This window comes from Fulvimonas yonginensis (assembly GCF_037137055.1).
Lineage (GTDB): Bacteria > Pseudomonadota > Gammaproteobacteria > Xanthomonadales > Rhodanobacteraceae > Frateuria_A > Frateuria_A yonginensis.
Genome location: NZ_JBBBNY010000017.1, coordinates 1 through 43,911, shown reverse-complemented (window position 1 = coordinate 43,911; position 43,911 = coordinate 1). Strand labels below are relative to the sequence as shown.

Genomic DNA, 43,911 nt, shown 5'->3' with positions numbered 1-43,911 from the left:
GTTTATGCAGGTTCATCCGGGGCTCCTGGTGTGCTGGTTGGGTCGCACCTCCAGAATCTCCGGGATCGCCCCGGGTGAACAACCTACTGAGAGATCACAGCTAGGCGTCGGCGAACGGGAACGCCAGCACGTCGGCGATCGTGTCGGTGCCGGCCAGGCACATCAGCAGCCGCTCCACCCCCAGCGCGACGCCGGCGCAGGCGGGCATGGCGCCGAGCACGGCCAGCAGGCGCGCGTCGATCGGCACCTCGTGCTGGCCGCGGGCGCGGCGCACCGCGTTGTCGCGCTCGAAGCGCGCGCGCTGCTCGTCCGCGTCGTTGAGCTCGTGGTAGCCGTTGGCCAGTTCGTAGGGGCCCAGGTACAGCTCGAAGCGCTCGGCCACCGGCGGGTCGCCGGCGCGGATCCGCGCCAGGGCGCACTGGCTCGCCGGGTAGTCGTGGACCACGGTGATGCGGTCGCGCGGAAACGCCGGCTGCAGGCGGTGAGAGAGCAGAAGGTCCAGCCAGTCGTCGCGGGTCAGCCCTTCCGGTCCGATGCCGAGGCCGGACAGCGGAGCCTGCAAGGCCTCGTCGGGCGCCGTGAAGGGGTCGATACCCAGCCCCCGCAGGAACAGTTCGCGGTACGCGGCGACCTGCACCGGCGCCTCGCGCCCAACCAGCGCCAGCGCCGCCTGCACCAGTTCCACCACCTCGTCGGCCAGGCGCCGCTGGTCCCAACCGACCCGGTACCACTCCAGCATGGTGAACTCGGGGTTGTGCCGCCCGCCCGCCTCGCCGTTGCGGAATACCCGGCCGAGCTCGTAGCAGTCGCCCACGCCCGCCGCGAGCAGGCGCTTGAGCGGGAACTCCGGCGAGGTGCGCAGCCAGCGTTCGCGGGCGCCGGCATCGACGTGGCCGCTGAAGGTGGTGCGGAAGCTTTCGATGTTGGGGTCGGTATTGCCGGCGGCCGACAGGATCGGCGTTTCCACCTCCAGCACCCCGCGTTCGGCGAAGAAGCCACGGACCGACGCGTACAGGCGCGCGCGCAGGCGCAGCGAAGCGCTCACCCGCCGTGCTCCGCCAGCAGGGCCAGCAACCGCGCCTCGTCCCACACCGGCACGCCCAGCTCCTGTGCCTTGTCGAGCTTCGAACCGGCGGCTTCGCCCGCCACCACGAACGAGGTCTTCTTCGAGACCGAGCCGGCCACCTTGGCGCCGAGCGCCTCCAGCCGCTGCTTCGCCTCGTCGCGGCCCAGCGTCGGCAGGGTGCCGGTGAGCACGACGGTCTGGCCCTCCAGCGGCGCGCGCTGCGCCGTCTGCTGCGGCAGCGCGTCGAGCAGGCGCCGCATGGCCGCCTCGGCCTCGCGCAGCGGGGCGAGGTTGGCCTCCTCGGCGAGAAAGGCCTCCAGGTTGGCGGCGGCCGCCTGCGGCAGACCGGCGGTGATCCAGTGCGCGGGACCGGCAGCCAGCAGGCGCTCCAGCGTGGGGAAATGCTCGACCAGCAGCCGCGTGCTCTTGGGTCCGAGTTTCGGAACCTTGGCGTGGTCGAGCAGCACCGCCAGACCGAGCTTCTCGCGCAGGCGCGGCGAGGGCGGCGCTTCGTCCGCGAAGGCAATGCCGGCGGCGAGCAGCGCGTCGACCACCCGCTGGTTGCCCTCCTGCGCGAAGAAGCCGGCGATGGACGAGGCCACCTCGTCGCCGATGTCCGGCAGCACCCGCAGCACCGGCGCGGGCGTGCTGCGCACCATCGCCAGGCTGCCCAGCCAGGTCGCCAGCGTGCGCGCGGTGCTTTCGCCGATGTGCATGATGCCAAGCGCATAGAGGAAGCGCGGCAGCGTGGTGCGGCGGCTGGCGTCGATGCCGGCGACCAGGTTCTCCGCCCACTTGGTCGCGATCTTGCCCGCCTTCACCGTCTCCGGCGTGGTGCCTTCGCGCTCGTCGATCGCCTGCTTCATGGCGACGAAGCGCTCGACGGTGAGGTCGTAGAGGTCGGCCGGCGTGCGCACGTAGTCCAGCTCGACCAGCGCGTCGACGAAGCGCTCGCCCAGGCCCTCGATGTCCATCGCCCGCCGCGAGGCGAAGTGGATCAGCGCCTCCTTGCGCTGCGCCGGGCAGACCAGCCCGCCGGTACAGCGCCAGGCCGCCTCGCCCTCCTCGCGCATCAGCGCCGAGCCGCAGACCGGACAGGTCGCCGGCATCGTCCACGGCTGCGCGCCGGGCGCGCGATGCTCGGTCTGCACGCGCACCACCTCGGGAATCACGTCGCCCGCGCGGCGCACGATCACCGTGTCGCCCACGCGCACGTCCAGTCGTGCGATCTGGTCGGCGTTGTGCAGGGTCGCGTTGGTGACGGTGACGCCCGCCACCTGCACCGGCTGCAGCCGTGCCACCGGCGTGGCCGCGCCGGTGCGCCCGATCTGGATCTCGATCGCCTCGACCACGGTGCTCTGTTCCTGCGCCGGAAACTTGTGCGCGATGGCCCAGCGCGGCGCGCGCGACACGAAGCCCATCGCGCGCTGTCCGGCATAGTCGTCGAGCTTGTAAACCACGCCGTCGATGTCGTACGGGAGGCTGTCGCGCTTGGCGCCGATGCGCCGGTAGTAGGCGATCAGCCCGTCGAAGCCGCGCGCCACGTCCGCCTCGGGCGAGACCGGGAAGCCCCATTCGCGCAACCTGGCCAGCGTCTGCGAATGCGTCGGCGGCAGCTCGCCGCCCTCGACCATCCCGACCGCGTAGGCGAAGAAGCTCAGCTTGCGTCGTGCCGTCACCGCCGGGTCGAGCTGGCGCAGCGATCCGGCGGCGCCGTTGCGCGGGTTGGCCAGCGGCCGCTCGCCGTGGGCGCGGGCGTAGTCGTTGAAGGCCTCGAAGTCCTTGCGCAGCATGATCACCTCGCCGCGCACCTCGAGCACGTCGGGCCAGCCGCTGCCGCGCAGCTTCAGCGGAATAGCCCGCACCGTGCGCAGGTTGGCGGTGACGTCCTCGCCGGTCTCGCCGTCGCCGCGGGTGGCGCCCTGCACGAACACGCCCTGCTCGTAGCGCAGGCTGATCGCCAGGCCGTCGAGCTTGGGTTCGACCGAGAACACCGGCTCGCGCCGATCCAGCGTCTGTTCCACGCGGCGCTCGAACTCGACGATCTCGCGGAAGCGCTCGCGGTCGGTCTGGCCGTCCTGCTCGAAGGCGTTGCCCAGCGACAGCATCGGCAGGGCGTGGTGCACCTCGGCGAAGCCGCCGTGCGCACGGGCGCCGACGCGGCGGGTGGGCGAGTCCGGCGTGGCCAGCTGCGGATGCGCCTCCTCCAACGCCTCCAGCTCGCGCAGCAGGCGGTCGTACTCGGCGTCGGTGATGTCGGGATCGTCGAGCACGTAATAGCGATGGTTGGCCTGCTCGATGCGCTCGCGCAGCTCGGCGGCGCGACGATGCCATGCGGGGGGATTCGGATGCATGACGGGAGTTTAGCGACTGCCCCAGCTGCCCGGCAGTGCGGCGCCGACATCCCTCCGGCCCTCTGCACGCCCAACGTACCGACCACCGGTGGCGGCTCGCCCGGAGGCCCGGGCGCGCTGGCGAAACGACCTGCCGACCGGCGCCGCGAACGACAGGCCGGGCCGCTCTGCGTCGAGCGGGCCCGGGTCGCGTGCCATCAGCGGTGCAGGTCCCCGGCGGCCTCGGGCTGGTAGACGATGTCGACGACCCGCAGGCGGTGCGACTGCCCGCCAGGCATCGGCCACTCGATCTCCTGGCCCCGCGCGAGGCCGAGCAGGGCGCTGCCGACCGGCGCGAGCACCGACACGGTACCGGGCGTGCCAGCCGCCGCGGGGTAGACCAGCGACACGGTGACCGGCCGACCGCCCGTGTCGTCGCCGAAGGTGACGGTCGAGTTCATCGTCACCACGTCGGGCGGCATCTCGGCCGGCTCACGCACCTCCGCCCGCTCCAGCTCCGCCCGCAGGGCCTCGTGCTGGCGCGACTCGGCGGCCGGCAGGCCGTCGAGCAGCGTCTCGATACGTTCCACGTCGAGGCGGGACAGAACGATGGCGGGACGACTCATGCGGGCTCTCCGTAGGCGGTTCCGCAGGCGGGGGAGGCCTCGCAAGAGGCCGCTGTCGATCGATGTGGTGGCGCCTGCCGGGAAGCCAAGCCGGCGCCCCATGCACGCATCGCAGGCGGCGCCACCTTTATCATGTGCGGATGCCGAACGACACCGCCCCGCCCGCCCCCGTCCTCGACCCGGGCGCGGCCGCGGTACCGCAGGCACCCACGCGTGAGCCGTTTCGCGGGCTCATCTGGCTGGTTTCGGCCGCCTTCTTCATGCAGGCGCTGGATTCGACCATCGTCAATACCGCCGTGCCGGCGATGGCCCAGGCGCTGGCGGTCACGCCGCTGGGCATGCGCAGCGCGCTGACCAGCTACGTGCTCACCCTGGCGATCCTCATTCCGGCGAGCCCGTGGCTGTGCGACCGCTTCGGCACGCGGCGCGTGTTCGGCGCGGCCATCGCCGTGTTCGCGCTGGGCTCGCTGTTCTGCGGCATCGCGCAGACCTTGCCGCAACTGGTGGCCGCCCGCGTGATGCAGGGCGTGGGGGGCGCCGCGCTGATGCCGGTCGGACGGTACGTGCTGGTGCGCAGCATCGCGCGCCACGAGTTCGTGCGCGTGATGAGCACGGTGGCCACCTTCGGGCTGCTCGGCTCCGTGCTCGGGCCGTTGCTGGGCGGCGCGCTGGTGGAGTTCACCTCCTGGCGGCTGATCTTCCTGATCAACGTGCCGGTGGGCATCGCCGGGCTGTGGATGAACAAGCGGGACATGCCGGACTACCGGCTGCACCACGCCAACCGCTTCGACCTGTTCGGCTTCCTGCTGTTCGGCGCGGCGTCGGCGCTGCTGCTGACCGCCTCGGAACTGGTCGGCGACCAGCACGTCGCCTGGGGGCGGGTCGGCGAATGCGTGGCGCTGGCACTGCTGCTGGGCGTCACCTACCTCTGGCACAGCCGGCGTACCGCCTTCCCGGTGGCCGACCTGGCGTTGCTGAAGGTACGCAGCGTGTGGGTGGCGCTCGCCGGCAACCTGTTCACGCGACTGGGGATCTCCGGCATGTTCCTGCTGCTGGTGCTGTTCCTGCAGGTGGGGTGCGGCTGGTCCCCGCTGATGGCCGGCCTGATGATGGTGCCGCAGGCGCTCGGCTCGATCAGCGCCAAGTGGCTGGTCAACCGCGCGCTGGCGCGGCTGGGCTATCGCCGGCTGCTGCTCGGCAACACCCTGCTGGTGGCCTTGCTGCTGGCCTCGTTCGCGCTGTTCGGGCGCACCACGCCGGCCTGGCTGATCGCGTCGATGGTGTTCCTCTACGGCAGCTTCGCCGGCATGCAGTACACCGTCATGAACACCCTGATCTACCACGACCTGGACATACGGCACGCCTCGATGGCGTCCTCGATGGCGTCCACCGCGCAGTACCTGTCGATGAGCTTCGGCATCGCGCTGGCCACGCTGCTGATGGAATCGCTGTTGCAGGGGCATGCCCATTCCGACTACGTGGCGGCTTTCCGCTGGACGGTGCTGCTGCTCGCGCTGGTCACCGCCAGCGCCAGCCGGGTGTTCGGCCGGCTGCGCCCGGACCGGCCCGGTCCGACGAAGGGGACGTAACCCGGGCCGGGCCTGTTAGGCTTTGCCGATTCCGCCCAAGCAGGAAACCGATGTCCCCCGAGTCCATCGCAGCGGTCGCCGAAGCCGGCGCGAACTTCCACCTGACCCACCACCCGGCCGGATGGCTGGCACTGGTCCTGTTCGTGCTCGCCTACGTGGCGGTGGTCCTGGAGGAGCGCATCCACATCGCCAAGTCCAAGCCGGTGATGCTGGCCGCCGCCCTGATCTGGGGACTGATCGCGTGGCAGACGCGCAACGACGGCGGTTCGCCGGCTGCCCGCGAGGCGTTCCAGGCGATGTTCCTGGAGTACGCGGAGATCTTCTTCTTCCTGGTCGTGGCGATGACCTATGTCACCGCGATGGGCGAGCGCAACGTGTTCGAGGCGCTGCGCGCGCAGCTTACCCGCCGGCAGCTGAGCTACCGGCAGCTGTTCTGGATCACCGGCACCCTGGCCTTCTTCCTGTCCCCGGTGCTCGACAACCTGACCACCGCCCTGGTGATGTCGGCGGTGGTGCTCGCGGTGGGCGGCGGGCAGCTGCGCTTCGCCACGCTGGCGCTGATCAACCTGGTGGTCGCGGCCAATGCCGGCGGCGCCTGGAGCGCGTTCGGCGACATCACCACGCTGATGGTGTGGCAGGCGCACAAGGCGGAGTTCTTCGAATTCTTCCGGCTGTTCCTGCCGTCGCTGGCGAACTGGCTGGTGCCGGCGCTGGCGATGCACTTCGCCCTGCCCCGCGGGCTGCCCGAGTCCCTGCCGGGACGCGTGCACGTCAAGCCCGGCGGCATCGGCATCTGCCTGACCTTCGCGCTGACCATCGCGATCACCGTGATCGGCAAGCAGTGGCTGGGGATGCCCGCCGCCTACGGCATGCTGACCGGCCTGGCCCTGCTGAACCTGCTGGCAACGCGCATCGACCGCCGCCAGCGCCACTACGCGCTGGCGCAGGGCATGGAGCAGGAGCCCTACTCGATCTTCCGCATCATCGCCAACGCCGAATGGGACACGCTGCTGTTCTTCTACGGCGTGTTCGGCTGCGTGGGCGGCCTGGCGGCGCTGGGCTATCTGGAACTGGCCTCGCACGTGCTCTACGGCACGGCCGGCCCGACCTTCGCCAACGCCGGCATGGGGGTGCTCTCGGCGATCATCGACAACATCCCGATCATGTACGCCGTGCTGCAGATGAACCCGCCGATGGACCAGACGCAGTGGCTGCTGATCACTCTCACGGCCGGCGTCGGCGGCAGCCTGCTGTCGGTAGGTTCGGCCGCGGGCGTGGCGCTGATGGGCGCCTCGCGCGGGTGCTACACCTTCATGAGCCATTTGCGCTGGAGCTGGGCGATCGCGCTGGGATACGTCGCGAGCATCGCCCTGCACCTGGCACTCGACGGACCCTGACCCCGGCTCAGCGCGCCCGCGGCCGGACCCTCCAAGGACATTCGATGCACCACGCAAGCGACATCCTGCTTACCCTCTTCCTGGTCTTCATCGCCGCCCAGGTCGGCGCGGAGATCGCACAACGCCTGCGGCTTCCCGGCGTGGTCGGCGAGATCGCGGCCGGTGCCGTGATCGGCCCCTCGCTGCTCGGCTGGATCCAGCCCGACCAGGTGCTGCCGGGCACGCCGCTGGACGTGCTGGCCGAGATCGGCGTGGTGCTGCTGCTGTTCTCGGTCGGCCTGGAGACGCGGCTGGAAGATCTCAAGAAGGTCGGCAAGACGGCCTTTCTGGTCGGCGTGTTCGGTGTGCTGGTGCCGTTCGGCATGGGCGGCGTGTGGGCGCACGCCAGCGGCTTCCCGTGGGGCAAGTCCCTGTTCATCGCCGCGGCCTTCGTCGCGACCTCCGCCGGCATCACGGCGCGCGTGCTGCAGGAACTGGGGGCACTGCAGCGCGTCGAGAGCAAGGTGATCCTCGGCGCCGCGGTGATCGACGACATCCTGGCGATGCTGCTGCTGGGGGTGGTCGTGTCGCTGCAGGGCGGCGCGGGCTTCGACCCGCTGAAACTGCTGGTGGTGCTCGCCAGTGCGGTGGGTTTCATCGCCCTGGTCGGCCTGGGCGGCGCCCGGGTGATGCGCTGGAACTCGACCTGGCTGGAAAAGCCGCACAGCCCGCATTCGCCGCTCGCGATCGTGCTGGCGCTGTGCCTGGGCCTGGCCTGGCTGTCCACCCTGCTCGGCCTGGCCGCGATCATCGGCGCGTTCCTCGCCGGCATGATCGCCTCGGAAACGCGCCAGCAGCACACGCTGGAGAAGCAGACCCAGCCGCTGCTGTCGCTGCTCACCCCGTTCTTCTTCGTCATCACCGGCAGCAAGATCGACCTGGCCCAGCTCGCCAGTGGCGAGGCGCTGGCGATGCTCGCGGTGGTCACCGTGATCGCGATCGTGTCCAAGCTCGCCGGCGGCTGGCTGGGCGCGCTGGCCCTGGGCCGGCGCAGCGCGGCCATCGTCGGCCTCGGCATGGTGCCGCGCGGCGAGGTCGGCGTGGTGGTGGCGAGCCTGGGTCTCGCGGCCGGCGTGTTCAGCGACCGCATCTACGCCATCATCGTGGCGATGTCGCTGCTCACGGCGATGGTGACCCCGCCGGTGCTGGCGTGGCTGCTCAAGCGCCACCCCGTCCAGGAGACGACGGCCGCGGGCTGACCCTCCGGCCATTGACGCCCGGTTGAAACCCGATCGGCCAGACTGGACCCGTCTTCCACCGGCAGGAATCGTGACCATGAAAGCGACCCTCGTCCCCCTGGCGACCGCCCTGGCGCTCGCCACGGCGTCCATGGCACAGGCGCAATCGACCTCTCCGCAGAGCGGCGTCCTGGTGCGCTCCGACGGCATCTACCTGCGTTGCGACCAGTGCGGCACCGTCGAAAGCATCGAGCACACCGTCACCCAGGGCGGCGGCCACGGTACCGCCGGCGCCATCCTCGGCGCAGTGGCAGGCGGTGTCCTGGGCAACCAGGTCGGCAAGGGCAAGGGTCGCAAGCTCGCCACCGTCGGCGGCGCCGTAGGCGGCGGTTTCGCAGGCCACGCCATCGGCAACCGCACCGGCAACGGCAACGACGCCTGGATCGTGCACCTGAAGATGGGCAACGGCACCACCACCACCTCGGTGCAGGTTGCCGACGCCACCGGCATCCGTGAGGGCGACATCGTGCAGGTGGATGCCAACGGCAACATCACGCGGGTGAGATAGCGCCCGCCGCGCCGCGGGGACGGTCAACCGGCGCGCAGCTCGGGCGCGGCACGTCGACGCGCGAGCGCCCGCTGCATCCGCTCGATACCCGCCTGTCGCAAACGGACCGCCCGCTCGGCGTCCGTGTCGTCCAGCCGTTCGGCCCGCACCCGCTCGCGGTGCTCGATTTCCAGCACCAGCAAGCGGTAGGCCAACGCCAATCTCTTGCGGATCTGCTCGTCAGCGGCCATGGTCGTCCACCCAGCGGCCCACGGGGAGATCCATGCTACGCCTTATTTGTGGTGGTGGGTGGACACCCGGACGGGGAATCCGCCCCCGCCGGGCGGAACCCGCGGAAGGCCCGCACCAGCCTTAGCCAGGCGCCTCCGGATCGGTGCTCATCGGGAGCGGGTCGGCCGGGATCACGCGGTAGGTGCGGTTTGCCTACCAGGCACCACGGCGCTTTCTGCGCACCTGGCGGCGGCGCACCCTCTTGGGCACGCATGCACCACGGGCAGACCAGGGTCCCAACTGCACCCGCGCAAGCGCACCTTGTCGACGGGCAGTGGGCATGTATGCAAGAAACTTGTAAAAGCGCCGAACGCCACGCGCGACGTCTTTTTCGGCCGCAGCCTCTTACGCCGGACGCAGGCCATTGGTGACGAGGCCGCAACGAGAGCCTGCGCAGACGGTGGATAATCCCGCCCGCTTGTTTCCCATAGCATTCACGCCCCCACTCGACCCACGAGTCTTCCCATGCGCGGCAAGGTACGCGGAGCCATCCTGGCGCCGCTTTGGCTTGTTGTAGGTGTTCTCGTCCTGGTGTTGATCGCGACGATGGCGCTGTTCGATTGGCTGTTCGAGGGAGAACCGGTGGCCAAATACGATGATTGACGGCTTTCGCCTGTGTGCGGGCCGACGGCCTACCTTAGCCGGTACGGGCTCGGCCAGTTCACCTCGCTGAATCATTTCCGAATCGCGGGCGCTGGCTGGGCCCTGTTTTCGTCTTTCGCGACGCGGGCCTGGCAGGGCCCGCCGCGAGGGCGCGGGCGCATTGGAATTCGCAGGCGATCGGAGAGCCCGTGTTGAAAGCGGCCGCTCGACATGAGGCCGAAACGGCGGCGGGTGATGGCGGAGAGAGTGGGATTCGAACCCACGGAAGGTTTGACCCTTCGCCGGTTTTCAAGACCGGTGCCTTAAACCGCTCGGCCATCTCTCCGTTTGTCTTTCCGCAGGCGCGCTCCGCGCGCCACTTCGCCGGTTTGACTCGGGGCATCCCGCCCCTCGCCCTTCGGGCCAGCGGCTGCGCCGCTGTTCGCTTCGGCATCCTGCCTGCGCGAGCAAGACCGGTGCCTTAAACCGCTCGGCCATCTCTCCGTTTGTCTTTCCGCAGGCGCGCTCCGCGCGCCACTTCACCGGTTTGACTCGGGGCATCCCGCCCCTCGCCCTTCGGGCCAGCGGCTGCACGGCCGGGCGCTCAGGCGAGGCGGTCCAGGCCTCGCATGTACGGCCGTAGCGCGTCCGGTACGGTAATCGAACCGTCCGCGTTCTGGTAGTTCTCCATCACCGCGATGAGCGTGCGGCCGACCGCCAGGCCGGAGCCGTTGAGGGTGTGCACGAGTTCGGGCTTGCCGGTCTCCGGATTGCGCCAGCGGGCCTGCAGGCGGCGGGCCTGGAAGTCCTCGAAGTTGGAGCAGCTGGAGATCTCGCGGTAGGTGTTCTGGCTCGGCAGCCACACCTCCAGGTCGTAGGTCTTGGCGGCACCGAAGCCCATGTCGCCGGTGCACAGCAGCATCTTGCGGTACGGCAGGCCGAGCAGTTGCAGCACCTTCTCGGCATGGCCGACCATCTCCTCCAGCTGCGCGTAGGACTCGGAGGGCCGCGCGACCTGCACCATCTCGATCTTCTCGAACTGGTGCTGGCGGATCATGCCGCGTACATCGCGGCCGTAGCTGCCGGCCTCGGCGCGGAAGCACAGCGTGTGCGCGGTCAGGCGCTGCGGCAGCGCATCGGCGTCCAGGATGGTGTCACGCACCAGGTTGGTCAGCGGCACCTCGGCGGTGGGCACGAGGTAGCGCTTGGCCTCGCCCACCTGGGTGGCGAACAGGTCGTCCTCGAACTTGGGCAGCTGGCCGGTCCCGCGCATGCTGTCGGCATTGACGATCACCGGCACGTTGCACTCGAGGTAGCCGTGCTCGGCGGTGTGCAGGTCGATCATGAACTGGGCCAGCGCGCGGTGCAGGTGCGCGAGCTGGCCGCGCAGCACGGTGAAGCGCGTGCCGGAAAGGCGGGCGCCGGCCTCGCCGTCGAGCCAGCCGTGGCGCTCGCCGAGTTCCACGTGATCCTTCACCGCGAAGTCGAAGGCGCGCACCTCGCCCCATCGAGTGATCTCCTCGTTGTCGTGCTCGTCCCTGCCCAGCGGCACCGACTCGTGCGGCAGGTTGGGCATACCGAGCGCGATGTCCGCAAGCCTGGCCTGCACCTCGGCCAGCGCGTGCTCGTTGGCCTTGAGCCTGTCGCCGATGCCGGCGACTTCCGCCATCAAGGGTGCGACGTCCTCGCCCTTGGCCTTGGCCTGCCCGATCGCCTTGGAGCGGGTGTTGCGCAGGTTCTGCAGCTCCTGCGTCTCGGTGGACAGCCGCTTGCGCTCGCCTTCCAGGGCCTCGACGGCGGCGACGTCCAGGTCGAAGCCGCGGGTTTGCTTGAGGCGCGCGGCCGTGTCGGCCAGGCGCGAACGCAGGAGGGCGGGGTCCAGCATGGAGAGCGATCCGGTGAAGGCTGAGCCGGGGATTATCGCCGTGCGTGGCGCGGGGTAGCAAACCAGCCACGCCGCGGCGCGTTCGGCAGGTCAGGCGGCCCGAGGCTCCCGGCGTCCGATCCACCAGGCCATCGCCATGCCGGCAAGCAGCCAGCCGACCAGTTGCTCCGCCCCGGCCGCCACCGTGAAGCTGGCCGGAAAGCGGTACCAGTTCCAGTACGGCACCATGGTGCTCAGCCAGGCGAACACGGCCATCGCACCGGCCAGCAGCAGCCGACGGCGGAAGCCGAGGCCGGGCACGCACATGAGGACCGCCAGCACGAGCGCGGCCAGCGTGTCGGACAGCCACTGCGTCCCCAGCGGCCGGCCCATGTGGGTCATGTCCTCGCCCTGCGGCAGGTACACCACCCAGGCATACGGCGAGGCACCAGCCTTGGCGCCGTACGCCCTTACGGCGGCTTCATCGTGCATGGCATCGGGACCGAGCCAGGGCAGGATGTAGACGCCCGGCTCGGTGCCGAGGCCTTCGTGCAGCGAGGAAAGAACCATGTCCTCGTGCGCGGGCGGGTGGATGCCCGGATTGCCCAGGCCCAGTGCCATGTGCGCCACGGCGCCCCAGACGAACATCACGATGCCGCCGATCAGTGCCGCGATCAGGATACGCATGTCGCCCGCTCCCCGGTTGGTCGGCTGGAATCTAGGCCCGGCCCGGACGACCCGCAAGTGCTCGCGCCCCCCGCCCTGGTAGGAGCGAGCCTGCTCGCGATGCCTCTGGTTCTGCAGGCGCCAGGGAAAGAGCATCGCGAGCAAGCTCGCTCCTACCTGGAGCGGCGGGCCTGGCGGCGGGCTTCGCGCAGGGCGAGCAGCTTCTCGCGCAGCTTCTGTTCCAGGCCACGCTCGACCGGCTCGTAGAACACGCTGCCCTCGAGCGCGTCGGGCAGGCATTGCTGGTCGAGGGCGATGCCGCCCTCGGCGTCGTGGTCGTACTGGTAGCCCTTGCCGTAGCCCAGCCCCTTCATCAGCTTGGTCGGGGCGTTGCGCAGGTGCATGGGTACCTCGAGTGTGCCGGTCTCGCGCACGGCGGCGCGGGCCCGGTTGTAGGCCATGTAGGCGGCGTTGCTCTTGGGCGCGATGGCCAGCCAGATGGCCAGTTGCGCCAGGCCCAGTTCGCCTTCGGGGCTGCCCAGCCGTTCGTAGGTGTCCCAGGCGTCCAGCGCCATGCGCCAGGCCCGCGGCTCGGCCAGGCCGACGTCCTCGACCGCCATGCGGGTCATGCGGCGGGCCAGGTAGAGCGGGTCGCAACCGCCGTCGAGCATGCGGCACAGCCAGTACACGGCGGCGTCCGGGTCGGAGGAGCGCACCGACTTGTGCAGCGCGGAGATCTGGTCGTAGAACTGCTCGCCGCCCTTGTCGAAGCGGCGCGTGCGGTCGGCCAGCACCTGGGTGAGCGTGGCCTCGTCGATGCGGCCGTCGTCGGCCAGTTCCGCGGCGATTTCCAGCAACGTGAGTGCGCGGCGCACGTCGCCATCCGCCGCCTGGGCGATCAGTTGCAGCGACTCGGGCGCGACCTGCAGGTGCAGGCGCCCCAGGCCGCGTTCGGCATCCGCCAGGGCCCGTTCGAGCGCGGCGACGATCGAGTCGGCCGACACTGCCTCCAGCACGTGCACGCGACAGCGCGAGAGCAAGGCGGAATTGAGCTCGAACGAAGGATTCTCGGTGGTCGCGCCCACGAACACGATCACGCCGCGCTCGATGTGCGGCAGGAAGGCATCCTGCTGCGCCTTGTTGAAGCGATGCACCTCGTCCACGAACAGCACGGTGCGCCGGCCCTGGGCGAAGTTCGCCTCGGCCTCGGCCAGCGCCTTGCGCACGTCGGGCAGCCCCGAGAGCACGGCGGAGATGGCGCGGAAGTCGGCGTCGGCGTAGCGGGCCACCAGCAGCGCCAGCGTGGTCTTGCCGCAGCCCGGCGGCCCCCACAGCACCATCGAATGCACCCTGCCCGCCTCCAGCGCACGGCGCAGGGCGGAGTCAGGCGCGGTCAGGCGCGGCTGGCCGACGATCTCGTCGAAGCTGCGCGGCCGCATGCGCTCGGCCAGCGGCTTGAGCGCGTCGGATTCGGCAAACAGGGAAGCGGTGTCCGGCATCGGGCGATGATAACGCCCGCCCCGTCTCCGGTAGGAGCGGGCTTGCCCGCGATGCCTTTCGCTTCCGCGCGGCACCGGGACACAGCATCGCGGGCAAGCTCGCTCCCACCCGTCCGGTCAGGTGGCGCGCTGGCGGTAAAGGCTGTAGAGGGTGCCGCACAGGCCGGTCAGCGCGGCCGGGATCAACAAGGTGTGCTCCTTCAGGTGCACGAAAAGCACCGCGCCCGCGGCGCCGCCGAACATGAACGCGCCGATCACCAGCAGGCACAGCCTGACCCGCAGGGTATCGACCTCCAGCCCGCGCAGGCGGTGCCCCAGATAGACCCCCAGGTCGGTGAACATGCCCGAGACATGGGTGGTGCGGAACACCATGCCGCTGTACGTACTGACCATCCCGTTCTGCAGGCCGCAGGCCATCGAGGCCAGCCACAGGCCCGCCGACAGCTCGCGATCCAGCAGCGGCACGGCGGCGAACAGCAGCAGGGACTCCAGCACCAGCGCCACGCCATAGGGGCGGCCGAGCTTCAGCGTGCTCTTCTGCACGATGATGCCGCTGAGCATCGCGCCGACCACGAAGGCCAGCAACGAAAGCGCCCAGTGCAGCGCCTCGCCGGCATCGGCGGTGCCCAGCGCGGTGCCGAGCAGCGTGGTCGAGCCGGTCAGGTTGCTGATCGACTGGCGCCGGAAGCCCAGGTAGCCCGCGGCGTTCACCAGGCCCGCGACGAAGGCGAGCGCGCCGCCGCCGATCCATGCCCAGCGCGGCAGCTGGCGCAGCACGGGCATGGCCGGCTCAGTCCTTCAGCGGGCGGGTGGTCATCACCGGCAGGTCGCCGATCACGTCGGCCCCCGGTGGCGGGGTGAAGTTGAAGGTCTCCGCCGGCAGCTCGACGTTGCGCTGCCAGTCCGCGAACCGGATGTCGGTGACGGCGCCGAGCTGGTCCTGGAACACCATGCGCTTGAGGCCCTGTGCATCGAAGCCGAGGTCCGCGTAGTCGAACTGCGGGTCCTTGGCCTTCGAGGCCAGGCGAAGCCAGACCAGTCCGTCGCGCTCGCCGCGCTCGGTCACGGTGAAGTCGCGGTCGAGCTGCTTGAGGTCGGTGATCACGGTGAGCGGGCTGTGCGCCTCCTCGGTGCTCTGCACGCGCACCGTGACCTGTTCCAGCTCCGGGTCGTACAGCCACACGCGGCTGCCGTCGGCGACGATGGTCTGCCTGTAGGGCTCGAGCGTGTCCCAGCGGAACTCGCGCGGCGCTTCCAGCGCGAGCGTGCCGGAACTGGTCTTGGCCCCCTGCCCGCTGGCATCGGTCAGGGTCTGGGTGAAGCGGCCCTTGAGCGAATGCAAGCCGGTGGCGAAGGCGTCCAGGCGCTGGCGCGCAGGGCCGGCGGCGGCCTGGGCCAGGCCGGCGAAAAGCAGCACGAGCAAGGCGAAGACGAAGGGAACGGAACGTTTCATGGAGGCCCTATGCGTGAGGCGGCGCGTGAAGTCTGGCGGGCGCAGGCTTAATCCCGGCGCAAGCCCGGTTCACGCCCATTGTAGGAGCGAGCTTGCTCGCGATGCCCTGGCATGGGGTCGACCGAGGCCGGCGGTGCGTTCCTGCAGGTGCGGAGGGCATCGCGAGCAGGCTCGCTCCTGCCGGGATGGCTATTTGGGGGGTGGCGGGGCGAGCACCTCGCGGTTGCCGTTGTGTTGCGGTGCGCTGACCACGCCGTCGGCCTCCATCTGCTCGATCAGCCGCGCGGCGCGGTTGTAGCCGATGCGCAGGTGGCGCTGCACGCCGGAGATCGAGGCACGCCGGGTCTGCGTAACCACGGCCACCGCCTTGTCGTAGAGCTGCGCGTCGGCATCGCCACCCTCCTCGCCATCCTGCGGCAGGCCCGATTCGTTGATGAACTTGCCGTCGGCGGTGGCCTGCACTTCCTCGAGCACGCCCTCGATGTACTGCGGCGCACCCTGCGCCTTGAGCCAGGCGACCACGTTGTGCACCTCGTGGTCGTCGACGAAGGCGCCGTGCACGCGCTCGGGCGTGGCGGTGCCGGGCGGCAGATACAGCATGTCGCCGTGGCCCAGCAGGGTTTCGGCGCCGGACTGGTCGAGAATCGTGCGCGAGTCGATCTTGGAGGATACCTGGAAGGCGATGCGGGTCGGGATGTTCGCCTTGATCAGGCCGGTGATCACGTCCACCGACGGGCGCTGCGTGGCCAGCACCAGGTGCACGCCGGCGGCGCGCGCCTTCTGCGCCAGGCGGGCGATCAGCTCCTCCACCTTCTTGCCGACGATCATCATCATGTCGGCGAACTCGTCGATGATCACGACGATGTACGGCAACGGCTCCAGCGGCTCGGCGGCCAGGTTGGGCATCTCGGGGTTGGGGCGGAACAGCGGGTCGAGCAGCGGCTGGCCGGCGTTCTCGGCCTCGCGCACCTTCTTGTTGAAGCCGGCCAGGTTGCGCACGCCGACGGCGGCCATCAGCCGATAGCGGCGTTCCATCTCGGCCACGCACCAGCGCAGCGCGTTGGCGGCCTCCTTCATGTCGGTCACCACCGGCGCCAGCAGATGCGGGATGCCCTCGTAGACCGAGAGCTCCAGCATCTTCGGGTCGATCATGATCATGCGCACGTCCTTCGGGCTCGCCTTGTACAGCAGCGAAAGCACCATCGCGTTGACCGCGACGGACTTGCCCGAGCCGGTGGTGCCGGCCACCAGCAGATGCGGCATCTTGGCCAGATCCGTGACCACCGGCTTGCCGCCGATGTCCTTGCCCAGCGCCAGCGCCAGCGGCGATTTCATCTGGTCGTACTTGTCCGAGCGCAGGATCTCGGACAGGTACACGATCTGCTTCTTGGCGTTGGGGATCTCCAGGCCGATCACGTTCTTGCCGGGGATCACGTCGACCACGCGCACGCTCACTACCGAGAGGCCGCGGGCGATGTCCTTGTCCAGGCTGGAGACCTGCGAGCCGCGCACGCCGGCGGCAGGCTCCAGTTCGAAGCGTGTGATCACCGGGCCGGGGTAGACGCCGACCACCTTGGCCTCGATGCGGAAGTCCTTGAGCTTGAGCTCGACCTGGCGCGAGAGCACCTCGAGCGTTTCTTCCGAATAGCCCGGGCCCTGCTCGGGGGCCTCGTCCAGCAGCGAGAGCGGCGGCAGCTCGCCGGGCTGCGAGGCGCCCACGAACAGCGGGATCTGCGTTTCCACGCGGGCGCGCTCGCTCTTGGCCACCGGTGCCGCCGGCGGCTCGATGCGCACGGGTTCGCGCTTGGCCTGCTTGACCGCTTCGGCCTTCTTGATCACCTCGCGTTCGGCCCGCGCCTTCTGCGCCTTGGCCACTTCCGGCGCCTGCCTGAGCTTGCCGCGCAGCCAGCCGAACAGCATCAGCGTACCCTGGCCGGTCCAGTCCATCACCTTGAACCAGGACAGCCCCGTCGCCAGCGTCACCGCGATCAGGAACAGCGCCAGCAGCAGCAGCGGCGCGCCCTTGGCGCCGAACGCCTGCAGCAGGCCGTGGCCGACCCACTGGCCGATGATCCCGCCGGTGCCCTGCGGCAGCACGGGCTCGTTGAAATTGAGGTAGAGCAGCGCCGGCGCGGTGACGAAGAAGAACACGAAGCCGACCAGGCGCAGCGACGACTCCCAGGGATGCTCGGCCTGCTCGCCGCGCTGGCGCAGCACCTGCACGCCCAACAGCAGGAGCAGCAGCGGGAAGCAGTAGGAGACCAGCCCGAAGATGTAGCGCAGCAGGTTGGCGATGTTCGCACCGACGGCGCCGCCGAAGTTGCGCGCGTGTTCCACCGTGCCGACGTGGCCCCAGCTCGGGTCCTGGTCGTTGTAGCTGGCCAGGCAGACCAGCAGGTAGATCGCCAGCGGCAGCAACAGCAGTGCGCCGGCTTCGCGCAGGCGTCGCCTGGCTTCGTCGCTGAGGCCGGTGGATTCGGGTGCTTTCTTTGCGTTCGCGCTTCGCGCCACCGGAGTGGGTTCCCCTGCAAGACTCCGGTCCAAGTCTACACAGGGCAGGCAGGGGGTAGAAGCTTGATTTTTCGGTAATTGCGAGGCCTGCCGAGCCGTGCGCACACGGTCCCCGCGAAACGCAGGAGCGAGCTTGCTCGCTCCTGCGGATTTCGGGGCTGCCACTCCTGCGGAGGGCAGCCCTCAACGGCGGGTCAGACCATGCCCTGCAGCGCCGGATGCACCAGCTTGCCGCCGTCGACGTTGATGCCCACGCGCAGCGGCTCGAACTCGCGCCACTCCTTGCCGGCAGCGAGGCGCTGCACGTACGGCAGGATCGCCGCGGAGATCGCCACCGACGAGGTCTGCGGCACGGCGCCCGGCATGTTGGTTACGCAGAAATGCGTCACGCCGTGGACGTCATAGGTCGGCTCCTTCCAGGTGGTCGGGCGCGAGGTCTCGAAGCAGCCGCCCTGGTCGATCGAGATGTCGACCAGCACCGAGCCCTTTTCCATGGTCTTGACCATCGCCTCGGTGACCACGCGCGGGGCCTTGGCGCTGGGGATCAGCACGGCGCCGACGACCAGGTCGGCATCGCGCACTTCCTGCGCCACCGCCGACTCGTAGGCGTACAGCGCGGTGACGTTCGGGCCCATCGCCATCATCTCGGCGAGGCGATCCTGGCGCTTGTCGAACACCACCACGTTGGCCCCCGCGGCGGCGGCCAGCGCGGCGGCGTTGCCACCGGCGGCACCGGCGCCCAGCACGACGACCTTGCCGCGCGGCGTGGAGGCCATGCCGCCCAGCAGCTTGCCCTTGCCGCCCTGCGGACGATGCAGCAGCGTGGTACCGATCTGCGTGGCGATGCGGCCGGCGATCACCGACATCGGCAGCAGCAGCGGCAGGCCGCCGTTCTCCTCCACCGACTCGAACGCCACGCCGGTCAGGCCGATGTCGAGCAAGCGCTTGGTGAGCTCGGGCTCGGCCGCCAGGTGCAGGTAGCAGAACAGCAGGTGGTGCTTCTTGAGCAGGGCCAGGTCGCCGGCGATCGGCTCCTTGACCTTGACGATCAGCTCGCCCGCCTCGTACAGCGCGGCGGCATCCGGCACCACCTTGATCCCCTCGCGGGTGTAGGCCTCGTCGGAAAACCCGCTCTTCTCGCCGGCACCGGACTGGATGAACACCTCGTGGCCACGACGCACCAGGTCGGCGGCAGCGGCGGGAACGAGGGCGACACGGCCTTCGAGGGTCTTGGTTTCGGAAGGAATACCGATACGCATGGCAATTAGCGATCCTGTGGGGTTGAGCCGGCGCAGGCGCGCCGACGGTGTGGGAACGGGAAAAACGGAAGCCTTGAATCGCCCGTCACCCTTCCCCATCCTTGCGGGTTCCAAGCGCCGCCTCGACGGCGTGGCAGCATCCCTGCCTCGCCTCGGGGCGAAAAACCATCAAAGCCGCCAGCAAACCGAAGGATTATAACGATGACTACCCCCAAGCACAGCCGCCTGCTGATCCTCGGCTCGGGCCCGGCCGGCTACACCGCCGCGGTGTACGCCGCCCGCGCCAACCTCAAGCCGACGCTGATCACCGGGCTGCAGCAGGGTGGGCAGTTGATGACCACCACGGACGTGGACAACTGGCCGGGCGACGTCGAGGGGTTGCAGGGTCCGGCGCTGATGCAGCGCATGGCCGAGCACGCGGAGCGCTTCCACACCGAGATGGTGTTCGACCACATCCACCAGGTGGACCTGGGCCAGCGGCCGTTCCGCCTCAAGGGCGACTCGGGCGAGTACACCGCCGACGCGCTGATCGTCGCCACCGGCGCCACCGCCAAGTACTTGGGCATCGCCAGCGAAGAGAAGTTCAAGGGCCGCGGCGTGTCCGCCTGCGCCACCTGTGATGGCTTCTTCTTCCGCGAACAGGACGTGGTGGTGGTCGGCGGCGGCAACACCGCCGTGGAAGAGGCGCTGTACCTGGCCAACATCGCACGCAAGGTGACCCTGGTGCACCGGCGCGACAAGCTGCGTGCCGAGAAGATCATGCAGGACAAGCTGTTCGAGAAGGCCGCCGCCGGCAAGATCGAGCTGGTCTGGAACAGCGTGATCGACGAGGTGCTCGGCGACGACTCGGGCGTGACCGGCGTGCGCGTGAAGGACGTGAACTCCGGTGGCACGCGCGACATCGAGGCGTCCGGCTTCTTCGTGGCGATCGGCCACACGCCCAACACCGGCATCTTCGAAGGCCAGCTGGAAATGCACGACGGCTACATCAAGATCCGCAGCGGCACCAGCGGCATGGCCACGATGACCTCCGTGCCCGGGGTGTTCGCCGCCGGCGACGTGGCCGATCACGTCTACCGCCAGGCGATCACCTCGGCCGGCTTCGGCTGCATGGCGGCGCTGGATGCCGAACGCTGGCTGGATCAGCAGCACATGCTCGGCTGAGCCGCTGCCGCACCGCCACTTTGACAAAGGCCCGCACTCAGGTGCGGGCCTTTTTGCGGGTGACGGCGGCCGCCATCGCTGCCGCGGCCGCTGTGCGCAGGAGCGAGCCTGCTGGCGATGCTCCTTCGGGGCCCACGGCGCGAACGAGCGGAGACATCCCGAGCAGGCTCGCTCCTACGGTGCGCGGACGCCCATAAAAAAAGCCCCGTGCCGAGGCACGGGGCTGTTTTCCGTATCACAAGGTGCGAAACCCGGATCAGGCTGCGACTTCCACGCCCGAAGCCTGGGCACCCTTCGGGCCCTGGGTGACTTCGAACTTCACGCGCTGGCCTTCCTGCAGGCTGCGGAAGCCCTTGGCATTGATGGCCGAAAAATGGACGAACACGTCCTCCCCACCGTCCTCGGGCGCGATGAAGCCGAAGCCCTTGGCGTCGTTGAACCACTTGACCGTACCGAAACGCATTGCGTGAACCTCTGACTCTAGGACTGGACGCACCAAGGCTTTGCGGTGGACCGCCGTTTCCCCTTGGTCAGCCGGCCCTGGCACGGAGAAAGTATCAGCATGTTTATGGGTAAAGCGCAATATGCGAAACGGGTTTTTGGAGCGTTCGTGACGGCAGTAGCCGGTCGGAGCGGAAGTAATCCGCATATCCGGCGCCAGCCGCGCTCCCAGGCGATCCCGTCGCCGCTTCATTCCAAACGGATTAAATCGAAATAGCTGATTAGGACAGCATCGCGCGCAGCAGAATCGGCACTTGCGCCGTGGCAGCGGCCAGGTGGGCGAAGATTTCCTCGATGCTGATTTCCGCTTCGTCGCCACAGCCGGCGGCGAAATTCGCCACCAGGGCGAGGCAGGCGTATTCCAGCTCCAGTTCGCGGGCCAAAGCCGCCTCCGGCATGCCGGTCATGCCCACCAGGTCGCAGCCGTCGCGCTTCATGCGGGCGATCTCGGCGCGGGTCTCCAGCCGCGGTCCCTGGGTGGCGCCGTAGCACCCCCCGTCGATCACCGCAATGCCCGCCTTGGCGGCTGCCGCCAGTAGCTCGCGGCGCAGCCCGGCGGTATAGGGCTCGCTGAAGTCGATATGCTTCACCTCGGCGCCCTCGACGTCGCAGAAGCTGGTGATGCGGCCGTGCGTGTAGTCGATCAGCTGGTCGGGCACGACCAGGGTGCGTGGCCCCATGTCGGCGCGGATGCCGCCGACGGCGTTGATGCCGATCACCCGGCGCGCGCCGAGCGCATGCAGCGCCCACAGGTTCGCGCGGTAGTTGACCCGGTGCGGCGCGAGCGTGTGGCCTTCCCCGTGGCGCGCCAGAAAGGCGAGCCGCCGGCCCGCGAAATCGCCCAGCACCACCTCGCCCGAGGCCGGGCCATACGGCGTATCCAGCGCGCGCCGGCTGGCGTTCTCGAGGCCGGGAAACCGGTACAGGCCGCTGCCGCCGATCACGGCCAGGTCGATGGGGGAAAGGGTCGATGGGTCCATGGGGAATCCTGGGTCGGGACGCAACGGGGAAGGGACGCAGGGTCGCCCGCCTCAGTCGCGCAGCGCGTAGATCGCAGGCAGGTTGCGGCCCTGCTCGTGGTAGTCCATGCCGTAGCCGAACACGTAGCGGTCGGGCAGCTCCAGGCCGTTGAAATCCGAGTCGATGCCTTCCACGCAGCGGCCGTGCAGCTTGCGGCAGAGACTGGCGATCAGCACGCGCTTCGCGCCGCGGACGAGGCAGTCGTCGCGCACCGCCTTGAGCGTGTGGCCTTCGTCCAGGATGTCGTCCACCAGCAGCACGGTGCGGTCGGCCAGCGGCACCTGTGGCTCGCGCAGCCAGCACAGGTCGCTGCCGGCGGTGGCGCCGCGGTAGCGGGTGGCGTGCACGTAGTCGAACTCGAGATCGGTGCGGACCGACAGCGCCAGTTGCCCGGCGAACATCAGCGCGCCGTTCATCACGGTCAGGAACACGGCGCGCTCGCCGTCGAGCGCCGCGTCGATGCGCCGGCCGAGGTCGGCGATCACGGTTTCGATTTCGGCGCGCTCGTGGAGCACGTCGGCATTCGCCAGCGCCTGCGCCAGCGTGGGATACGGAGCGGTCATGCGTTTCCTTGGTCGCGGTCGAGCGCGGTGATGCGCGCGATGAAGCGGTCGCGCTGCGGGTTGTCGAGCAGGCCTTCCCAGGTGGCGCCGATCGCACCTCGCAACGGGGCCAGGCGTTCGAGCGCGTCGTCGGCCACCGGCGGCAGCGCGGCGATCGCCTCTTCCACCACGTCCGGGAAGCAGGCCAGCACCAGGTCGCAGCCGGCCGCCAGATGTGCCTTCACCCGCGCACCGATGCCGCCGGCGGCACCGGCCGCGGCCATGCTGATGTCGTCGCTGACGACGATGCCGGCGAAGCCCAGCTCGCAACGCAGGACCTCCTCGATCCACACGCGCGAGAAGCCGGCGGGCCGCTCGTCGACCGCCGGGTAGATCACGTGCGCCATCATTACCGCCTCGGCATGGGCTTCGAAGGCCTCGGCGAAGGGGCGCAGGTCGGCCGCGCGGATCACCTCCAGCGGGCGCGGGTCGATCGCCTGCGCCTTGTGCGTGTCGGCCGCCACCGAGCCATGGCCGGGAAAGTGCTTGAGCACCGCCGCCATGCCGCCCAGGTGCATGCCGCGCACGTAGGCCTGCACCAGCTCGCTGGCCACGGGCGGGTCGGCGTGGAAGGCGCGCGCGCCGATCGCCGCGCTGCCGCGGTCGAGGTCGGCTACCGGGGCGAAGCTGAAATCCACGCCGCAGGCGCGCAGCTCGCTGGCCATGACCCAGGCGTGCTCCTCGGCCAGGCGCACGGCGTCTTCGGGATCCCGCGCGTACACCGCGCCGATCTTCGCCAGCGCCGGCAGGCGGGTGAAACCCTCGCGGAAGCGCTGCACCGGCCCGCCTTCCTGGTCCACCGCCACGAGCATGTGCTCCCCGCCGGTCTCGCGGATCGCCTCGACCAGCGCCATCAGCTGGGCGCGGTCGGTGTAGTTGCGGGCGAACAGGATCACGCCGGCCACGCCGGGCATGGTCAGCCAAGCGCGTTCGCCGTCGGTGAGTTGCGGCCCGGCCAGTCCGATCAGCAGCATGCCTGCACTCCCGCGGCCGGGGCTCCATCCGTCCCTGCCCGCTCCGCCTCGCTCCAGCGGGCGTACGGGCGCTCGATCAGGTTGACGTTGTAATAGCGCGGCAAAGCGCTCACCTCGCGGCCCAGCCAGGCCGGCCGCGGAAACGGCGCATCGACCGCGGGAAGTTCCACCTCGGCGACCAGCAGCCCGGCGTTGACGCCGAGGAACTCGTCGATCTCGAACAGGGTGTCATCCACCTGCACGTAGTGGCGGACCTTCTCCACCGTGCCGCCACACAGGCTGGCCAGCATCGCCTCGGCATCGGCCAGTGGCAATGGATACTCGAACTCGGCGCGTTCGATGCCCAGCGTGGCGCTCTTGATGTTGAGCCAGGCCCGGTCGCCCGCGCGGCGCACGCGCACCGAGGCACGCGCATGCCCCTGCTGCAACGCCTGGGCGCCCACCAGGTAGCCCTGCGCGATGCGCTCGCTGCGGCTTACGGCCTGCCGCCAGCTGGAACCGGCGAGGAGGAATTTGCGTTCGATCTCGATGGCCATGGTCAGCCGCGAACCGGAGGGGTCGTCAAGCATAGCCGAGGGCGGACACCGCAAGGTATGCGCGCGATGCCCGCCCACCGGTCATCCGCGCTCGAACAGCGCGATCGATTCCACGTGGGCGGTATGCGGGAACATGTCCATCACGCCCGCGGCGGCCAGCCGGAAGCCGTGCCGGTGCACCAGCAGGCCGGCGTCGCGCGCCAGCGAGGCCGGGTGGCAGGAAACGTAGACCAGGCGGCCGGTGCCCTTGCGCGGCAGGTAGTCGAGCACCTGCTCGGCGCCGGCGCGCGGCGGATCGAGCAGGATCTTGTCCCACTCGGCGCGCGCCCAGGCGGCGCCCCGCTGGTCCTCGAACAGGTTCGCCACGTGGAAGCATGCGTTGCCCAGGCCGTTGCGGGAGGCATTGGCCGCGGCGCGCTCGACCAGGCCGTGCTCGCCTTCCACGCCGGCGACCTCGGCCACGCGACGAGCGATCGGCAGGGTGAAGTTGCCCAGGCCGCAGAACAGATCGAGCACGCGATCGGCCGGCCGGAGGTCGAGCAGCTCCAGGGTCCGCGCCAGCATGCGCCGGTTCATGCCGGCGTTGACCTGCACGAAGTCCAGCGGCTGGAACTCCAGCTCCACGTCGTCCACGCCCTCGCCCGCCGAGAGCCTGAAGCTCAGCCGCGGCCGCTCGGGCCACAGCGGGTGCACGCTGCTGACCCCGCCCGGCTGCAGGTAGATCGCCAGGCCGTGCTGCCGCCCGAAATCGGCCAGTGCCTGCGTGTCGTGCCCGCTCAGCGGTTCAAGGTGGCGGAACACCAGGGCGACCGTGTCGTCGCCGGCGGCGAACTCGATCTGCGGAATGTCGTTGGCCGCGTCCATGCCACCGATCAGTGCGGCCAGATCCCCGATGCGTTCGCCGACTGCGGGATGCACCACGTCGCAGTGTGCGATGTCGGCCACGTAGCGCGGGTTGGATTCCTCGCGGAAGCCGACCAGCACGCGCCCTTTCTTGGCCACGGCACGTACCGACAGCCGGCCCTTGCGGCGATAGCCCCATGGCGCATCGGTGAGCGGTTCGAGCCAGCGCGCGGGCTCGACCTTGCCGATCCGCGCGAAATTGTCGGCGAGCACCCGCTGCTTGGCCTGGATCTGCGCCGGCGCGTCCAGGTGCTGCAGCGAGCAGCCGCCGCATTGGCCGAAGTGGGCGCAGCGCGGCTCCACCCGATGCGGCGAGCGCGCAAGCACCTCGAGGGTCTCGGCCTCGTCGAAGTTGCGGTGGCGCTTGCGGATGCCCAGGCGCACCTGCTCGCCCAGCAGCGCGCCGCTGACGAATACGGTCTTGCCGTCGATGCGGGCGACGCCGCGACCGTCGTGGGATAGGTCGGTGATGGTGGCTTCGAACTCTTTCATCGGCTCAAAAAACAGGCGCCCGGATCGATCGACCCGGGCGCGGGTGTGCGAGGGGAAAACGGGCGGCCTACTTACGCTTCCAGGCGCCCGAGGCGTCCTGATAATACCAGCCGGTGTGCGCCCGCTCGATCCAGCCCTTGGCGAAGGTCTCGCGGATCTGCGCCTCCCACTCCGGGTGCCCGTTGGCGTGCGCGATCTCGCGGTAGAGCGCGTTGCGGTCGCGGTTCTCGTCCGCCACCGCGGCATTGGCCTGGGCGCGCTGGCTCAGCGGCACGGCCGCGGCGTCGCGCAGGGCGACCAGTCCGTCGCGTGTGAAGCCGACCGCGCCGGCATCGAGCAGCCCCTTGAGGGTGTTCTGGAATCGTGCCTGCATGCGCCCGCGGATCGCCTCGGTCGCCGGCGTCTGCACGCGTATGTCGGGCGTCTGCGCCGCATAGGCGGCCGGCACCAGCAGGTCGAGCAGCATCGCCGACGGCGGCGGATTGCCCTCGCCCTGCGGCGGCGGCGTGGTCTGCGCCCCGGCCGGCGCGGCGCCCTGGTCGATCACCGTACCGATGAACCGGTCTGCCGCCTTCTGCGCCGCGGCCTCGGGAAAGTACACGTTGATCGTGACGCAACCGACCAGGGCGACCAGCGCGGTGGCGACCAGGGCGTAGACGAGCTTGCGCATGATGGGCTCCTGTGGGGTGCGAATCCTCAGCGGACCTGCGGGCCGCCGCCTTCGGTGGCCGCCTTCAGGCGGCTCACCAGTGTGGGCCAATCGACCTCGTGCTGGTGGCCGATGACCTGCAGGCGCGGCAGGCCGCTGCCCTCGACGATAGTGTAACCGTCGCCACTGTCCTCCAGCCCGCTCATGTGGCAGACCGAGCCGACCAGCGTGCAATTGAGGCCGATGCGCTTGTAGCCGAACGTCTTGAACAGCTTGAGCACCGCGCCCTGCAGTCCGGCCGCGATGCCCCCGCCGCCGACCGCGGTGAGGTTGTTGACCGCGCGCTGGCTGATCCGGCCGCCCTGGTCGGCGAGCAGGCGGGCATCGAAGGCCACCGGCTTCCAGTCGACCAGGCGCAGCTTGTCGATGCCGCCGTGCAGCCGGCCGGTGATGTTGCCGAAGTCGAACACCCCGGTGATGGCAGCCAGGTCGAGCTGGCGCAGGCTGATGTCCGCCGCCAGCACCGGGCTCGGGCCGAACGGCTGGGCCAGCGAGAGCTGGGTGATGTCGACGAAGCCGTCGAACACGTTCACCGACAGCCCGCCGGCCAGTTCCACCGTGTCGTCCACCCAGCGCAGCGCGGGAATCGCACCGCCGAGCGTACCGGGGAATTCGGGCCAGCCCATCGCCTTGCTGAAGGCGGCCATGTCCACGCCGGTCACCGCCAGCGAGGTTTCCAGACGCCGCCCCCTGGCGGCACCCGGACGCCAGTCGAGCTGTCCCACCTGGACCACACCGCCGAGCAGCGCCGCGGTCAACGGCTGCTCCAGGCCCAGCGTGCCGGCGCGGCTGCGCCAGTGTCCCTGCGCCGGACCGAACGGCAGGCGGTACAGGCGCAGTGCGCGCCACGCCAGCGTGGTCGCCGGCCGGTCGGCCTGCTGCGACCAGTCCAGCCCCCCCTTGAGGTCGTCGATCGCCAGCCGGCCGTCGGCCGTGGTCAGGTCCAGGTGGTCGGTGTCGAAGGCGAACGCGTGCGGTCCATCCGCCCGCAGATCGAGGCTGCCGTCCAGGGCGCCCTCGATGCTCAGCTGATGCAGGCCGAGCGTGTCGAGCCAGGCCGCTCCGTAACGGTCGTAGGCGGCAGGAAAACGGGCCTGGAAGCGGTCCAGGCGCAGCCGGGCCAGCTGCCCCTTGGCGTCGAAGGCCAGGGAGCCGTCGAGCTGCAGCGCGTCCGCATCGTTCACGCGGAGGCGACCGATGTCCAGCGTGCCACCGTCGGCGCTCGCCGCCACGTTCAGCTGCACCGGGTGCGGCGGCAGCTTCGCGTAGATCGAGCCGAGCAGCAGCTCGCCGCCGCGCAAGGTGGCATCCAGGCTGAGCTTCGCCGGACCGCCCTGGGTATCGATGCCGAGCCGGCCGCTGCCGCCGATGCCCTGTCCGGCCAGCGTGCCGGCCGGCGTGTCGAAACCGACGCCGCGCAGGCTGAACTCGCCGGAGGACTGGATGCCGTGCTCGTGCACGTCCAGCGCGAGCTCGGCGTCGATCCGCCCGCCGGTGGGATGCCCGGACCAGACCGTGGACAGCAGACCGGACAGCCAGGCCGCCGGCAGGTTCTTCAGGGTGATCTGCGCGTGGCTGGTCTGGTCCAGCGGAATCCAGGCGCTGGCCTGCGCCTTGGCCTGGCCGATGTCGGCCTGCAGCGTATTGGCCTGGGCGTCCACCACCAGGTGCAGGTCCGAGTTGCCGAGCGCTGCGCCGGGCGTGCCGCGCAGGGTGAGCGCACCGTCCAGCAGCCAGCGCATCTGCGCGTCGCGCTGCAGGGTGCCGTCCAGGTCAAGCGCCACCCGCCGCCAGCCCATCGCCGGCACGTCCGCACGGGCCGCATGCAGGGTCAGCGCCAACCCGCCCTGGCCGTCGTCGCCGATGTGCAGGCGCACCTGCTGCAGGCGTACGCCAGGCACCGTCACCAGTTTCGCGGTCAGCGTGAGATCGGCCCTGGCCGGGGTGGCAAGCGCCACCCCCACCAGAACGCCGAGGCACAGCAGCAGGCGGCGTGAAAGAAGGGACATGTGCGATCATTTTGCCAAACCCAGCTGAACGAGATGGATTTCGTCATGCCCGCATCCGCCCCGCTGCGTGCCGCGCCCGCGTCCGGCGCAGCCCTCCCGCCCTACGTGCTGGTGGCGGACGACGATCCGGCGACGCGGCGCTTCTTCGGCGACGGGTTGCGCGCACTCGGCCTTCGCGTGCGCGAATGCGCCGACGGACAGGTTGCCCTGGCGCAGGCCTTCATCGAGACCTTCGATCTGCTCCTGCTCGACTGCCGCATGCCCGGTGCCGGCGCCCGCGAGGTGCTCGCCGCGCTGCGCGGGGATGCCCGGGCCCGTTCGGCCGACGCACTGGCGGTGGCGACCAGCGCCGAGTTCACCGCGGCCGACCGGCAGCAGCTGCTCGCCGCGGGGTTCAGCGAGACGCTGCTCAAGCCGTGCGACCTGGCGGCGCTGCAGCCGCTGCTCGCCCTTGCCCGCAGCAGTGGCCGCCACGCCCCGCTGCTGGACGACACGGCCGCGCTGGCCGGCAGCGGCGATGCCGCCACCGTGCGTGCGCTGCGCGGCCTGCTGCGCGAGGAGCTGGCGCTGTTCTACCGCGAACTGGATGTCCTTGCCGCCGACCCCGCGCGCCTCGCCGAGCGGCTGCACCGGTTGCGCTCCTCGTGCGGTTTCTGCGGGGCCACGGCGCTCTCGGCGCAGGTGGTGCGCCTGCAGCGGCAACTGGGGGCGGACCCGGCGCAACTGGCCGGTCCCATCGAGCGCTTCCGGCAGGCGCTGCTGGCGACGCTCGAGGTGCTGCCGGCCTGACCGGTGTGCCTCAGCGGCGCGACATCGCCGCCGCCAGCACGCGCCATGCGTGCAGTTCGCCACCGCCGAGGTGGAACCGGATCACCTCGCGCACCAGCCGGCGCAGGGCCGCGAGCCCCGTCGCGTCCGGCGGGCGATCGGCGGCCAGGGCGAGCAGGTCGCTGCCGCGGATGGCCTGCGGGGCGCCCGCAGCGCACGCTACCGGGCCGTATTCCATCTGGTAGCGGTACCAGCCGTCCGGCACCAGCGGCTTGCCGCTGTCCGCCTCGACCTCGAGCTGCAGGCCGTAGCCGATCGCCTCCAGCAGGTCGCGCTCGAACCGGCGCAGCTGCCAGCCCAGCGTGGCGGCCTCGACCAGCCGCGGCAGGGTGCGCGCGTAGGCGTCGAACAGGGTCGGGTGCGGGTCCTGCCGTCCGGTCAGGCGGACCACCAGTTCGTTGAGGTAGAGCCCCGCCAGGCCCGCGTCGCCGGCCAGCCGCAAGGGAGCCCCGGCGGCCTCCGCGCCGCGCAGGGTCGCCAGCTCGCCGCGCAGCGCCAGGTCCAGCGCCAGCGGCTGGAACGGCTCCAGTTGCGCGCGCTGCAGCCGCGCCCGCTCGCGGCGCACGCCGCGCGCCACCACGCCCAGCCGGCCGTGCTCGCGGGTCAGGCATTCGAGCAGCAGCGAGGTTTCCCGGTAGGGGCGCGCATGCAGGACGTAGGCAGGCTGCTGGTCGATGAGCATGGGGTCGGAACGGGGTCGCGAGGGTGCAACGAGGCGGCATCCGCCAGCTTACAGGCCTGTGACCGCCCGCCGCGCCTGCCCCGCTCCGGCTGCGGTCCCTAATCGGTGTAGCCGAGCTTCTTCAGCATCGTCTCGTCGTCGACCCAGCCCTCGCGCACCTTGACCCACAGCTTGAGGAACACCTTGCGCTCGAACATGCGCTCCATGTGCCGGCGCGCGGCGCTGCCGATCGCCTTGAGCTGCGCGCCGCCCTGCCCGATCACGATGGCTTTCTGGCCGTCGCGCTCGACCCAGATCACGGCGTGGATCTCGGCCACACCGTCGTCGCGGTCCTTGAACTGCTCGACCTCCACGGTGGTGGCGTAGGGGAGCTCCTGGTCGAGCCGCAGCATCAGCTGCTCGCGGACCATCTCGGCGGCGAGGAAACGTTCGCTGCGGTCGGTGATCTCGTCCGGTCCGTACATCGGCGGGCGCACCGGCAGGCGCGCGAGGATGGCGCGCTCCAGTTCCTTCAGGCCCTTCTGCTTCAGGGCGCTGACGTAGTGGATCTCCTCGAACGCGTGCCTGGCAGCCAGGTCGGCCACGAACGGCAGCAGCGCACCCTTGTCCTTGGCCAGGTCCACCTTGTTGATGGCCAGCAGGCGCGGCACGTTCTGCTCGACCAGCGCGGCGTAGAGCGCCTCGTCCTCGTCGGTCCAGCGGCCGGCCTCGATCAGTTGCACGGCCAGGTCGACCTCCGCCATCGCGGTGCGCGCGGCGCGGTTGAGGCTGCGGTTCATGGCGCGCTTGGCACCCCGGTGCAGGCCGGGCGTATCCACGTAGAGGATCTGCCCCGCCTCGCTGGTGTCGATGCCGAGGATGCGGTGGCGGGTGGTCTGCGGACGCGGGCTGACGATCGACAGGCGAAACCCGATCAGGGCATTGAGCAGGGTCGATTTGCCCACGTTCGGGCGGCCGACCAGCGCGACCGCGCCGCAACGGAAATCGTCGTGCGGCAGGACGGCGGGGTCGCCGGGGAGAAGTTCGTCGTTCATCGATGCGGCCCGGATGCGGATGACAAGCATGGCGCCGCGGCGCGCCGGGCGCCAGCGGCAGGAGGTGAAGCCGGAGGCTCAGTCGGAAGGCGGCGGTTCGAGCAGGCGGCCGAGCACGATCTCGGCGGCCTCCTGTTCGGCGGCGCGGCGGCTCGGCCCGCTCGCCTCGGCGCGCAACGGCGCCGGCTCGGCGATGCTGCAGGCCACCTCGAAGACCTTGGCGTGGTCCTCGCCGTGGCTGCCGGCCAGTTCGTAGACCGGCAGCGGCAGGCCGTGCGCCTGCAGCCATTCCTGCAACCGCGTCTTGGCGTCCTTGGAGGATTTGGGCAGGTCGGCCACGCGCTGCGCGAACAGGCGGCGGACGGTTTCGCGGCAGACGGGGAAGCCGCCGTCGAGGTAGACCGCGGCGACCAGCGCCTCGAAGGCGTCGGCAAGGATGGAGTCGCGGCGGAAACCGCCGCTCTTGAGTTCACCGGGCCCGAGCCTGAGGCCATCCCCCAGCTCCAGTTCCCTCGCGATCAACGCCAGCGCCTGGCCGTTGACCAGCTGCGCGCGCAGGCGGGACAGCTCGCCCTCGCTGGCGCGCGGATGCGCCTCGAAGAGCATCTCCCCGACGATCGCGCCCAGCAACGCGTCACCGAGGAACTCCAGCCGCTCGTTGTTCGGCCGGCCCGCGCTGCGGTGGGTCAGCGCCAGCTCGGCCAGCGCGGGATCGTTGAAACGGTAGTCGAGCTTCACCTGGATCAGAGCGACACGTTTCCGTGCAACGGCACACTCTTGTCGAAGTGCAGCAGGAAGTCGATGTTGTAGATGAACGGCACCTGCTTGTCGTAGGCGACGCGCAGCCGCGTGCCGTTGGAGCGGTCGATGGTGATGTCCTTGGGCTTGACGGTGGCGTCGTCGACGTACTGGAAGCCCATCTTGAACATCAGGTCGCGGCGGATCTCGTCCAGCGACTTGCCGTCCACGCCGCTGGTGGCGATCTGGTTCATCGCCTTGGTCACGCCCATGTACTCGGCGTAGGCCGGCACCAGCTTCATGGCCATGTAGCCGAAGAATCCCACCACGATCAGGACGATCAGGAACCCGATCAGGGTGATGCCCGCTTGCTTGGTCTTCATAGTCCCCTCGCTATGCCGCCTCGCGGCTACCTCGTCTGATGATGCGGCAATTCTGGCGCGCCGCCGCGGCGCACGTCACGTTGCGCCTCAATGGATGATCCTGCCGATGCGCGAGAAGTCGATCCAGCCCGCGCCGGGCCCCTTCCAGCTCAGCCAGATCAGGAAGGCCTTGCCGGCCAGGTTCTGCTCCGGCAGGCAGCCCCACCAGCGGCTGTCGGTGCTGTTGTAGCGGTTGTCGCCCATCACGATGTAGCAGCCGGGCGGCACCTTCGACGGCACCTTGTCGTTGGGCAGCGGGAACGGCATCGAATACGCCGGCATGCGGGCGATCATGTGGTCGATGGTGCCCTTGCCGTCGGACCGCGGCAGATGCTCGGTCCAGACGGTAGCCTGGTAGTCCATCATCAGGCGCGACTCGTCCCGCTTGGCATTGCCCTGGTAGGGACCGATCAGGTCCGCTGCCACCGGCTTGCCGTTGATCAGCAGCTCGTCGCCGTGCGATTCGATGGTGTCGCCCGGCACGCCGATCACGCGCTTGATCCAGTTCTGGTTGGGCACCGGGGCGTGCGGATCGGCGCAGCTGATGTCGCCGCTGCGCACCATCGTGCCGTTCTCGTCCTCGCACAGGTAGCCGGGAAAGCGGAACACCACCACGTCGCCGCGCTTGGGCTCGCCCAGGCTCACGAACTTGGTGTTGAACGCGGGCATGCGCAGGCCGTAGGCGAACTTGTTGACCAGGATGAAGTCGCCCACGTCCAGCGTCGGCATCATCGAGCCGGAGGGAATGCGGAACGGCTCGGCCACGAACGAGCGCAGTACCAGCACCACCAGCACCACCGGAAACAGCGATCGCGCCCAGTCGACCGGTGCCGGATCCCGGTATTCCTCGCCGGCCGCGTCCAGGCGGGCCTTGCGCTTGGTGTAGAACAGCAGCCGATCCAGGCCCCACACCACGCCGAACAGCACGGTGAGGCCAAGCAGGATGGCGGAGAAATCGAATTCCATGTGGGGCTCCTATCGGAGCGGGGAACAGCGAACGGGAAACCGGGCACGCGAGTCGGGCCGTGGCCCGATCGTTCCCCGTTTCCCGTCCTGCGTTCCCCGCAGCACTATTTATCCACTTTCAGCACCGCCAGGAAGGCCTCCTGCGGGATCTCGACGCGACCGACCTGCTTCATGCGCTTCTTGCCTTCCTTCTGCTTCTCCAGGAGCTTCTTCTTGCGGCTGACGTCGCCGCCGTAGCACTTGGCGAGCACGTTCTTGCGCAAGGCCTTGACCGTGGAGCGGGCGATGATCTGCGCGCCGATCGCCGCCTGGATCGCCACGTCGAACTGCTGGCGCGGGATCAGGTCCTTCATCCGCTCGACCAGTTCGCGCCCGCGCCGGTCGGCGTGGCTGCGATGCACGATCAGGCTGAGCGCATCCACGCGGTCGCCGTTGATCAGCACGTCCACGCGCACGAAGGGGCCGGCCTCGAAGCGCTCGTGGTGATAGTCCATCGAGGCGTAGCCGCGCGAGACCGACTTGAGTCGGTCGAAGAAGTCCAGCACGACCTCGGCCAGCGGCATCTCGTAGCTGATCTGCACCTGCGTGGCCAGGTACTGGATGGAACGCTGCACGCCGCGCTTTTCCTCGCACAGGGTGATGATGTTGCCGATGTAGTCCGGCGGGGTGAGGATGTTGGCCACGATGATGGGCTCGCGAATCTCCGCGATCTGCGGCACCGGCGGCAGTTTCGCAGGGTTGTCCAGCGCGAGCACCGTGCCGTCGGTCTTGAGCACCTCGTACACCACGGTGGGCGCGGTGGTGATCAGGTCCAGGTCGTACTCGCGCTCCAGGCGCTCCTGCACGATCTCCATGTGCAACATGCCGAGGAAGCCGCAGCGGAATCCGAAGCCCATCGCCTCGGAGGACTCCGGCTCGAAGAACAGCGCCGCGTCGTTGAGGCGCAGCTTGTCCAGCGCCTCGCGCAGCGCGGGGTAATCGTCGGCCGAGACCGGGAACAGGCCGGCGAACACGCGCGGCTGCATGGTCTGGAAGCCGGGCAGGGGCTTGTCGGCCGGCTTGCCGGCGTGGGTCAGCGTGTCGCCTACCGGGGCGCCGTGCACGTCCTTGATCGCCGCCGTGATCCAGCCCACCTCGCCCGCGGAAAGCTTGCCCAGCTTCTTGCGCTTGGGCGTGAACACGCCCAGCTCGCTCACCTCGTGCGCACGGCCGGTCGACATCACCAGCAGCTTGTCGCCGGGCCGGATCTCGCCTTGCATCACGCGCACCAGCGAGACCACGCCCAGGTAGTTGTCGAACCAGGAGTCGATGATCAGCGCCTGCAGGCGATCGGTGTCGCGCGGCCTGGGCGGCGGGATGCGGGCGACGATCGCCTCCAGCACCTCGACCACGTTCTGGCCGGTCTTGGCGCTGACCGCGACCGCGTCGTCGGCGTCGATGCCGATCACCGCCTCGATCTCGCCCTTGACCTTCTCGGGGTCGGCGGTGGGCAGGTCGATCTTGTTCAGCACCGGCACCACTTCCAGGCCCTGCTCCACCGCGGTGTAGCAGTTGGCGACCGACTGCGCCTCCACGCCCTGGGCGGCGTCCACCACCAGCAGCGCGCCCTCGCACGCGGCCAGCGAACGGGACACCTCGTAGGAGAAGTCCACGTGGCCGGGCGTGTCGATGAAGTTGAGCTGGTAGGTCTTGCCGTCGCGCGCCTTGTACGGCAGCGAGACGGACTGCGCCTTGATGGTGATGCCACGCTCGCGCTCGATCGGGTTGTTGTCGAGCACCTGCGCTTCCATCTCGCGTTCGGTCAGGCCGCCGCAGATCTGGATGATGCGGTCGGCGAGCGTCGACTTGCCGTGGTCGATGTGGGCGATGATGGAGAAGTTGCGGATCAGTTCCATGGAATACGCTGGGTAGGCCTTTCGTGCCTGCGCGAGCCGTGCAGGCAGCGTATCACCGGGATGGCGATACGAACCCGGTATTGTCGCATGGAATGACCGTGCGGCAGCGGCGCGAAACCTCCGAACCGCGCCGCTCCCCTTGCCGAGGGCCGGAACGCCCCGGCCGGCGGGCGCATCCACCCGCCGGCCGGTTGCCTTCCTCCCGAAGGCGGTCGCACCGCCTACTTGTCCGAGGGCACGGTCAGCGTCACGAAGTTGGTGACGTCGTCGCGGCGGACCAGCAGGAGGATGGTGTCACCCGGCTTGACGTCGCGGGTCGCCGCGCGGAAGGCCGCCGCGCTGCCCACCTTCTGCTGGTTCACCCGCAGGATCACGTCGCCCGGCTGCAGACCCGCGCGCGCAGCCACCGGGCCGGTGATGTCGGCGATCACCACACCCTCGCCCTTGGGCAGATCCAGTTGCTGGCGGGCATCCTCGTCCAGGTCGCGCACGCTCAGGCCGAGGGCGGCCGAGCCGGAGCTCGCCGCGGGATGGTCGCCGCCAGTGGCACCGGCCTTGCCGTGCGGCATCTCGCCGATGGTCACCTGCAGGGTCTGCTTCTTGCCGTCACGCAGGATCTCCACCGGCACCCGGGTGCCCGGCTTGGTCATGCCGACCAGGGGCGGCAGGTCGGCCGCGTCACGGATCGGCTGGCCGTTGTAGCCGAGGATCACGTCGCCGGGCTGGATGCCGGCCCTGGCTGCGCCGCTGCCGTCAGTGACGTCGGCCACGATCGCGCCCTGCGCATTGTCGAGCTTGAGCGCCTTGGCGATGTCCGAATCCACGCCGCGCACCTGCACCCCCAGCTGGCCACGGGTGACGTAGCCGTGGTCCTTGATCTGCTTGACCGCATTCATCGCCACGTCGATCGGGATCGAGAACGCCACGCCGAGGTAGCCGCCGGTGTTGGAATAGATCTGCGAGTTGATGCCGACCACCTGGCCCTGCAGATTGAACAGCGGGCCGCCGGAATTGCCGCGGTTGATCGGCACGTCGGTCTGGATGAACGAGGTATATGGCTGGTCGCCGCTGCCCAGGTTGCGGCCCACGGCGCTGACGATGCCTTGCGTCACCGTGTAGTCCAGGCCGAACGGCGAGCCGATCGCCAGCACCCACTGGCCCGGCTTGAGCGCGCGCGAGTCGCCGATGGTCACCGACGGCAGGCCCTTGGCATCGACCTTGAGCAGCGCGATGTCGTAGTTGGGGTCGGTGCCGACCACCTTGGCGGTGAGCGTGCGACGGTCCTGCAGGCGCACGGTCACGGCGTCGGCTCCCTCGACCACGTGGTTGTTGGTGAGGATGTAGCCGTCGCTGGAGATGACGAAGCCGGAGCCCAGCGAGGTGTGCTCCTGCTCCTCCGGCGAGGGCATCATCGGCATGCCGAAGAAGCGACGGAAGAACTCCAGCTGCGGGTCGTCCGGCATCCCGGCCTGCATGCGCGGCTCGCGGCGGCGACCGTTGTACTTGGCCTCCACGTGCACCACGGCAGGCGCGTTTCTCTGCACGATGCCGGTGAAGTCCGGCAGGCTCGCGCCGGCCATGTTCGGCGCGGGCGCCGACTGGGCGGCAGGCGCGTCGGTCTGCGCGGCGGGCGCTTCCGCCTGGGCGCAGCCGGCGGTGACCAGGCCGACCAGCACGCAGCAGGCCAGGGTGCGCAAGGGCATTCGGTTCATGGGCACTCCTCCTTCAGTCGAGATTTCGGGCGTGGCCGCGCGCGGCCCGCAAGGCGGGCCGGCCGGACGCTGAGGGGAAAGGAACGGCCGCGTACGGGACACGCGGACCGGGATCACTGGGCGCCGGCGGCCTGGCGCGGGGGGCGGACGGCCTGTTGCGGGTCGACCAGCAGCAGGTAGCCGCCGCTGTTGTCCAGGCTGCGCACCGACTGCAGGCGATAAGGGGAAAGGCTGCGCGCATAGGGCCGCATCGCCGCCGTACCGTAGCTCTCGCCCAGGGTGGCGGCAGCCTGCTGGCTGTACTGCGAAGCGGTGTCGGCGCTGAGCCAGGGCGGCACCGCGGCCGGTGCGGCCGGTTGTGCGAGCGGTGCCGTGGCCGTGGACTGCACCGCCTGGGCCGTCAGGTCGGCCGGCGCGTGCTCGCCCTCGCCGGCGGGCCGCGCGATCATCAGCGCGGCGACCGCCACGCCCGCGGCGATCGCACCGCCGGTGGACCAGCGCAGCCAGTGCGGGACACGCCGCCCGGCGCCGGTCTGCTGCTCCCGCGCGATCGCCTGCTCCACCCGCGTCGCGAACCCGCCGGAAGCCACCGCGGGCAACTGGCGGCGCAGGCCGTCGCGCGCCATGTGATAGCGCGCCCAGGCCCCGCGCAGTTCAGCGTCGTGCTCGAACCGGCGCAGCAGGAAGCGCAGTTCCTCCCGGGCGAGCTCGCCGTCGATGCCGGCGGACAGGTGTTCACGATGGGCTTGGGTCATGTCGAAAAATCCTCGCGGTCGGAGAGCAGCGGCCGCAGTTGCTGATCGATCGCCTCGCGCGCACGGAAGATCCGCGAACGCACGGTGCCGATGGGACACCCCATCGCCTCGGCGATTTCCTCGTAGCTCAACCCGTCCACCTCGCGCAACGTGATGGCGGTGCGGAGCTCCTCTGGCAGCGCTTGGACAGTGCGGAAGACGGTTTGTTCAATTTCCTGCCGCAACAGCTCGCGCTCGGGCGTGGCGCCCTCCTGCATGCGCTCGGTGCCGGTGAGGAACACCGCGTCCTCGGCGGCGATGTCGTCGGTCGGCGGGCGCCGCCCCATCGCCACCAGGTGGTTCTTGGCGGTATTGACCGCGATCTTGTACATCCAGGTGTAGAAGGCGCTGTCGCCGCGGAACGAGCCGATCGCCCGCCAGGCGCGCACGAACGCCTCCTGCGCCACGTCCTCGCATTCGGCGTAGTTGTTGACGTAGCGGGAGATCAGCCCGACCACCTTGTGCTGGTACTTGCGCACCAGCAGGTCGAAGGCGCGCCGGTCGCCCTTTTGGACACGCTCGACCAGGGCGCTATCCAGTTCGTTTTCGCCCATCCGGGCCGTCTCCTTTCGTAACCGCTTGAGGGGGCGCCAGCCGGATGGTAACGCGCCGCCCTCAGACAAGCGGCGGTGACGCAAGTTCACCCGGAGGTCACACAGAGGATCCGGGCGCAAGGTCCCGCTTGCCGCGTGTCGCGGCCCGGACCCGGTCTGCACCCCCATGCCGAGGTTATGGGGGCTGGCCGGTTCCGCTCAAGCCACGTTCGCCTGCGGTTCGGTCAGCAGGCGCTGGCGCTCGGCCAGCAGGCGGTCGAAGCTCGCGTGCGGCAGCGGACGGCAGAATAGGTAACCCTGCAGTTCGTCGCAGTGGTTGGCGCGCAGGAACGCCAGGTGCTGCTCGATCTCCACGCCCTCGGCGATCACCGCTCGCTTGAGACGGTGGGCCATCTCGATGGTGGCGCGCACGATCGCCTCGTCGTCCGGGTCGATGCCGATGTTGCGCACGAAGCTCTGGTCGATCTTGATACGGTCGGCCGGCAGTTTGCGCAGGTAGTCCAGGGACGCGGCGCCGGTGCCAAAGTCGTCGATGGCGATGCGGCAGCCAAGCCGGTGCAGGCCGTGCAGGTTCTCCACCAGGTTGGGCACCGCCTTGATGCTGATGCTCTCGGTGACTTCCAGCTCCAGCTGGCGCGGGTTGAGGCCGGTTTCCCGCAGCACGCCCGCGACCGTGTCGAGCAGGTCCGGTTCCATCAGCTGCACGGCCGAGAGGTTCACGCCCAGGCGCAGTCCCAGGCCGTACTTGTCCTCCCACTCGCGCGCCTGGCGGCAGGCTGTGCGCATCACCCATGCGCCGATCGAGACGATCAGGCCGCTCTCCTCGGCCAGCGGGATGAACACGCCGGGGCTGATCTGGCCCAGCTCCGGGTGCTCCCAGCGCACCAGCGCCTCCATGCCCACGATGTCCTCGCTGGCCGCGTCCACCTGCGGCTGGTAGAACACCCGCAGCTCGCCGTTGCCCTCGGCATGGCGCAGGCGGCTCTTGAGCAGCACATCGTGCTGCTGCGCGCGTTCCGGGCTGATCTGGTAGATCTGGAAGTTGTTCCGACCCTGCCGCTTGGCGGCATACATGGCCTCGTCCGCGTGCTTGAGCAGCGTCTCGGCATCGGACGCGTCGTCCGGAAAGAAGCTGACGCCGATCGAGGCGGTGACCTTGAGCGGCGCGGCGTCGCCGCCGAGCTTGAGCGGTGCTTCCATCACCTGCACGATCTTCTCGGCGACGCGCAGCACGTCGTCGCTCTTGATGATGTGGCGCAGCACCACCACGAACTCGTCGCCGGCGTAGCGCGCCACCGTGTCGGAGGCGCGCACGCTGCTGCACAGGCGGTGGGTGACCGTCTTCAGCACCTGGTCGCCGGCGGCATGGCCGAGGGAGTCGTTGATGTCCTTGAAGCGGTCCAGATCGACGAACAGCACGGCGAAAGTCTCGCCGGTGCGGTGCGCCTCGCGGATGATGGTGTCCAGGCGATCATTGAACAGCAGCCGGTTGGGCAGGCCGGTGAGGGCGTCGATCAGCCCCTCGGCGCGGCCCTGCTCGCGCGTCAGGCGCAGTTCCAGCGCGTGCGCGAAGCGCGCGGCGGCGCAGCGCAGCACCGGTTCGACCAGGGTCATTTCGCCGAACGGCCGGCGGCTGCCGACGAGCAGCGCACCCAGCACCGTGCGCCGCTCGTCGTGCAGCGGAAAGCCGGCGAAGCCGGACAGGCCCAGCAGTTCCACCAGCGGATCGCCCTTGGCCAGGCGCCGCGCCTCGGACGGGTGCAGCAGCGCCTTGCCGCCCAGCACCTGGCGCAGCGCGAGCTGCTTGTCCGGCGCCGGCCACGGCTGGCTGTCGCCGCGCCACAACTGCATGAGCAGGGCCGGCGTGCTGTTGCGATCCTCCGGCCGCGCCGCCCACAGCGCCAGGTAGTCCAGGCCCAGTTCGTCGACCAGCAGGCGTGCCGCGACCTTCTGCGTGTCCACGCCGCTGGCCGGGGCGAACATGCGCGACAGCAGGCTCAGCGCCGCCTCGGCGCGCACGTCCGCGCGGTCGCTGCGGAACATCAACGCAACCGCCTCCCCGCCGCCGTAGCGGATCCGTCGGGCGCTGGCCTGGCCGGTATCGGCGCCGCGGTTGGAGCGTCGCTGGCAGGCATGCCAGCGGCGGTCCGCCTGCTGCAGCACGTGCTCGGCGGCGACGCCCTCGAACGCGATCAGTTCGTGCAGGCTGCGACCGACCATCTGCCCGGCGGCGAGCTGGCTGTGCAGGGCCACTGCCGGGCTGGTCTCGAGCACCTGCTCGGTCTGCGGGTCGACCACCAGCCATTCGCTCCCGTCCTCGTCGAACGCGAAGCGGTACTGGTCCGGCGCCGGCTGTACCGGCAGCGCCGCCGGCGGGCTGGCCCGCCGCCAGCGCGCGACCAGTTCCGCCCCGACCTGGGAGGCGTACAGCCAGTCCGACACGCCGGGCGGCAACTGCGCGGGCTTGACCGTCGCCCCATCGGCCAGCACCACGATCATCGGCGCCTCGGCGCAGGCGGGAATGCGCCGCAGCTGCTCGCAATGGCCCCGCGCCTCGGACGCATCGCCCTCGAGCACCACGACCACCAGCGCCAGCGGCGGGCGGCCGTCCAGCAGCAGTTCGGCGTGCGGGACACCGCGCGCCGTGTGGATGGGCGAGTGTCCCTCGCCGTCGAGGGCGTCGAAGACATTGCGGCGCAGCTCGCGCTGGGCCGCCACCACCAGGATGCCGGTGCTCATCGGACCTCCCGCTAGGCTGTGAGCCACCGGCCATCGCGCAGGCGCGGCCGCGCGGCCGTGTCCGGCCGGCCTTTCATGCGAAAGGCGATATCGCCCAGGTGATCGACCAGCGCGGGCGAGGCATCCAGCAGGACCACCCGGCGCACGTGCCCGGTCGGCGGTTTGGCGAGCTGACGCAGCAGGGTGCTGTCCATCGCCGACAGCGGCGGCTCCAGCCCCATCAGCAGGTACACCCCGAAATGCATGCTCTGCTGCATGTAACGCAGGGCCGCGCCCAGCCGCTGGCTGCCAGGCACGCGGGCGTGCGCGTCGACCAGGTTGCCCAGGCCCAGGTCCGGCTGCCACAGGTAGACCGCCTGGCCGCTGTGCCGCACGATGGCGCGGAACTGGCCGATCAAGGCCTGGCTGTCGCAGCCCTCGAGCAGGATCAGCCCGGCCGGAGCGGCCAGGATGCGCTCGAAGATGTCGGTGCCGGGCGGCGGCGGGGCGGTGGACAGCAGCGGGTTCATCGGGCGTACGTTACGCACTCCCGGGCCGAGCGCAATAGCGCCAAGTCACTGTTCCGGCAAGTCGCCCGGATCCCGCTGCGTTGCCTCAACTCGCATTCATCCGCACGCAGCGGTATGTTTCGGGGCTCCCCGGCCACAGCTCCCGACGCCATGTTCGAAGGACTGCGCTTCAATCACTGGACGACGCGCGTGGAAGACGGCGGCATCGTCACCCTGACGCTCGACCGCGCCGACAGCCACGTCAACGCGATTTCACGGGCCGTGCTGGACGAACTGGCGCAGATCGTCGAGCGGCTGGCGATCGAGAAGCCGGCCGGCGTCATCGTCCATTCCGGCAAGGCGGCGGGCTTCGCCGTCGGCGCCGACATCAAGGAGTTCGTTCGCTACGCCGAGCAGGACAGCGTGCTGGAGAACATCCGCCACGGCCAGCAGGTGTTCGAAGCGCTGGCCCGGCTGCCCTGCCCGACCGTGGCCGCCGTGCACGGCACCTGCCTGGGCGGTGGCACCGAACTGATCCTCGCCTGCCGCCAACGCATCGCGGTGGACGACGAGAACACCCGGATCGGCCTGCCCGAGGTGATGCTCGGCATCCACCCCGGCTGGGGCGGTACAGCCCGCCTGCCGCGGCTGATCGGCGCGACCGACGCGCTGCCGGTCATGCTCACCGGCAAGCCGCTCTCGGCCCGGCGCGCGCTGGCGCTGGGCGTGGTCGACCGGCTCGCCCCGGCGGACGAACTGCTGGCCGAGGCCCGCGCCCTGCTGCGCCGCCCGCATGTCCGCCCGTTCGCCCAGCGCGCCAAGGCCTGGGCCACCAACTGGTGGCCGGTGCGGCAGATCCTCGCGCCGATGGTGGTCAAGCAGACCGCCGCCAAGGTGCGCAAGGAGCACTACCCCGCCCCGTTCGCGCTGATCGACGTGTGGCAGCGCGGTGGCGCCGGCATCCAGCAACGGCTCAAGCTGGAGGCGCGCTCGGTGGCGAAGCTCGCGCAGACGCCTACCGCGCACAACCTGATCCGCGTGTTCCTGCTGCAGGAGCGGCTCAAGGGCGCCGGCGGCGGCGTCGACTCCGGCATCCGTCGCGTGCACGTCGTCGGCGCGGGGGTGATGGGCGGCGACATTGCCGCCTGGGCGGCCTACAAGGGCTACGAGGTGACCTTGCAGGACCGCGAGATGAAGTTCGTGCAGCCCGCGCTCGATCGCGCGCGCGGCTTCTACGAGAAGAAGCTCAAGGGTGCCGACAAGGTCGACGCCGCCATGGCACGCCTGCGCGCCGACGTCGAGGGTGCTGGCGCCGCCACCGCGGATCTGGTGATCGAGGCGATCTACGAGAACACGGACGCCAAGCGCGAGCTGTACGCCCGGATCGAGCCCCAGTTCAAGGCGCAGGAGATCCTCGCCACCAACACCTCCAGCATCCCGCTGGACGAGCTGCGCCAGGGGCTGGCCGCGCCGCAGCGCTTTCTCGGTCTGCACTTCTTCAATCCGGTGGCGCAGATGCCGCTGGTGGAGGTGGTGCGCCACGACCGGCTCGACCCGACGATCGAGAAGCGCGCGCTGGCCTTCTGCAAGGCGCTGGGCAAGGTGCCGGTGGCGGTCAAGGGGACCCCGGGCTTTCTGGTCAACCGCATCCTGATGCCCTACCTGCTGGAGGCGCTGCGTCTCTACAGCGAAGGGGTGCCCGGTCCGGTGATGGACCGCGAAGCGAAGGCCTTCGGCATGCCGATGGGCCCGATCGAGCTGGCCGATACCGTGGGCCTGGACGTGTGCGCCTCGGTGGGCAAGGAGTTGGCGCCTTTCCTGGGGCTGGAACTGCCGCCCGGCATCGAGGACAGGCTGCAGGCCGGCAAGCGCGGCAAGAAGGACGGCCAGGGCCTGTACGTCTGGCAGGAGGGCAAGCCGGTCAAGCCGGAGGTGGACCCGGACTACACGCCGCCACCGGACATCCGCGACCGCATGATCCTGCCCATGGTCAACGAGGCGGTGGCCTGCCTGGCCGATGGCGTGGTGGATGACGCGGACCTGCTCGACGCAGGCGTGATCTTCGGCACCGGCTTCGCGCCGTTTCGCGGCGGCCCGATCCAGTACGTCCGCAGCGAGGGCGCCGCGACCCTGCGTGCGCGCCTGGAGCAGCTGGCGCAGCGCTACGGCGAGCGGTTCCTGCCCAAGCAGGGGTGGGAGTCGCCGGCACTGGGGCCGGTCACCACCGCGAGCCCGTCCGCACCGCGGTCCGCCTTCTGACAGGAGGCCGGCGACGCCAGACATCCGGGGAGGCGGCACGTGCCCCGCCTCGCTTGGGCGATGGACCAGACGACGACCGGACGGATCGACGCTCGGTGCCGGTCACCACATCAGGTCGTCGGGCACGCCGTCGTCGTCGGTTGCCTCGTTCGGGTCGACCAGCAGGGCCAGCTGCTGCGGGTCGATGGCACGAACCTGCTCGGCGATGGCCTGGCTCACCACCAGATAACGCCCGTTCTGCTGCACGATGCCCAGCCGCCCCTCGTTGAGCGCGGCCAGCTGCTCGGCATCGACGTGCACGCGGCGGATCTTGCCGCCGTACTCGAAATGACGCACCTGATCGGCCTCGGCCTTGTTGAGCACCTGGCCTTCCAGCAGCTTCTGGATCCTGGCCTTGCGTTCGCGCTTCAGGCGCGCCTGTTCGGCGGCCGCCTGCTCCGCGCGCTTGCGTTCGGCCGCCTCGGCCTGCGCGCGGATGGCATAGGCCCTGGCCAGATCTATCTCCTCGTCGCGCCGCCCCTGCGGCGGACGCGGTTTGCCCTTGCCCTGCGGCGGGCGGGCGTCCTTGGGAACTTTCGCGCGCTGCTCCTCGCGCACCTGCTTGACGATGCCGCTCTTGAGCAGCTGATCACGGAGAGAATCGGCCATGACCGGAATCCGGATTCGGTTCAGTAGTGGGGTGGTGGCGGTTCGCTGTGTGGATCGCTGCCCTGCGCCGTGCGCAGCGACGCCAGTTCGGCACGCAGGTCGTGCAGCACGCGCTCCAGCGCGACCAGCCGCATCGCCTGCTCGGCATCGGCAGCGGCCAGCGCCGCCACCGTATCGTCGATGAAGGTGAGGCGTACCTCGAGTTCCTCCAGGCGTCGCTCCAGGTCAGCCATGCGCCCCCCTCAGCGACCGCCCCCGTCCGATGCCGTAATAGGCCAGGCCGGCGTCCTCCACCTGCGCCGGGTCGTACAGGTTGCGCCCGTCGAAGATCGCCGGCTCCTT

The 43,911-nt window shown here is 70.0% G+C and carries 40 protein-coding genes and 1 tRNA gene; 8 read left to right on the top strand and 33 right to left on the bottom strand.

Translation table 11 applies throughout. From position 1 onward, the window contains the following. Positions 1 to 100: 100 nt before the first annotated feature. The 3 genes from epmA to rnk all read right to left on the bottom strand — a co-directional run bounded on the left by epmA (position 101) and on the right by rnk (position 4,025). Positions 101 to 1,045, bottom strand: a complete 945-nt coding sequence (gene epmA, locus WAT24_RS15820; RefSeq protein WP_336808865.1) for an EF-P lysine aminoacylase EpmA — start codon at positions 1,043 to 1,045, stop codon at positions 101 to 103. Then, entirely contained in the window at positions 1,042 to 3,420 is a 2,379-nt protein-coding gene (gene ligA, locus WAT24_RS15815) for an NAD-dependent DNA ligase LigA (RefSeq protein ID WP_336808864.1), read from the bottom strand. The genes epmA and ligA overlap by 4 nt, the downstream gene beginning before the upstream one ends. Positions 3,421 to 3,617: 197 nt before the next feature. Then, positions 3,618 to 4,025 (bottom strand): nucleoside diphosphate kinase regulator, encoded by a 408-nt coding sequence (gene rnk, locus WAT24_RS15810; RefSeq protein WP_336808863.1) that lies wholly within the window; start codon positions 4,023 to 4,025, stop codon positions 3,618 to 3,620. A 140-nt stretch (positions 4,026 to 4,165) separates the two neighbouring features. Here rnk and WAT24_RS15805 point away from each other — a divergent pair, with 140 nt between their 5' ends. From WAT24_RS15805 to WAT24_RS15790, 4 genes are all read left to right on the top strand, one after another. Continuing rightward, entirely contained in the window at positions 4,166 to 5,614 is a 1,449-nt protein-coding gene (locus tag WAT24_RS15805; protein ID WP_336808862.1) for an MFS transporter, read from the top strand. Positions 5,615 to 5,664: 50 nt separating this feature from the next. Next, a complete protein-coding gene (gene nhaD / locus WAT24_RS15800) occupies positions 5,665 to 7,011 on the top strand; it encodes a sodium:proton antiporter NhaD (protein WP_336808861.1) in 1,347 nt (448 codons plus the stop codon). A gap of 44 nt (positions 7,012 to 7,055) precedes the next feature. Further along, a complete protein-coding gene (locus WAT24_RS15795) occupies positions 7,056 to 8,249 on the top strand; it encodes a cation:proton antiporter (RefSeq protein WP_336808860.1) in 1,194 nt (397 codons plus the stop codon). A gap of 76 nt (positions 8,250 to 8,325) precedes the next feature. Further along, the gene (locus WAT24_RS15790) at positions 8,326 to 8,796 is read left to right on the top strand and encodes a glycine zipper 2TM domain-containing protein (RefSeq protein ID WP_336808859.1); all 471 of its coding nucleotides are present in this window, start codon (positions 8,326 to 8,328) and stop codon (positions 8,794 to 8,796) included. A gap of 23 nt (positions 8,797 to 8,819) precedes the next feature. Here the strand turns inward: WAT24_RS15790 and WAT24_RS15785 are convergent, their stop codons facing one another. Further along, positions 8,820 to 9,026: a hypothetical protein gene (locus tag WAT24_RS15785; protein WP_336808858.1), complete on the bottom strand. Its 207-nt coding sequence runs from the start codon at positions 9,024 to 9,026 to the stop codon at positions 8,820 to 8,822. A gap of 505 nt (positions 9,027 to 9,531) precedes the next feature. Between WAT24_RS15785 and WAT24_RS15780 the strand changes: the two genes are divergently transcribed. Next, the gene (locus tag WAT24_RS15780; RefSeq protein WP_336808857.1) at positions 9,532 to 9,669 is read left to right on the top strand and encodes a hypothetical protein; all 138 of its coding nucleotides are present in this window, start codon (positions 9,532 to 9,534) and stop codon (positions 9,667 to 9,669) included. 235 nt (positions 9,670 to 9,904) lie between these two features. Here the strand turns inward: WAT24_RS15780 and WAT24_RS15775 are convergent. From WAT24_RS15775 to ald, 8 genes are all read right to left on the bottom strand, one after another. Further along, positions 9,905 to 9,994, bottom strand: a tRNA-Ser gene (locus WAT24_RS15775). Between the two features lie 258 nt (positions 9,995 to 10,252). After that, positions 10,253 to 11,533, bottom strand: coding sequence for a serine--tRNA ligase (gene serS, locus WAT24_RS15770; RefSeq protein ID WP_336808856.1), 1,281 nt, complete (start codon positions 11,531 to 11,533; stop codon positions 10,253 to 10,255). Positions 11,534 to 11,623: 90 nt separating this feature from the next. Beyond that, a complete protein-coding gene (locus WAT24_RS15765) occupies positions 11,624 to 12,199 on the bottom strand; it encodes a hypothetical protein (protein ID WP_336808855.1) in 576 nt (191 codons plus the stop codon). Positions 12,200 to 12,351: 152 nt separating this feature from the next. After that, the gene (locus WAT24_RS15760; protein WP_336808854.1) at positions 12,352 to 13,677 is read right to left on the bottom strand and encodes a replication-associated recombination protein A; all 1,326 of its coding nucleotides are present in this window, start codon (positions 13,675 to 13,677) and stop codon (positions 12,352 to 12,354) included. Positions 13,678 to 13,794: 117 nt separating this feature from the next. After that, positions 13,795 to 14,460, bottom strand: a complete 666-nt coding sequence (locus WAT24_RS15755) for a YoaK family protein (protein WP_336808853.1) — start codon at positions 14,458 to 14,460, stop codon at positions 13,795 to 13,797. A 7-nt stretch (positions 14,461 to 14,467) separates the two neighbouring features. Further along, positions 14,468 to 15,130, bottom strand: a complete 663-nt coding sequence (gene lolA, locus WAT24_RS15750; protein ID WP_336808852.1) for an outer membrane lipoprotein periplasmic chaperone LolA — start codon at positions 15,128 to 15,130, stop codon at positions 14,468 to 14,470. 189 nt (positions 15,131 to 15,319) lie between these two features. Further along, on the bottom strand, positions 15,320 to 17,641 hold the full coding sequence (locus tag WAT24_RS15745; RefSeq protein ID WP_425605315.1) for a DNA translocase FtsK: 2,322 nt from the start codon (positions 17,639 to 17,641) through the stop codon (positions 15,320 to 15,322). Positions 17,642 to 17,835: 194 nt separating this feature from the next. Further along, on the bottom strand, positions 17,836 to 18,900 hold the full coding sequence (ald, locus tag WAT24_RS15740; protein ID WP_336808851.1) for an alanine dehydrogenase: 1,065 nt from the start codon (positions 18,898 to 18,900) through the stop codon (positions 17,836 to 17,838). A 201-nt stretch (positions 18,901 to 19,101) separates the two neighbouring features. Between ald and trxB the strand changes: the two genes are divergently transcribed. Continuing rightward, positions 19,102 to 20,064, top strand: coding sequence for a thioredoxin-disulfide reductase (gene trxB, locus WAT24_RS15735; protein WP_336808850.1), 963 nt, complete (start codon positions 19,102 to 19,104; stop codon positions 20,062 to 20,064). A gap of 256 nt (positions 20,065 to 20,320) precedes the next feature. Here the strand turns inward: trxB and WAT24_RS15730 are convergent, their stop codons facing one another. The 8 genes from WAT24_RS15730 to WAT24_RS15695 form a co-directional block, all read right to left on the bottom strand. Beyond that, positions 20,321 to 20,527 carry a cold-shock protein gene (locus tag WAT24_RS15730; protein ID WP_336808849.1) on the bottom strand — a complete coding sequence of 69 codons (207 nt, stop codon included), beginning with the start codon at positions 20,525 to 20,527 and terminating at the stop codon, positions 20,321 to 20,323. Between the two features lie 259 nt (positions 20,528 to 20,786). Continuing rightward, complete coding sequence (locus tag WAT24_RS15725; protein WP_336808848.1) at positions 20,787 to 21,545, bottom strand: S-methyl-5'-thioinosine phosphorylase; 759 nt, start codon at positions 21,543 to 21,545, stop codon at positions 20,787 to 20,789. 51 nt (positions 21,546 to 21,596) lie between these two features. Next, entirely contained in the window at positions 21,597 to 22,148 is a 552-nt protein-coding gene (locus tag WAT24_RS15720) for a hypoxanthine-guanine phosphoribosyltransferase (protein WP_336808847.1), read from the bottom strand. Further along, a complete protein-coding gene (nagZ, locus tag WAT24_RS15715; protein ID WP_336808846.1) occupies positions 22,145 to 23,161 on the bottom strand; it encodes a beta-N-acetylhexosaminidase in 1,017 nt (338 codons plus the stop codon). The genes WAT24_RS15720 and nagZ overlap by 4 nt, the downstream gene beginning before the upstream one ends. Next, positions 23,152 to 23,697, bottom strand: coding sequence for a CYTH domain-containing protein (locus WAT24_RS15710; RefSeq protein WP_336808845.1), 546 nt, complete (start codon positions 23,695 to 23,697; stop codon positions 23,152 to 23,154). Before WAT24_RS15710 ends, nagZ begins: the two co-directional genes overlap by 10 nt. Positions 23,698 to 23,778: 81 nt before the next feature. Continuing rightward, a complete protein-coding gene (rlmD, locus tag WAT24_RS15705; RefSeq protein WP_336808844.1) occupies positions 23,779 to 25,092 on the bottom strand; it encodes a 23S rRNA (uracil(1939)-C(5))-methyltransferase RlmD in 1,314 nt (437 codons plus the stop codon). A 67-nt stretch (positions 25,093 to 25,159) separates the two neighbouring features. After that, entirely contained in the window at positions 25,160 to 25,762 is a 603-nt protein-coding gene (locus WAT24_RS15700; protein WP_336808843.1) for a YdbL family probable chaperone protein, read from the bottom strand. Positions 25,763 to 25,788: 26 nt separating this feature from the next. Continuing rightward, positions 25,789 to 27,810 (bottom strand): translocation/assembly module TamB domain-containing protein, encoded by a 2,022-nt coding sequence (locus tag WAT24_RS15695; protein ID WP_336808842.1) that lies wholly within the window; start codon positions 27,808 to 27,810, stop codon positions 25,789 to 25,791. Positions 27,811 to 27,855: 45 nt separating this feature from the next. Here WAT24_RS15695 and WAT24_RS15690 point away from each other — a divergent pair, with 45 nt between their 5' ends. Then, a complete protein-coding gene (locus tag WAT24_RS15690; RefSeq protein WP_336808841.1) occupies positions 27,856 to 28,599 on the top strand; it encodes a response regulator in 744 nt (247 codons plus the stop codon). A 10-nt stretch (positions 28,600 to 28,609) separates the two neighbouring features. On the opposite strand, the gene recO is transcribed toward WAT24_RS15690, so the two are convergent. The 11 genes from recO to WAT24_RS15635 form a co-directional block, all read right to left on the bottom strand. After that, entirely contained in the window at positions 28,610 to 29,320 is a 711-nt protein-coding gene (gene recO, locus WAT24_RS15685) for a DNA repair protein RecO (RefSeq protein WP_336808840.1), read from the bottom strand. Between the two features lie 98 nt (positions 29,321 to 29,418). Further along, positions 29,419 to 30,354, bottom strand: coding sequence for a GTPase Era (era, locus tag WAT24_RS15680; RefSeq protein ID WP_336808839.1), 936 nt, complete (start codon positions 30,352 to 30,354; stop codon positions 29,419 to 29,421). Positions 30,355 to 30,432: 78 nt separating this feature from the next. After that, entirely contained in the window at positions 30,433 to 31,092 is a 660-nt protein-coding gene (gene rnc / locus WAT24_RS15675) for a ribonuclease III (protein WP_336808838.1), read from the bottom strand. A 5-nt stretch (positions 31,093 to 31,097) separates the two neighbouring features. Then, positions 31,098 to 31,475, bottom strand: a complete 378-nt coding sequence (locus WAT24_RS15670; protein WP_336808837.1) for a DUF4845 domain-containing protein — start codon at positions 31,473 to 31,475, stop codon at positions 31,098 to 31,100. 87 nt (positions 31,476 to 31,562) lie between these two features. After that, a complete protein-coding gene (gene lepB, locus WAT24_RS15665) occupies positions 31,563 to 32,480 on the bottom strand; it encodes a signal peptidase I (protein WP_336808836.1) in 918 nt (305 codons plus the stop codon). Between the two features lie 104 nt (positions 32,481 to 32,584). Then, the gene (gene lepA / locus WAT24_RS15660) at positions 32,585 to 34,375 is read right to left on the bottom strand and encodes a translation elongation factor 4 (RefSeq protein WP_336808835.1); all 1,791 of its coding nucleotides are present in this window, start codon (positions 34,373 to 34,375) and stop codon (positions 32,585 to 32,587) included. 221 nt (positions 34,376 to 34,596) lie between these two features. Then, positions 34,597 to 36,087, bottom strand: a complete 1,491-nt coding sequence (locus tag WAT24_RS15655; protein ID WP_336808834.1) for a DegQ family serine endoprotease — start codon at positions 36,085 to 36,087, stop codon at positions 34,597 to 34,599. Positions 36,088 to 36,200: 113 nt separating this feature from the next. Further along, a complete protein-coding gene (locus tag WAT24_RS15650; protein ID WP_336808833.1) occupies positions 36,201 to 36,842 on the bottom strand; it encodes a sigma-E factor negative regulatory protein in 642 nt (213 codons plus the stop codon). Next, positions 36,839 to 37,435, bottom strand: coding sequence for an RNA polymerase sigma factor RpoE (gene rpoE / locus WAT24_RS15645; protein ID WP_336808832.1), 597 nt, complete (start codon positions 37,433 to 37,435; stop codon positions 36,839 to 36,841). Before rpoE ends, WAT24_RS15650 begins: the two co-directional genes overlap by 4 nt. Before the next feature lie 198 nt (positions 37,436 to 37,633). Further along, positions 37,634 to 40,174: a putative bifunctional diguanylate cyclase/phosphodiesterase gene (locus tag WAT24_RS15640; RefSeq protein ID WP_336808831.1), complete on the bottom strand. Its 2,541-nt coding sequence runs from the start codon at positions 40,172 to 40,174 to the stop codon at positions 37,634 to 37,636. Between the two features lie 11 nt (positions 40,175 to 40,185). Continuing rightward, positions 40,186 to 40,683 carry a hypothetical protein gene (locus WAT24_RS15635; protein ID WP_336808830.1) on the bottom strand — a complete coding sequence of 166 codons (498 nt, stop codon included), beginning with the start codon at positions 40,681 to 40,683 and terminating at the stop codon, positions 40,186 to 40,188. A 150-nt stretch (positions 40,684 to 40,833) separates the two neighbouring features. Between WAT24_RS15635 and WAT24_RS15630 the strand changes: the two genes are divergently transcribed. Then, on the top strand, positions 40,834 to 42,921 hold the full coding sequence (locus WAT24_RS15630; protein WP_336808829.1) for a 3-hydroxyacyl-CoA dehydrogenase NAD-binding domain-containing protein: 2,088 nt from the start codon (positions 40,834 to 40,836) through the stop codon (positions 42,919 to 42,921). A gap of 102 nt (positions 42,922 to 43,023) precedes the next feature. Here WAT24_RS15630 and WAT24_RS15625 read toward each other — a convergent pair whose 3' ends face one another. Together WAT24_RS15625 and WAT24_RS15620 are read right to left on the bottom strand one after the other, a co-directional pair. Then, a complete protein-coding gene (locus WAT24_RS15625; RefSeq protein WP_336808828.1) occupies positions 43,024 to 43,569 on the bottom strand; it encodes a DUF2058 domain-containing protein in 546 nt (181 codons plus the stop codon). A gap of 20 nt (positions 43,570 to 43,589) precedes the next feature. Continuing rightward, on the bottom strand, positions 43,590 to 43,802 hold the full coding sequence (locus WAT24_RS15620) for a SlyX family protein (protein ID WP_336808827.1): 213 nt from the start codon (positions 43,800 to 43,802) through the stop codon (positions 43,590 to 43,592). Between the last annotated feature and the right edge of the window lie 109 nt (positions 43,803 to 43,911).

Bases quoted from the DNA above. Each gene is read 5' to 3' on its own strand.
- ligA (WP_336808864.1), bottom strand. From the start codon at position 3,420: ATGCATCCGAATCCCCCCGCATGGCATCGTCGCGCCGCCGAGCTGCGC.
- rnk (WP_336808863.1), bottom strand. From the start codon at position 4,025: ATGAGTCGTCCCGCCATCGTTCTGTCCCGCCTCGACGTGGAACGTATC.
- WAT24_RS15805 (WP_336808862.1), top strand. From the start codon at position 4,166: ATGCCGAACGACACCGCCCCGCCCGCCCCCGTCCTCGACCCGGGCGCG.
- nhaD (WP_336808861.1), top strand. From the start codon at position 5,665: ATGTCCCCCGAGTCCATCGCAGCGGTCGCCGAAGCCGGCGCGAACTTC.
- WAT24_RS15795 (WP_336808860.1), top strand. From the start codon at position 7,056: ATGCACCACGCAAGCGACATCCTGCTTACCCTCTTCCTGGTCTTCATC.
- WAT24_RS15790 (WP_336808859.1), top strand. From the start codon at position 8,326: ATGAAAGCGACCCTCGTCCCCCTGGCGACCGCCCTGGCGCTCGCCACG.
- WAT24_RS15785 (WP_336808858.1), bottom strand. From the start codon at position 9,026: ATGGCCGCTGACGAGCAGATCCGCAAGAGATTGGCGTTGGCCTACCGC.
- WAT24_RS15780 (WP_336808857.1), top strand. From the start codon at position 9,532: ATGCGCGGCAAGGTACGCGGAGCCATCCTGGCGCCGCTTTGGCTTGTT.
- serS (WP_336808856.1), bottom strand. From the start codon at position 11,533: ATGCTGGACCCCGCCCTCCTGCGTTCGCGCCTGGCCGACACGGCCGCG.
- WAT24_RS15765 (WP_336808855.1), bottom strand. From the start codon at position 12,199: ATGCGTATCCTGATCGCGGCACTGATCGGCGGCATCGTGATGTTCGTC.
- WAT24_RS15760 (WP_336808854.1), bottom strand. From the start codon at position 13,677: ATGCCGGACACCGCTTCCCTGTTTGCCGAATCCGACGCGCTCAAGCCG.
- WAT24_RS15755 (WP_336808853.1), bottom strand. From the start codon at position 14,460: ATGCCCGTGCTGCGCCAGCTGCCGCGCTGGGCATGGATCGGCGGCGGC.
- lolA (WP_336808852.1), bottom strand. From the start codon at position 15,130: ATGAAACGTTCCGTTCCCTTCGTCTTCGCCTTGCTCGTGCTGCTTTTC.
- ald (WP_336808851.1), bottom strand. From the start codon at position 18,900: ATGCGTATCGGTATTCCTTCCGAAACCAAGACCCTCGAAGGCCGTGTC.
- trxB (WP_336808850.1), top strand. From the start codon at position 19,102: ATGACTACCCCCAAGCACAGCCGCCTGCTGATCCTCGGCTCGGGCCCG.
- WAT24_RS15730 (WP_336808849.1), bottom strand. From the start codon at position 20,527: ATGCGTTTCGGTACGGTCAAGTGGTTCAACGACGCCAAGGGCTTCGGC.
- WAT24_RS15725 (WP_336808848.1), bottom strand. From the start codon at position 21,545: ATGGACCCATCGACCCTTTCCCCCATCGACCTGGCCGTGATCGGCGGC.
- WAT24_RS15720 (WP_336808847.1), bottom strand. From the start codon at position 22,148: ATGACCGCTCCGTATCCCACGCTGGCGCAGGCGCTGGCGAATGCCGAC.
- nagZ (WP_336808846.1), bottom strand. From the start codon at position 23,161: ATGCTGCTGATCGGACTGGCCGGGCCGCAACTCACCGACGGCGAACGC.
- WAT24_RS15710 (WP_336808845.1), bottom strand. From the start codon at position 23,697: ATGGCCATCGAGATCGAACGCAAATTCCTCCTCGCCGGTTCCAGCTGG.
- rlmD (WP_336808844.1), bottom strand. From the start codon at position 25,092: ATGAAAGAGTTCGAAGCCACCATCACCGACCTATCCCACGACGGTCGC.
- WAT24_RS15700 (WP_336808843.1), bottom strand. From the start codon at position 25,762: ATGCGCAAGCTCGTCTACGCCCTGGTCGCCACCGCGCTGGTCGCCCTG.
- WAT24_RS15695 (WP_336808842.1), bottom strand. From the start codon at position 27,810: ATGTCCCTTCTTTCACGCCGCCTGCTGCTGTGCCTCGGCGTTCTGGTG.
- WAT24_RS15690 (WP_336808841.1), top strand. From the start codon at position 27,856: ATGCCCGCATCCGCCCCGCTGCGTGCCGCGCCCGCGTCCGGCGCAGCC.
- recO (WP_336808840.1), bottom strand. From the start codon at position 29,320: ATGCTCATCGACCAGCAGCCTGCCTACGTCCTGCATGCGCGCCCCTAC.
- era (WP_336808839.1), bottom strand. From the start codon at position 30,354: ATGAACGACGAACTTCTCCCCGGCGACCCCGCCGTCCTGCCGCACGAC.
- WAT24_RS15670 (WP_336808837.1), bottom strand. From the start codon at position 31,475: ATGAAGACCAAGCAAGCGGGCATCACCCTGATCGGGTTCCTGATCGTC.
- lepB (WP_336808836.1), bottom strand. From the start codon at position 32,480: ATGGAATTCGATTTCTCCGCCATCCTGCTTGGCCTCACCGTGCTGTTC.
- lepA (WP_336808835.1), bottom strand. From the start codon at position 34,375: ATGGAACTGATCCGCAACTTCTCCATCATCGCCCACATCGACCACGGC.
- WAT24_RS15655 (WP_336808834.1), bottom strand. From the start codon at position 36,087: ATGAACCGAATGCCCTTGCGCACCCTGGCCTGCTGCGTGCTGGTCGGC.
- WAT24_RS15650 (WP_336808833.1), bottom strand. From the start codon at position 36,842: ATGACCCAAGCCCATCGTGAACACCTGTCCGCCGGCATCGACGGCGAG.
- rpoE (WP_336808832.1), bottom strand. From the start codon at position 37,435: ATGGGCGAAAACGAACTGGATAGCGCCCTGGTCGAGCGTGTCCAAAAG.
- WAT24_RS15640 (WP_336808831.1), bottom strand. From the start codon at position 40,174: ATGAGCACCGGCATCCTGGTGGTGGCGGCCCAGCGCGAGCTGCGCCGC.
- WAT24_RS15635 (WP_336808830.1), bottom strand. From the start codon at position 40,683: ATGAACCCGCTGCTGTCCACCGCCCCGCCGCCGCCCGGCACCGACATC.
- WAT24_RS15630 (WP_336808829.1), top strand. From the start codon at position 40,834: ATGTTCGAAGGACTGCGCTTCAATCACTGGACGACGCGCGTGGAAGAC.
- WAT24_RS15625 (WP_336808828.1), bottom strand. From the start codon at position 43,569: ATGGCCGATTCTCTCCGTGATCAGCTGCTCAAGAGCGGCATCGTCAAG.
- WAT24_RS15620 (WP_336808827.1), bottom strand. From the start codon at position 43,802: ATGGCTGACCTGGAGCGACGCCTGGAGGAACTCGAGGTACGCCTCACC.